This is a genomic window from Stenotrophomonas sp. 86428_Sma (assembly GCF_056481585.1).
In genome coordinates this window covers 4885001-4942329 of sequence record NZ_CM151156.1, presented here as the reverse complement: position 1 = coordinate 4942329, position 57329 = coordinate 4885001, and the positions used below count along the sequence as shown (strand labels likewise).

At 68.0% G+C, this 57329-nt stretch carries 48 protein-coding genes; 25 read left to right on the top strand and 23 right to left on the bottom strand.

What is annotated here, in order from left to right; genetic code table 11:
* Positions 1-139 precede the first annotated feature (139 nt).
* The 6 genes from rpmH to ACZK3J_RS22580 all read left to right on the top strand — a co-directional run bounded on the left by rpmH (position 140) and on the right by ACZK3J_RS22580 (position 7946).
* Positions 140-280: a 50S ribosomal protein L34 gene (gene rpmH, locus ACZK3J_RS22605; RefSeq protein WP_005411729.1), complete on the top strand. Its 141-nt coding sequence runs from the start codon at positions 140-142 to the stop codon at positions 278-280.
* A gap of 5 nt (positions 281-285) precedes the next feature.
* Entirely contained in the window at positions 286-780 is a 495-nt protein-coding gene (gene rnpA / locus ACZK3J_RS22600) for a ribonuclease P protein component (RefSeq protein ID WP_021203275.1), read from the top strand.
* The gene (gene yidC, locus ACZK3J_RS22595; protein WP_049399025.1) at positions 780-2495 is read left to right on the top strand and encodes a membrane protein insertase YidC; all 1716 of its coding nucleotides are present in this window, start codon (positions 780-782) and stop codon (positions 2493-2495) included. The genes rnpA and yidC overlap by 1 nt, the downstream gene beginning before the upstream one ends.
* Positions 2496-2645: 150 nt before the next feature.
* Positions 2646-5318: a polysaccharide deacetylase family protein gene (locus ACZK3J_RS22590; RefSeq protein ID WP_329914123.1), complete on the top strand. Its 2673-nt coding sequence runs from the start codon at positions 2646-2648 to the stop codon at positions 5316-5318.
* A gap of 3 nt (positions 5319-5321) precedes the next feature.
* Entirely contained in the window at positions 5322-6671 is a 1350-nt protein-coding gene (gene mnmE / locus ACZK3J_RS22585) for a tRNA uridine-5-carboxymethylaminomethyl(34) synthesis GTPase MnmE (protein WP_478476267.1), read from the top strand.
* A 159-nt stretch (positions 6672-6830) separates the two neighbouring features.
* Positions 6831-7946, top strand: a complete 1116-nt coding sequence (locus ACZK3J_RS22580; protein ID WP_414577315.1) for a glycerophosphodiester phosphodiesterase — start codon at positions 6831-6833, stop codon at positions 7944-7946.
* Between the two features lie 154 nt (positions 7947-8100).
* On the opposite strand, the gene ACZK3J_RS22575 is transcribed toward ACZK3J_RS22580, so the two are convergent.
* Together ACZK3J_RS22575 and ACZK3J_RS22570 are read right to left on the bottom strand one after the other, a co-directional pair.
* Positions 8101-8871 carry a rhomboid family intramembrane serine protease gene (locus ACZK3J_RS22575; protein ID WP_049400340.1) on the bottom strand — a complete coding sequence of 257 codons (771 nt, stop codon included), beginning with the start codon at positions 8869-8871 and terminating at the stop codon, positions 8101-8103.
* 106 nt (positions 8872-8977) lie between these two features.
* Positions 8978-9940 carry a TerC family protein gene (locus ACZK3J_RS22570; RefSeq protein WP_164090401.1) on the bottom strand — a complete coding sequence of 321 codons (963 nt, stop codon included), beginning with the start codon at positions 9938-9940 and terminating at the stop codon, positions 8978-8980.
* Positions 9941-10347: 407 nt separating this feature from the next.
* Between ACZK3J_RS22570 and ACZK3J_RS22565 the strand changes: the two genes are divergently transcribed.
* Together ACZK3J_RS22565 and ACZK3J_RS22560 are read left to right on the top strand one after the other, a co-directional pair.
* Positions 10348-11517, top strand: coding sequence for a class I SAM-dependent rRNA methyltransferase (locus ACZK3J_RS22565; RefSeq protein ID WP_049400342.1), 1170 nt, complete (start codon positions 10348-10350; stop codon positions 11515-11517).
* A 124-nt stretch (positions 11518-11641) separates the two neighbouring features.
* Entirely contained in the window at positions 11642-12883 is a 1242-nt protein-coding gene (locus ACZK3J_RS22560) for a dipeptidase (RefSeq protein ID WP_478476266.1), read from the top strand.
* A gap of 92 nt (positions 12884-12975) precedes the next feature.
* Here the strand turns inward: ACZK3J_RS22560 and ACZK3J_RS22555 are convergent, their stop codons facing one another.
* The 5 genes from ACZK3J_RS22555 to ACZK3J_RS22535 form a co-directional block, all read right to left on the bottom strand.
* Positions 12976-14403, bottom strand: coding sequence for an amino acid permease (locus tag ACZK3J_RS22555; protein ID WP_032128498.1), 1428 nt, complete (start codon positions 14401-14403; stop codon positions 12976-12978).
* Positions 14404-14580: 177 nt separating this feature from the next.
* Positions 14581-15270, bottom strand: coding sequence for a suppressor of fused domain protein (locus ACZK3J_RS22550; protein WP_219631213.1), 690 nt, complete (start codon positions 15268-15270; stop codon positions 14581-14583).
* A 5-nt stretch (positions 15271-15275) separates the two neighbouring features.
* Entirely contained in the window at positions 15276-15704 is a 429-nt protein-coding gene (locus tag ACZK3J_RS22545) for a hypothetical protein (RefSeq protein WP_049420929.1), read from the bottom strand.
* The gene (gene leuE, locus ACZK3J_RS22540) at positions 15701-16330 is read right to left on the bottom strand and encodes a leucine efflux protein LeuE (protein WP_005411716.1); all 630 of its coding nucleotides are present in this window, start codon (positions 16328-16330) and stop codon (positions 15701-15703) included. The genes ACZK3J_RS22545 and leuE overlap by 4 nt, the downstream gene beginning before the upstream one ends.
* Positions 16331-16345: 15 nt before the next feature.
* Complete coding sequence (locus ACZK3J_RS22535; protein ID WP_478476265.1) at positions 16346-17317, bottom strand: LysR substrate-binding domain-containing protein; 972 nt, start codon at positions 17315-17317, stop codon at positions 16346-16348.
* Positions 17318-17408: 91 nt separating this feature from the next.
* On the opposite strand from ACZK3J_RS22535, the gene ACZK3J_RS22530 reads away from it, so the two are divergent.
* The gene (locus ACZK3J_RS22530) at positions 17409-18416 is read left to right on the top strand and encodes a zinc-binding alcohol dehydrogenase family protein (protein WP_478476264.1); all 1008 of its coding nucleotides are present in this window, start codon (positions 17409-17411) and stop codon (positions 18414-18416) included.
* Positions 18417-18537: 121 nt separating this feature from the next.
* On the opposite strand, the gene ACZK3J_RS22525 is transcribed toward ACZK3J_RS22530, so the two are convergent.
* Entirely contained in the window at positions 18538-19143 is a 606-nt protein-coding gene (locus tag ACZK3J_RS22525; protein WP_478476263.1) for a glutathione S-transferase family protein, read from the bottom strand.
* Between the two features lie 45 nt (positions 19144-19188).
* Here ACZK3J_RS22525 and ACZK3J_RS22520 point away from each other — a divergent pair, with 45 nt between their 5' ends.
* From ACZK3J_RS22520 to ACZK3J_RS22510, 3 genes are all read left to right on the top strand, one after another.
* On the top strand, positions 19189-20724 hold the full coding sequence (locus tag ACZK3J_RS22520; protein ID WP_049400349.1) for a DNA recombination protein RmuC: 1536 nt from the start codon (positions 19189-19191) through the stop codon (positions 20722-20724).
* Between the two features lie 71 nt (positions 20725-20795).
* Entirely contained in the window at positions 20796-21194 is a 399-nt protein-coding gene (locus tag ACZK3J_RS22515; RefSeq protein WP_049462906.1) for a hypothetical protein, read from the top strand.
* 137 nt (positions 21195-21331) lie between these two features.
* Complete coding sequence (locus ACZK3J_RS22510; RefSeq protein ID WP_010487473.1) at positions 21332-21877, top strand: glutathione peroxidase; 546 nt, start codon at positions 21332-21334, stop codon at positions 21875-21877.
* An 84-nt stretch (positions 21878-21961) separates the two neighbouring features.
* Here ACZK3J_RS22510 and ACZK3J_RS22505 read toward each other — a convergent pair whose 3' ends face one another.
* The 6 genes from ACZK3J_RS22505 to ACZK3J_RS22480 are packed head-to-tail and all read right to left on the bottom strand — an operon-like array spanning position 21962 to position 26058.
* On the bottom strand, positions 21962-22975 hold the full coding sequence (locus ACZK3J_RS22505) for an MlaA family lipoprotein (protein WP_032128489.1): 1014 nt from the start codon (positions 22973-22975) through the stop codon (positions 21962-21964).
* 1 nt (position 22976) lies between these two features.
* On the bottom strand, positions 22977-23288 hold the full coding sequence (locus ACZK3J_RS22500; protein ID WP_049462907.1) for an STAS domain-containing protein: 312 nt from the start codon (positions 23286-23288) through the stop codon (positions 22977-22979).
* Complete coding sequence (locus ACZK3J_RS22495; RefSeq protein ID WP_010487479.1) at positions 23278-23940, bottom strand: MlaC/ttg2D family ABC transporter substrate-binding protein; 663 nt, start codon at positions 23938-23940, stop codon at positions 23278-23280. Before ACZK3J_RS22495 ends, ACZK3J_RS22500 begins: the two co-directional genes overlap by 11 nt.
* Positions 23937-24461 (bottom strand): outer membrane lipid asymmetry maintenance protein MlaD, encoded by a 525-nt coding sequence (gene mlaD, locus ACZK3J_RS22490; RefSeq protein ID WP_010487482.1) that lies wholly within the window; start codon positions 24459-24461, stop codon positions 23937-23939. Before mlaD ends, ACZK3J_RS22495 begins: the two co-directional genes overlap by 4 nt.
* Before the next feature lie 59 nt (positions 24462-24520).
* Entirely contained in the window at positions 24521-25270 is a 750-nt protein-coding gene (locus ACZK3J_RS22485) for an MlaE family lipid ABC transporter permease subunit (RefSeq protein ID WP_005414955.1), read from the bottom strand.
* Complete coding sequence (locus tag ACZK3J_RS22480; RefSeq protein ID WP_010487485.1) at positions 25270-26058, bottom strand: ABC transporter ATP-binding protein; 789 nt, start codon at positions 26056-26058, stop codon at positions 25270-25272. Before ACZK3J_RS22480 ends, ACZK3J_RS22485 begins: the two co-directional genes overlap by 1 nt.
* A 189-nt stretch (positions 26059-26247) precedes the next feature.
* Here ACZK3J_RS22480 and recC point away from each other — a divergent pair, with 189 nt between their 5' ends.
* Genes recC through recD form a run of 3 tightly spaced genes read left to right on the top strand, consistent with a single transcriptional unit; the run spans position 26248 to position 35149 of the window.
* A complete protein-coding gene (gene recC, locus ACZK3J_RS22475; RefSeq protein ID WP_478476262.1) occupies positions 26248-29595 on the top strand; it encodes an exodeoxyribonuclease V subunit gamma in 3348 nt (1115 codons plus the stop codon).
* A complete protein-coding gene (recB, locus tag ACZK3J_RS22470) occupies positions 29592-33272 on the top strand; it encodes an exodeoxyribonuclease V subunit beta (protein WP_049462910.1) in 3681 nt (1226 codons plus the stop codon). The genes recC and recB overlap by 4 nt, the downstream gene beginning before the upstream one ends.
* Positions 33269-35149: an exodeoxyribonuclease V subunit alpha gene (gene recD, locus ACZK3J_RS22465; protein WP_478476261.1), complete on the top strand. Its 1881-nt coding sequence runs from the start codon at positions 33269-33271 to the stop codon at positions 35147-35149. Before recB ends, recD begins: the two co-directional genes overlap by 4 nt.
* A gap of 162 nt (positions 35150-35311) precedes the next feature.
* Here the strand turns inward: recD and ACZK3J_RS22460 are convergent, their stop codons facing one another.
* The 6 genes from ACZK3J_RS22460 to ACZK3J_RS22435 form a co-directional block, all read right to left on the bottom strand.
* A complete protein-coding gene (locus tag ACZK3J_RS22460) occupies positions 35312-35707 on the bottom strand; it encodes a hypothetical protein (protein ID WP_032130526.1) in 396 nt (131 codons plus the stop codon).
* A 61-nt stretch (positions 35708-35768) separates the two neighbouring features.
* Positions 35769-37808, bottom strand: a complete 2040-nt coding sequence (locus tag ACZK3J_RS22455; protein WP_197655743.1) for an FUSC family protein — start codon at positions 37806-37808, stop codon at positions 35769-35771.
* A 3-nt stretch (positions 37809-37811) separates the two neighbouring features.
* Positions 37812-39272, bottom strand: coding sequence for an efflux transporter outer membrane subunit (locus tag ACZK3J_RS22450; RefSeq protein ID WP_197655744.1), 1461 nt, complete (start codon positions 39270-39272; stop codon positions 37812-37814).
* Positions 39269-40186: an efflux RND transporter periplasmic adaptor subunit gene (locus ACZK3J_RS22445; protein ID WP_197655745.1), complete on the bottom strand. Its 918-nt coding sequence runs from the start codon at positions 40184-40186 to the stop codon at positions 39269-39271. The genes ACZK3J_RS22450 and ACZK3J_RS22445 overlap by 4 nt, the downstream gene beginning before the upstream one ends.
* Positions 40183-40392, bottom strand: a complete 210-nt coding sequence (locus tag ACZK3J_RS22440) for a DUF1656 domain-containing protein (protein WP_109814706.1) — start codon at positions 40390-40392, stop codon at positions 40183-40185. Before ACZK3J_RS22440 ends, ACZK3J_RS22445 begins: the two co-directional genes overlap by 4 nt.
* Before the next feature lie 108 nt (positions 40393-40500).
* Positions 40501-40956, bottom strand: a complete 456-nt coding sequence (locus ACZK3J_RS22435) for a MarR family winged helix-turn-helix transcriptional regulator (protein WP_012481667.1) — start codon at positions 40954-40956, stop codon at positions 40501-40503.
* A 747-nt stretch (positions 40957-41703) separates the two neighbouring features.
* Here ACZK3J_RS22435 and folE point away from each other — a divergent pair.
* The 4 genes from folE to ACZK3J_RS22415 all read left to right on the top strand — a co-directional run bounded on the left by folE (position 41704) and on the right by ACZK3J_RS22415 (position 47982).
* Entirely contained in the window at positions 41704-42315 is a 612-nt protein-coding gene (folE, locus tag ACZK3J_RS22430; RefSeq protein ID WP_004141296.1) for a GTP cyclohydrolase I FolE, read from the top strand.
* A 112-nt stretch (positions 42316-42427) separates the two neighbouring features.
* Positions 42428-43897, top strand: a complete 1470-nt coding sequence (locus ACZK3J_RS22425) for a DUF3375 domain-containing protein (RefSeq protein ID WP_032130217.1) — start codon at positions 42428-42430, stop codon at positions 43895-43897.
* Entirely contained in the window at positions 43884-44585 is a 702-nt protein-coding gene (locus ACZK3J_RS22420; protein ID WP_153856618.1) for a DUF4194 domain-containing protein, read from the top strand. The genes ACZK3J_RS22425 and ACZK3J_RS22420 overlap by 14 nt, the downstream gene beginning before the upstream one ends.
* 16 nt (positions 44586-44601) lie before the next feature.
* Positions 44602-47982, top strand: a complete 3381-nt coding sequence (locus ACZK3J_RS22415; RefSeq protein ID WP_049460686.1) for an ATP-binding protein — start codon at positions 44602-44604, stop codon at positions 47980-47982.
* A gap of 108 nt (positions 47983-48090) precedes the next feature.
* Here ACZK3J_RS22415 and ACZK3J_RS22410 read toward each other — a convergent pair whose 3' ends face one another.
* Positions 48091-48858 (bottom strand): sulfite exporter TauE/SafE family protein, encoded by a 768-nt coding sequence (locus ACZK3J_RS22410; RefSeq protein WP_134951630.1) that lies wholly within the window; start codon positions 48856-48858, stop codon positions 48091-48093.
* 102 nt (positions 48859-48960) lie between these two features.
* Between ACZK3J_RS22410 and ACZK3J_RS22405 the strand changes: the two genes are divergently transcribed.
* Positions 48961-49353 carry a YchJ family protein gene (locus ACZK3J_RS22405; protein ID WP_049460684.1) on the top strand — a complete coding sequence of 131 codons (393 nt, stop codon included), beginning with the start codon at positions 48961-48963 and terminating at the stop codon, positions 49351-49353.
* A 3-nt stretch (positions 49354-49356) separates the two neighbouring features.
* Here the strand turns inward: ACZK3J_RS22405 and ACZK3J_RS22400 are convergent, their stop codons facing one another.
* Positions 49357-50637 carry a GGDEF domain-containing protein gene (locus ACZK3J_RS22400; RefSeq protein ID WP_049460682.1) on the bottom strand — a complete coding sequence of 427 codons (1281 nt, stop codon included), beginning with the start codon at positions 50635-50637 and terminating at the stop codon, positions 49357-49359.
* Positions 50638-50787: 150 nt separating this feature from the next.
* Between ACZK3J_RS22400 and egtB the strand changes: the two genes are divergently transcribed.
* From egtB to ACZK3J_RS22375, 5 genes are all read left to right on the top strand, one after another.
* Positions 50788-52059: an ergothioneine biosynthesis protein EgtB gene (gene egtB, locus ACZK3J_RS22395; protein ID WP_478476995.1), complete on the top strand. Its 1272-nt coding sequence runs from the start codon at positions 50788-50790 to the stop codon at positions 52057-52059.
* A complete protein-coding gene (egtD, locus tag ACZK3J_RS22390) occupies positions 52056-53030 on the top strand; it encodes an L-histidine N(alpha)-methyltransferase (RefSeq protein WP_478476260.1) in 975 nt (324 codons plus the stop codon). Before egtB ends, egtD begins: the two co-directional genes overlap by 4 nt.
* 84 nt (positions 53031-53114) lie before the next feature.
* Positions 53115-54383 carry a lytic murein transglycosylase gene (locus ACZK3J_RS22385; protein WP_478476259.1) on the top strand — a complete coding sequence of 423 codons (1269 nt, stop codon included), beginning with the start codon at positions 53115-53117 and terminating at the stop codon, positions 54381-54383.
* Positions 54384-54423: 40 nt separating this feature from the next.
* Positions 54424-55290 (top strand): D-hexose-6-phosphate mutarotase, encoded by an 867-nt coding sequence (locus ACZK3J_RS22380; protein ID WP_049460674.1) that lies wholly within the window; start codon positions 54424-54426, stop codon positions 55288-55290.
* A gap of 50 nt (positions 55291-55340) precedes the next feature.
* Positions 55341-56114, top strand: a complete 774-nt coding sequence (locus ACZK3J_RS22375) for a DUF2628 domain-containing protein (protein ID WP_478476258.1) — start codon at positions 55341-55343, stop codon at positions 56112-56114.
* Between the two features lie 6 nt (positions 56115-56120).
* Here ACZK3J_RS22375 and ACZK3J_RS22370 read toward each other — a convergent pair whose 3' ends face one another.
* Positions 56121-57308, bottom strand: coding sequence for a benzoate/H(+) symporter BenE family transporter (locus ACZK3J_RS22370; protein WP_134951627.1), 1188 nt, complete (start codon positions 57306-57308; stop codon positions 56121-56123).
* Positions 57309-57329: the final 21 nt, after the last annotated feature.

Below are 57329 nucleotides of genomic sequence, written 5' to 3'. Positions count from 1 at the left end.
GTCCCCTACTTATTCACAAAAACATCCACAGCTATTGCACAGCCCAGTGAATTCGCGTAGCTGCCAGGGGTTGACTTGGGGCGGGGTACCTCTCTAGAATTTCCGGTTCTTTCCGTCCCATTCATACGAGAGGCCCCCAATGGCCACGAAGCGCACCTACCAGCCCAGCAACCTCAAGCGTAAGCGCGACCACGGCTTCCGTGCCCGTATGAAGACCGCTGACGGCCGCAAGATCCTGTCGCGTCGCCGCGCCAAGGGCCGCAAAGTCCTGAGCGCCTGATTGCCATGCCGCACATCGCGGCAGACGCAATCCCTTCGACAGTGAATACTGCAGACCCGCGCAAGCGATTCCCTCGCTCTGCGCGGGTTCGCACGCGTGCCGAATACTCAACGGTCTTCAACGGCGCCCGCCGTGTGTCCGATCCGCTGATGACCCTGCACTGGCTGCCGGCTGACCGGCCGGCCAGGCTGGGTCTGGCGGTTTCCCGCAAGGTTGATCCGAACGCCGTCGGGCGTAACCGGATCAAGCGCGTCCTGCGCGACATCCTGCGTCAGACACGTACCGACATCCAGCCAGGCGACTTTGTCGTCGTGGCTCGAAGTGCTGCGCGTTCCGCCAGCAACGACGAGATCCGCCAGGCCTTCCTGCGCCTGCTGCGTCGCCTGCGTGCATTGCCCACGCCGGGCGTGGACGGCACAATGCCGCCGCCTGATGGCATCGCAACTCCTTCTTTGACCGAGCCGGCATCGCGTCCCGGCCCCGCCGAGCCTGTCCGCTGATGAACCAGACCCGCGTATTCCTCATTTTTGCCTGGCTGATGGTGGCCGTGCTGCTGTGGATGGAGTGGAGCCGTGAAAAGGCTGCTCCGACCCCGGCACCGACGACCACGTCGGCCCCGGCCGCCGCACAGAGCGTTCCGGGCGCAACCCCGGGCGCCATCCCCAGCGCCCAGGTGCCGGGTGCCCCCGGCCAGGCCGCCGTGCAGGCCCAGGCCAGCGCCACCCCGGCCAGCCAGCGCGTGACCGTCACCACCGACGTGCTGCGCCTGGTGCTCGACGGCGGCCGCGTGCTGGATGCCGAGCTGCTGCAGTTCCCGCAGACCAAGGACGAAGGCAGCCCGCCGGTCCGCCTGCTGACCGAAGACCCCGCGCACCCGTACAGCGCGATCAGTGGCTGGGCCAGCGAAGACAAGAACACCCCGGTCCCCGGCGCCGACGGCTTCAAGCTGGTCGGTGACACCAAGGACTTCGTGCTGGCCAAGGGCCAGAACGAGCTGCAGATCCCGTTCGTGTGGACCGCCGACAACGGCGTGACCATCAAGCGCACGCTGACCGTCTCGCGCAACGAGTATGCCGTGCGCTTCAAGGATGAAGTCAGCAACGCCGGCGCCGCGCCGTGGAACGGCTACGTCTACCGCACCCTGGACCGCACCCCGACCATCCTGTCGCGGAGCATGACCAACCCGGATTCCTTCAGCTTCAACGGTGCCACCTGGTACGACAACGACAAGAAGTACCAGCGTCGTGCGTTCAAGGACTACCTGGAAGACGGCACGCTGAACCAGAACATCACCGGCGGCTGGCTGGCGATGCTGCAGCACCACTTCTTCACCGCCTGGATCCCGCAGAAGGACCAGACCGCACACTACGTGCTGTCGCAGGTGGCCGGTCGTGACCTGATCGAAGCGCGTGGTCCGGCCTTCACTGTGGCCCCGGGCCAGTCCACCAGCACCGAAGCCCGCCTGTGGGTCGGCCCGAAGCTGGTCAACCTGATTGCCAAGGAAGACGTGCCGGGCCTGGACCGCGTGGTCGACTACAGCCGCTTCTCGATGATGGCGGTGATCGGCCAGGGCCTGTTCTGGGTGCTGAACCAGGTGCACAAGCTGGTCGGCAACTGGGGCTGGGCGATCGTCGGCCTGGTGGTGCTGCTGAAGCTGGTGCTGTACCCGCTGTCGGCGACCCAGTACAAGAGCGGCGCCAAGATGCGTCGTTTCCAGCCGCGCATCGCGCAGCTGAAGGAACGCTATGGCGATGACCGCCAGAAGTTCCAGACCGCGATGATGGAGCTGTACAAGAAAGAAAAGATCAATCCGATGGGCGGCTGCCTGCCGATCCTCATCCAGATGCCGATCTTCTTCGCCCTGTACTGGGTGCTGGTGGAATCGGTCGAACTGCGCCAGGCGCCCTGGTTCGGCTGGATCCAGGACCTGACCGCACGCGACCCGTACTTCATCCTGCCGGTGATCAACGTGGCGGTGATGTGGTTCACCCAGAAGCTGACCCCGGCACCGGGCATGGACCCGATGCAGCAGAAGATGATGCAGTTCATGCCGCTGGTGTTCGGCGTCATGATGGCCTTCATGCCGTCCGGCCTGGTTCTGTACTGGGTGGTCAACGGCGGCCTGGGCCTGCTGCAGCAGTGGTGGATGACCAAGCGCCATGGCGGCGAGCCGGTCCCGGCCACCACCGCCCCGGCCCCGGTCAAAAAGAAGTAATCCGACCGGCAGGTCGCCGGCTTTGTAGAGTCGACCTTGGTCGACTGCCATTGAGCCCCGACCGACCCGCAGAAGCCCGCCGCAAGGCGGGCTTTTCGCATGCGGCGTTAGAATCGCCGGCACACCGTTCCTCCATCCATCGAGTCCGCCATGCCGCGTGCGTCGTCGTTCCGCCTGTTCCTGCCCTCGCTGTTGTTGACCCTGGTCGTTGCCGGCTGTGGCGACAAGGACGCGAAGGCACCGGTAACCGGCGTGACCCAGCCCAGCGCGCAGGCCGCGGCCGCCGCCGACCCGGCCGCCGCGCCGTTGCTGGCTGCGCTGCAGAAGCAGCTCGACGGTTACCGTCGGATCATCGTGCTGCTGGCCGACGAAGAACAGCAGTCGGCCGCCGACCGCGGCACCTCCACGCGTGTGGGCCAGCAGCTGTTCCATGATGGCCTGGAGCAACGTACGGCCATCGCCGCGCAGTTCGACACCCTGCTGCGCGGTTCCAGTCCGCAGCGCTTCGCCACCCTGGGTACCGTGCTGGACTACATCGAGTCCGCGCCGGAACTGTTCGATGCCGACCGCCTGGCCTTCCGCGAAGTGCTGCGTGATCTGCATGAGCGGGTCGGTACCGATTCGTCGCTGCCGGCGGTGAAGCTGCACCAGCGCATCGGCGAGGACCTGGAGGCGCTCGACGAGATCGAACGCAACTACAACCAGGAACTGACCCGCATCTTCAGCCGCTTCGAGCGCACCCGCGCCATCGAGCTGAAGCGCGAGAAGTGGGACGATTACATCGCGCACCTGCACAAGGACTACAGCCGCGAAGCGATCCTGCGCGACTACGGGGTGATCGAGCCGTACCCGATGTCCATGAAGGACAGCGACCGCGAAATCTTCGGCCGCGACCTGCCGGCCAAGACCGTGGTGCTGACCTTCGACGATGGCCCGCACAAGGCCTACACCGATGAAGTGGTGGCCATCCTCAAGCGCTACGACGTGCCGGGCGTGTTCTTCGAAGTGGGCCGAAACCTGGGCAAGGTCGAGGCCGATGGCAAGGTCAGCCTGGGCCCGATGGCGAAGATCAGCCGCAACCTGATGGAAGAGGGCTATGCGGTCGGCAACCACAGCCTGACCCACGCCCAGCTGTCGCGCACCACCGGGGATGCGCTGCGCCAACAGGTACTCGACACCGACACGCTGCTGAAGGACGTGGACAGCAAGCGCGCGCCGCTGTTCCGCTTCCCGTACGGCGCGCGCAACGCCGAAGGCCTGCAGCTGCTCAACGAGGCCGGGCTGAAGTCGATCATGTGGAACATCGACTCGATGGACTGGGCCGACCCGGTACCGGAGTCGATCGTGCAGCGCGTGCTCGACCAGGTGAACAAGGAACAGCGCGGCATCATCCTGTTCCACGACATCCACGATCGTGCGGTGAAGGCGCTGCCGCAGATCCTCGACCGGCTGATCGCCGATGGCTACCAGTTCGCCGGCTGGAATGGCCGCGACTTCACCGTCGCCCGTGCGCGAAAGGGCGACGCCGGTGCCGCCACCGTCACCACCGGCTACGAGAAGTCGTGGGCGATCGTGGTCGGCATCGACACCTACGCCAAGTGGCCGAAGCTGGAATACGCCAGCCATGATGCTCAGGCAGTGGCCGATACCTTGACCGGGCAGTTCGGCTTCCCGTCCTCGCAGGTGATCGTGCTGAAGAACGAGCAGGCCACCCGCAACAACATCCTGGCCGCCTTCCACGACCGCCTGGCCGATGACCGCACCGGCAAGAACGACCGCGTGTTCGTGTTCTTCGCCGGCCATGGCGCGACCCGCCAGCTCGCCTCCGGGCGCGACCTCGGCTACATCATTCCGGTCGATTCGGATCCGAAGGAATTCGCCACCGACGCGATCGCGATGACCGACATCCAGAACATCGCCGAAAGCATGCAGGCCAAGCATGTGATGTTCGTGATGGATGCCTGCTACAGCGGCCTGGGCCTGACCCGTGGCGGTCCCTCGTCGTCGTCGTTCCTGCGCGAGAACGCGCGACGCAGCGCGCGGCAGATGCTGACCGCCGGTGGTGCCGACCAGCAGGTGGCCGATGCCGGCCCGAACGGCCATTCGGTGTTCACCTGGGTGCTGCTGCAGGCGTTGGCCGGCAAGGGCGACCTCAACGGCGACGGCCTGATCACCGGTACCGAACTGGCCGCCTACGTGGCGCCGGCGGTCTCGGCGGTCTCGCACCAGACCCCGGCCTTCGGCAGCCTGCCCGGTTCGCAGGGCGGCGAGTTCGTGTTCCAGGTGCCGGACAGCCAGGAATTCCTCAACGCCGATACGCGCCAGCTGACCGCCGATGCGATCGCGCTGAACAACAAGGTGGATGCGGCCAGCGAGGCCAAGGGCAGCCAGGCACCGGTAACCGTGGCCGACCTGCAGGGTGGCAAGGCCAAGCTGGTGGTGCCCACCGCCGGCCCGGCGTCCGACCGCCAGCGCGCGCAGCAGGCCAATGACCGTGGCCTGCAGCTGTACCGCGAGAAGCAGTACGACGAAGCAGTAGCCCAGTTCACCGAAGCGCTGAAGCTGCGCCCGGACTTCGCCCAGGCCGCCAACAACCTCGGCTTCGTCTACTACCGCCAGCAGCGCTATGCCGAAGCGGCGCGCTGGCTGGAGAACACACTGAAGATCGACCCCTCGCGCGCCGTGGCCTATCTCAACCTGGGCGACGCCTACTTCAACGCCGGCGACAAGGCCAAGGCCAAACAGGCCTACACCACCTACCTGGCGCTGCAGCCGCAGGGCAGCGGCGCGGCCCAGGCGCGTGCGCAGCTGGAGAAACTCTGAGCCATGAACGACGCGATCCGCACCGACACCATCGTGGCCATCGCCAGTGCGCCCGGCGCCGGCGGTGTCGGCCTGCTGCGCCTGTCCGGCCCGCGCGCTGCAGCGATTGCCAATGCGCTGGGTGCACCTGCACTGCGTCCGCGCCACGCGCACTACGCGCGCCTGCGTGATGCCGACGGCGAGGTCATCGACGATGGCATCGTGCTGTGGTTCCCGGCACCGAACAGCTTCACCGGCGAAGAGGTGGTGGAGCTGCAGGGCCATGGCAGCCCGGTGCTGCTGCAGCAACTGGTCGCGCGCTGCATCGCGCTCGGTGCGCGCCAGGCGCGCCCGGGTGAGTTCAGTGAACGGGCATTCCTCAACGGCAAGCTCGACCTGGCCCAGGCCGAGGCCATCGCCGACCTGATCGCCGCGGGCGACAACCGTGCCGCGCGCGCTGCGCGCCGTTCGCTGGATGGTGTGTTCTCCCGCCGCATCGACGCGGTGGTCGAGCAGTTGGTGCTGCTGCGCATCCATGTGGAAGCAGCGATTGACTTCGCCGACGAACCGCTGGATACGCTTGGTGGGGCACAGGTGCGGCGTGGCCTGGAGCAGGCGCGCGGCGATCTTGCCCTGCTGCGTCGTGATGCCGAGCGCGGCCGTCGCCTGCGCGATGGCCTGCATGCGGTGCTGATCGGGCCACCGAATGCCGGCAAGAGTTCATTGCTCAATGCGCTGGCCGGCAGCGAGCGCGCCATCGTCACCGACATCGCCGGCACCACCCGCGACACCCTGCGCGAGACCATCCGCCTGGACGGCCTGGAGCTGACCCTGGTCGACACCGCGGGCCTGCGTGACGGCGGCGACGCCATCGAACGCGAAGGCATGCGCCGCGCGCACGTGGAAATCGAACGCACCGACCTAGCGCTGATCGTGCTGGATGCGCGCGATCCGGCTGCGGGTGATGCGGCGCTGGGCGATGCCGTGGCGGCGGTGCCGCACAAGGTCTACATCCACAACAAGTCGGACCTGCTGGAGGCGTTGCCGTCGCTGGACGATCCGGACCGCGTGTTCGTCTCGGCCGCCACCGGCGCCGGGCTCGAAGATCTGCATGCGCGCCTGCGCAGCATCGCTTCGGCCGGGGCGGGGGAGCAGGTGGACGGCGAATTCTCTGCGCGCACGCGCCATGTGGATGCGATCGAGCGTGCGCAGGAGCATGCACAGCGCGCCGACAGTGAGCTGGCACATGAGCATCTGGAGCTGGCCGCCGAGGAACTGCGGCTGGCGCATGACGCGCTGGGCGAGATCACCGGGCAGATGAGCGCCGATGACCTGCTGGGAAGGATCTTCTCCAGTTTCTGCATCGGGAAGTAAGCCTTGGTAGTGCCGGCCGCTGGCCGGCAACCCAGCCGAACGAGCTCCTCGGGATCGCTACGGGGTCGGAGCCCCTGCGGGGATCCGACCCCAGGTCCCCCACCTGTCACATTGCCGCCGCATACTGACGCCCATCACATACCGCTTGGGGAAGTCGCAGTGAAGTCGTGGGGTTGTGCGTTGCTGTTGTCGCTGGCCGTGGCACCATCGGTGGCCATGAGTGCTGAATCCTCCACCCCGGCCGCGCACAAGGTGTCGGTCTATGGCCATCGCGGGGCGAGCGCGTTGCTGCCCGAGCACACCCTGGCCGCCTATGCGCAGGCGATCGCCGATGGCGCCGACTACATCGAGCCGGATCTGGTGATGACCAGGGACGGAGTGATGGTGGCCCGCCACGAGAACGAGATCAGCGGCACCACCGACGTCGCTTCGCATCCAGAGTTCGCCAGCCGCCGCACCAGCAAGGTGATCGATGGTCAGAAGGTCGACGGCTGGTTCACCGAAGACTTCACACTGGCCGAGCTGAAGACCCTCTATGCGCGCGAGCGCCTGCCGGAACTGCGCAGCACCGCCTACGACGGGCAGTTCCGCATCGCCAGCCTGGACGAGATCCTGGCCTTCCTGGTGCAGCAGGCCGGGCGTGCCAACCGCGGCATCGGCCTGGTACCGGAGATCAAGCACCCGACCTACTTCCAGTCGATCGGCCTGCCGATGGAAGACAAGCTCCTGACCGCGCTGCGTGGCAATGCCTATACCAATGTCGGCCCGGTCACCATCCAGTCGTTCGAGACCGCCAACCTGCGCTACCTGCGCGGCAAGATCCCGCGCGGCAGCAACATCCGCCTGCTGCAACTGCTGTGGAAGGGCGACACCCAGCCGGCCGACATCGCCAAGGCCGGTGGCAAGCTGACCTACGCGCAGATGATGACGCCGGCAGGACTGAAGGACATCGCCAGCTACGCCGACAGCATCGGCCCGGAACTGCGCTCGATCATTCCGCTGGACGCCAAGGGCGCGCTGAGCACTCCGACCACGCTGGTACAGGACGCACATGCAGTGGGCCTGATGGTGATTCCGTACACCTTCCGTCCGGAGAACCACTTCCAGGCCAGCAACCTGCGCAAGGGCGCCGACAACGCGCGCAATGCAGAGGGGTCGGTTGCCGAGATGCGCGCCTATCTGGCCACCGGCATCGATGCCTTCTTCACCGATGACCCGGCACTGGGCCGGCAGGCGGTGGATGGCATGGGCGCGGCGGGGAATGCGGCGAACTGACCGGCCAATGCCGCCGGGCATGGCCCGGCGCTACCGGATGTGACGGAATGCTCTGGTAGTTGCCAACCTTGGTTGGCATGCAGCGGGAGCGCCGACCAAGGTCGGCCACTACCGGGTCATGAGGTTGCCGGCCAGCGGCCGGCACTACCATCGCTCAGCCGCGCGGCTCGTCCGGCCGGCGGAACGGGATCACCACGTAGTCCTGGCCCTCGCGCGGCTGCCACAGCACCGGCACGCGCTGCGGTGACGGCGGCTCCAGCTCGTCGTCGGCCAGCGGTTCGACGTCTTCTTCTTCGTCTTCCCAGCTGTAGCGCGGGCGCGGCGGCAGCGGGTCGGCGTTGCGGAACAGCAGCGCAGCAATGATGCCGGCGAAGGCGCCGCCCATGTGCGACTGCCAGGACACACCATCGGCGTGCGGCAGGATGGTCATCAGCATGCCGCCGTAGAACAGCATGCCGATCAGGCCGGTGGCGATGGCCGCGCGATCGCGGCGCAGCAGGCCCAGGCTGGCCAGCAGGAACATCAGGCCGTGGGTCACGCCGCTGGCGCCCAGGTGCACGCTGCCCGGATTGCCCAGCATCCACGCGCCGATGCCCGAGCCCAGCCACAGCAGGGGCAGGGCGCGCACGGTGGCTTTCGGGTAGACGCTGCCGGCCAGCGTGCCGAGGATCAGGATCGCGATGCTGTTGGCGGCGATGTGCTCGACCGAGGCATGCAGCATCGGGCCGCCGATCAGGCCAAGCAGACCCTTGGCTTCCAGCGGCGCGACTGCCCACGGTCGCCAGTCGAACGTGCCCTGCAGGGCGAACACGGCCACCAGCACCAGCACGGCGGCCAGGCTGACATTGAACGCCCGCAGGATGCGCGAGCGGTCATTGCGGGGGGCCGGCACGTCGCCAGCGGGCAGGGGCGCGTTGTTGTTCATACCTCAGCAATGGCGGTGGTTGGCGCGAAACCAAGGCCACCGCTGCGGGAGAGTGGAAACGGCCGGCGGGACAATCCCACCGGCCGCGCCATCCAGCGGGTCAGGCTCAGGCCTGGCCTTCGCCTTCCTTCGGCGGGTACTTCAGGCTCAACACCACGGTAGCGGCGATGATCACCGCCACCACGCCCAGCGAGATCGGGGTCGGGATCTTGAACAGGTCGATGATCATCATCTTGATGCCGATGAAGCCCAGCACCAGCGCCAGGCCGTACGGCAGCAGGTGGAAGCGGTCGGCCATGCCGGCCAGCAGGAAGAACATCGCACGCAGGCCCAGCACCGCGAACACATTGGAAGTGAGCACGATGAACGGGTCGGTGGTGATCGCGAAGATCGCCGGGATGCTGTCCACGGCGAAGATCACGTCGGTCACCGCGATCAGGATCAGCACCGCGAACAGCGGGGTGAACCAACGCACGCCGTCGCGCTTCACGCTCATCGCGTTGCCGGCGTAATCCGGCAGCAGGCGCAGGTGCTTGCGCATCCAGCGCAGGGCGGGGTTGGCCTCCAGGTCCGGCTCCTGGCCGGCGGCGAACCACATCTTCCAGCCAGTGAACAGCAGGAAGGCGCCGAACACGTAGAGCAGCCAATGGAACTGGGTGATCAGCACGCTGCCGGCGAAGATCATGACCGTACGCAGCACGATCGCGCCCAGGATGCCGATGATCAGCACCTTCTGGCGCTGCTCCTCCGGCACCGCGAAGTAGCTCATGATCATCAGGAAGACAAAGATGTTGTCGACCGCCAGCGCCTTCTCGACCAGGTAGCCGGTCAGGAATTCGAGGCCGACCTTGTTGGCCACCACCTGGCCCGCGGTCTCATTCAGGTAGTACCAGAGGCCCGCATTGAACAGCAGGGCCAGCGCGACCCAGCCGATGGACCACCACAGGGCCTCCTTGAAGGTGACCTTGTGCGGCCCACCATGGCGCATCAACACGAGGTCGACCAGCAGGGCGATGACCACCACCGCTGCGAAGCCGCCCCACAACCACACGTTACCGATCGTCTGCATTGGGAATGTCCGTTGGAAAGATGAATGCCAGGCCGGACGGCGAGGATCTGCAACGGAGGATCGGGAGGGGGATCCAGGGACAGAGCTTCGCCAGTACGGCGAAGGTCTCGCTCGCAGTTCCAGTCGGCTGGAACTGCCGTTGCACCGGAGCCTGCGGGCTCGAAATGACGGCGACAACGTCTGGGAGCTACTCCCCTTCTGGCGCCGATTCTGCGGCCTGGCCGGGCTGCCGTCAAATGCCGGGCGGCCGGGGCCCCCGCTCTGGTAGGTGCCAACCTTGGTTGGCACGCCGGCCGGCCCGCCCTGGTAGGTGCCAACCTTGGTTGGCACGCCTTGCCCGGGCCGTTCAGCAACGCCCGTCGCGCCAGCTCGACTCTACGAAAGCGCCCCCCGGCTACAATAGGTGGATGAATACCCCCCTTCCGATTGTCCGCCTCAAGAATGCGTGGCGTTCCAGCCACCCGTGGATCTTCCAGAAACTGGTCGAGAAGCCGACCGTCCGGCCCAAGCCCGGTTCCATCGTCGACGTGGTCGGCGTGGACGGGGAGTTCATCGGCCGCGGGTTCTACAACGGGCACTCGCGCATTGCCGTGCGCATCCTCGAAACCGACCAGAACGTGCCGGTGGATGCCGGCTGGTTCTCGCGCAAGATCGCCCAGGCGGTGTCGCTGCGCCGTGAGGTGCTGAAGCTCGACGCGGTGTCCGACGCCTGGCGCGTGGTGCACAGTGAGGGCGATGGCTTGTCCGGCCTGGTGGTGGACCGCTACGGCGATCTGGTGGTGGTCGAATTCTTCGCCGCCGGTATGTTCCGCCACCGCGAGTGGATCTACGACGCCCTGCGCGAGCAGTTCCCGGGCTGCCGCTTCCACAGCTTCGCCGACGAGCACGTGCAGAAGCAGGAAAGCTTCGACTTCCACGGCAACACCACCACCGAAGCGGCGGTGATCACCGAGTACGGCATCAAGTTCCGCGCTGACCCGGCCGGTGCGCACAAGACCGGCTTCTTTGCCGACCAGCGCGAGAACCGCGAGTGGCTGAGCCAGCAGGTGGAAGGCAAGAGCGTGCTCGACCTGTGCTGCAACACCGGCGGTTTCGCCGTGTACGCGGCGGCGCGTGGTGCCACTGAAGTGGTCGGCATCGACATCGATGAAGACGTCATCCAGATCGCCAAGGGCAATTCGCGCCTGAACAACGTGCGCCCGAAGTTCGTCCAGTCCGACATCTTCCCGTGGCTGCGCGACGCCGCCAACCGCGGTGAGCAGTACGACGTGGTGATCCTGGACCCGGCGAAGATGACCCGCGACCGCGACCAGGTGATCACTGCGCTGAAGAAGTACCTGGACATGAACAAGCTGGCGCTGGGCGTGGTGAAGCCGGGCGGCCTGTTCGCCACGTTCTCCTGCACCGGCCTGGTGGCCGAGGACCAGTTCCTCGACATGCTGCGCCGCGCGGCCTATTTCTCCGGCCGCACGATCCAGATCCTGAAGGTGGCCGGCGCCGGCCCGGATCATCCGTTCATGGCCCACGTGCAGGAATCGCGTTACCTCAAGGCCGTGTTCTGCCGCGTGGTGGACTGATTTCCAGATGCAGAGTCGAGCGATGCTCGACTCGCGGTGCCTGATCAGTCGAGCACAGTTCGACTCTACAAATCCGCGGTCCGCAGCGCTATGGTCGGGCTCTTCCCATTGCCGGTGAGAGCCCATGCCATCGTTGCGCCACCTGTCCGTCGTGCTTGCCCTGGCGCTGTGCGCGCCGCTGTCGGCTCATGCCATCGAGTTCAGCGCACAGGAGCTGGCGCGCGCCAAGGCCCTGCAGCAGCGCCTGGTCACCCTCGACAGCCACCTGGATACGCCGGCCAATTTCGGCCGAACCGGCTTCGACATCGAGCAGCGTCACGACCGCAATGCGCTTTCGCAGGTCGACTACCCGCGCATGGTCGAAGGTGCGCTGGACGGCGGTTTCTGGGCGATCTACACCGATCAGGGCGACCGCAGCCCCGCTGCGCACCTCGCCGAGCGTGACCATGGCCTGCAGCGGCTGCTGGAGATCCGCGAAATGCTGGCGGCCAACCCCGAGCGCTTCGCGCTGGCATTGACCGCCGATGACGCGGCGCGGATCAAGGCCGCCGGCAAGCGCGTGGTCTACATCAGCATGGAAAACGCCAGCCCGCTGGTGGAAGACCCGAGCCTGCTGTCGTTCTACCACCGCGCCGGCCTGCGCCTGCTCAGCACCGTGCACTTCGCCAACAACGAGTTTGCCGATTCGGCCACCGATCCCAAGGGTGCGGAGTGGAAAGGCCTGAGCCCGGCCGGCAAGGACCTGGTGCGGCAGGCGGTGAAGCTGGGCATCGTGATCGACCAGTCGCATGCGTCCGACGCGGTGTTCGACGACCTGCTGGCGATGATGCCGGTGCCGTTCGTGCTGTCGCACAGCTCGGCCAAGGCGGTCTACGACCACCCGCGCAATCTGGATGACGCGCGCCTGCGCAAGCTGGCCAAGGCCGGCGGCGTGATCCAGGTGAACGCCTATGGCGGCTACCTGATCGACACCGCAAAGACGCCCGAGCGCAAGCAGGCCGAGGAAGCGCTGAGCAAGCAGCTGGGTGGCTGGGAAGGCATGGGCATCGAACAGGGCGTTGCCCTGCTGAAGGCCGAGCAGGCGCTGGACCACGAGCACCCGGTGCGCCATGCCAGCCTCGATGACTTCTTCGCCCACTTCGAGCACATCCTCAAGGTGGTCGGCCCCGAGCACGTGGGCATCGGCCTGGACTGGGATGGCGGCGGTGGCCTGAGCGACCTGCCCGATGTCAGCCAGCTGCCGAAGATCACCGCGTGGCTGCTGCGCAAGGGCTATACCGAGCAGCAGATTGCCGGCATCTGGGGCGGCAACCTGCTGCGGGTGATGCGGCAGGCGCAGGACTACGCTGCAAAGCAGGGCGGTTGACCGCCCTGCGGAAGTGCCGGCCGCTGGCCGGCATTGCCCGTATCAACAGGATGCGAGGTGCCGGCCAGCGGCCGGCACTACCGGTGATCCGGTTATTTCGCGATCAGCGCGTGGCGGCGGCTGTACAGGAAGTACAGCACCAGGCCGGCCAGGTTCCACAGCAGGAAGTACAGCTGGGTGCTGTGCGGCAGGCTGAGGAACAGATAGATGCAGCCCAGCGCGGCCAGCGGACCAACCACGAAGGCCAGCGGGGTACGGAAGGTACGTTCGCGGTTCGGCTCGCGCAGGCGCAGCACCACCAGGCAGATGCCCACGGCGGTGAACGCGGCCAGGGTGCCGGCATTGGCCAGCGCCGCGATCTCGTCCAGGCGGGCCACGCCGGCCAGCGCCGACACCACCACCGCGGTGAACAGCGTGGTCGCCACCGGCGTGCCGGTACGTGCGTTGACCTTGGACAGGCCACGCGGCAGCAGGCCATCGCGGCTCATCACGAAGAAGATGCGGCTCTGGCCGTACAGGAAGGCCAGCAGCACCGTCGGCAGCGCGATGATCGCGATCACGCCGATCACCATCGCCGCGGTCGGATGGCCCAGCTGGCGCATGATCAGGGCCAGCGGCTCGGCGCTGTGGCCGAACACCGCGTAGCTCATCGCACCGACCGCGGCCAGCGCGACCAGCACGTAGACGATGGTGCAGCCGATCATCGAACCGATGATGCCGATCGACAGGTCGCGGCCGGGGTTCTTGGTTTCTTCGGCGGCGGTGGAGATCGCATCGAAGCCGTAGAAGGCGAAGAAGATGATCGCTGCCGCCGCCATTACGCCGTGTTCGACGCCATCAGGGCCCATCGACTTGGCAAAGCCATACGGCATGAACGGCTGCAGGTTGGCGCTGTCGAAGGCGGGCAGGGCCACGGCCACGAAGATGGCCAGCGCGATCAGCTTGAACACCACCAGGATGGCATTGAGGGTGGCGCTTTCCTTGGTGCCGGCCATCAGCATGCCGGCCACCAGCCAGGTGATGACGATCGCCGGCAGGTTGATCATGCCGCCTTCCACGTGCGGGCCGGCTGCGAGCCACGCTGGCAGGTGCACGTTCCAGCCGAACTGGGTGTGGACCCATTCGAGGAAGCCGACGAAGTAGCCGGACCAGCCCACCGCCACCGTACTCACCACCAGTGAGTACTCCAGGATCAGGCTCCAGCCCACCACCCAGGCGAACACCTCGCCCAGCGCGCTGTAGCTGTAGGTGTAGGCACTGCCGGCGGCCGGCATCATCGTCGACAGCTCGGCGTAGGACAGTGCCGCGCAGGCGCAGACCGCACCGGCGATGGCGAAGGAGATCAGCACGGCCGGGCCGGCCAGGTTGGCACCGACGCCGATCAGCGTGTAGATGCCGGTACCGACGATGGCGCCAATACCCAGCGCGATCAGGTGCGGCCAGCTGAGCGTCGGGATCAGGCGCCTGCCGGCTTCGTGGACGGTGACGGAATCTAGGGACTTGCGCCGGAACAGGGACATGCAGGCCTCGGAAGGGGTGACTAAGAACGACAAGTTCCCGAGTGTGACCGAACGCAGCGCAGCATTACCACTGACGGGGGTCATGCGAGTGTCAGATGCGTCACCGGCGCGGCTGTACTCCGAGCATTCTGCCGGAATCGGCACAAATGCCGGCAGGATTCGAAATGATTCGATCCCTCAAGGCGAGCCGGGAGGCGCTTGAAGCGTGGGAGCAGGGGCCAGATCGATGCTGACCCGCTGCGGATCGACCACCGGCGCCGCACCTTGGGTTCTCAACTGGGCCACCAGCACTTCGAAGCCCTGGGCGCGGCCGAACGCATGCTCGTCCAGGGTCAATGGCAGCAGCTGCAGGAAGTCGAATCGTCCCGATGGCAGTTGCTGGGGTCCAGGAAAATGCAGTGACGGAACGAAGACGGCCGCCTGCAGCATGCTCCCTGCGTGATCCACCGGCCCCCCCAGCTTCAGCCGGTCCCATGGCGCCAACGGATTGCCGGGCATGCGTGAGTGGCACAGCAGCAGGTGGTACGCGGTGAACCAGCGCAAGGTGGTCAGTGCCCAGGTCGCTTCTTCCTGCGTCTCAAGCATCAGTTCGATGCCCAACCCCGAATCGCCATCTTCGTGCCGCCCTTCCCAGGGGTTGGACAGGCCGGAGCTGACATAGATCCAGTGCCTTCGATCACCGTGCGGAGGGCAGGCATTGACGCCGACATGCAGCCAGCGCGGGTCGATCTGGTCCTGCTTGAAGACGTTGCGCAGCAGATCCATGTCGATCGGATAGATCCCCGGCCCGGTATCGCCGAACAACCGCCGGTACAGCGTCTCCTCCCGATATTCCCAGCTGCGCTCCAGCAGGGTGTCGTCGTCCATGGTGCTCACTCGGCCACCTTGCCGGGCCAGCGGCAGCCGTCTTCCTGCCAGGCCTCGACGTCATCGTGGAAGGTGGTGCGACGTCCGTCGCGGCTACGCTCGTAGCTCAGGTCCAGCACCAGCGCGCCCTGCGTGCTCAGCAGGTAGCGGCCGTTGAGGCGCCCGTTGATGCGCTCTTCCCAGACGCTGTCGAACTGGTAGGGGCGGTCTTCGGCCAGCACCGTGGTCTCCATTGAAACCCGGCGCAGCAGCAGGCGTTCGCGCTGCCCGGCATAGCGAACGTCGGCCTGGCCGTCATCCAGCCAACGCCATTCCAGATGGATGCCGTCATTGCGGCCGCCGCTCAGGCAGCGATGGTCCTGTGCGGTGGCCGCCGGGGCGGTCGTGTTGGCCAGAAGCAGCAGGGCGCCCATCGCCGTCGGCCAGGGTTTCATCCGTTCAGCCCCAACCGGATGCCGAACCCCACCAGGAACAGGCCGGCCACGCGGCGCAGCGCATCGCTGATTCGCGGGTGCTGGATCAGGCGGCGGCGGGCCAGGTTGCCCACGCCGATCAACATCGAGCAGTAGGCGATGCTGACCACCAGGATGATGCCCGCCAGCGCAGCGAAGGTGGCGATGCCCTGGTGTGCCTTCGGATCGATGAACAACGGCAGGAAGGCCATGTAGAACAGGATCGCCTTCGGATTGAGCAGGCTGACCAGGATCGCCTGCTGGAAGTAGCGGCCCGGCTGCATGCGGATCGGACCGGCGTCGCCGCCCTCGTGCTTCGGCGTGCGCAGCAGGCTGATGCCGACCCACACCAGGTAGGCCGCACCCAGGTACTGCACCGCGTGGAACACCAGCGGGTTGGCCTTGAGCAGCGCCGCCACGCCCGCCAACGCCAGCCACATCAGGATCTGGTCGCCGACCAGCAGGCCGGCCAGCGCGGTGTAGCCGCCGCGCACGCCGCCACGGCCGGTGGCGGTCAGCAGGGTGAAGGTGCCGGGGCCGGGCAGGGCAAGAAACACCAGCACAGCGACCAGAAACGTCCACAGGTCCTGGATGCCCATCCACGGCATGGCGGCGTTCTCTTGTTACGGGGGGCCGCCATTGTCGGCCAGTGCCGCCGTTGGCGACAGGGGGCGGATGAGGCCAGTGGGCATGCCAGACAGCAGCGGTTGCAGGTGCTGGCGCAGCTGCGCATGCAGTTGCCGTACCGCTGGCGAGAACTGCTTGCGGTGCGGGCATACCAGCTGCAGCGGGATGCTGCTGCCAACACCATCTAGCAGCAGCTGCAGGCGCCTGGCCAGCACGTCCTCGCGCAGGTCCAGCCAGGACTTGTAAGTGATGCCTTCGCCGGCCACGGCCCAGCGTCGCACTACATCGGCGTCGTCGCAGACCAGCGGACCGCGCACCGGAATCACGCTGCGACGCCCGTCGACCTCGAATGACCAGCGATCGTAGGCGCGGCCGTTGAGTTGATAGACCAGGCAGTCGTGCTCGCGCAGATCCTCCAGGCGGGTGGGCGTGCCACGCCGCTGCAGGTAGCCGGGCGAGGCGGCCAGCACGCGTCGATTGCCTTCCAGCAGCGGCAGGGCGACGTAGTTGGCGTCGTCGAAGTGGCCGATGCGGATGGCCACGTCGACCGGGTCGCGGAATACATCGGCCACCTCGTCGGACAGGCGCAGGTGCAGGCGCAGCCGCGGGTGCGCAGCTCGGAAGGCGCTCAGCCAGGGCAGCAGCAGGTTGCGGCCGAGGTCCGAGGGCGCCGACAGCTGCAGGGTGCCGTGCAGCTCGGTGTCCTCGCCCTGCACGCGCGCCTGTCCCTCGCGCAGGGTGGCCAGTACCTCCTGCGCATACGGCAGGTACAGCGCACCCTCGCCGGTGAGGCGCAGGCTGCGGGTGGTGCGCACGAACAGGCGCAGGTCCAGCTCGCGTTCCAGCCGCGCCACCGCCGCGGCGACCTGCCCGGGCAGCAGGTCGGCCTCGCGCGCCGCCTGCGAGAAGCTGCCCAGTGCGGCAGTGCGGACGAACAGCTGCAGATCGTCGAAGCGGATCATCTTCATTGCCAGAGTGAAAGTGCTGCCCGATTCTGCGCCTTTCTGCGGGAGCGCGTGCGGCGCAACCTGTCGCCTCCTTCCCCACTGGACCGCTGCCATGCGCGCCATTGCCTACACCCAAGCCGGCCTGCCGATCGATGATGCCCAGGCCCTGATCGACATCGAACTGGAGCTGCCGCAGCCTGGCCCGCGTGACCTGCGCGTGGCGGTGCGCGCGGTGGCGGTGAACCCGGTCGACACCAAGGTCCGTCGCGGCGTGGCCACCGATGGCCCACGTGTGCTGGGCTGGGATGCGGTCGGCATCGTCGACGCGGTGGGCAGCGAGGTGACCCTGTTCCAGCCCGGCGATGCGGTCTACTACGCCGGCGTCATCGATCGCCCGGGCAGCAATGCCGAGTACCAGCTGGTGGACGAGCGCAGCGTCGGCCGCAAGCCGGCCAGCCTCGACGATGCCGCCGCCGCCGCGCTGCCACTGACCGCGATCACCGCCTGGGAGCTGTTGTTCGACCGCCTGAGAATTCCCGAGGGCGGCGGCGAAGGCCAGACCCTGCTGGTGATCGGCGCTGCCGGCGGTGTCGGTTCGATCCTGGTGCAGTTGGCGCGGAAGCTGACGAAACTGACGGTGATCGGCACCGCCTCGCGTCCGGATACCCAGGACTGGGCGTACGCAATGGGCGCACACCATGTGATCGACCACAGCCTGCCGCTGGCCGAGGGCCTGGCGCGGCTCGGCATCAGCGAGGTGCAGCATGTGGCCAGCCTGACCCACTCCGACCAGCACTACGCGCAGATCGTGGAACTGCTGGCGCCGCAGGGCCAGCTGGGGCTGATCGATGATCCCGGCCAGGTCGACGTGGTGGCGCTCAAGCGCAAGGCGTTGTCACTGCACTGGGAGTCGATGTTTACCCGGCCGCTCTACAAGACCGCCGACATGCAGCGCCAGCATGACCTGTTGAACCGGGTGGCCGAGCTGATCGACACAGGCGTGCTGCAGACCACCCTGGGCGAGCATTTCGGGCGCATCGACGCGGCCAACCTGCGGCGTGCCCACGCGCTGCTGGAGAGCCACCGCGCCAAGGGCAAGATCGTGCTGGAAGGCTGGTAAGGCCCGGTTTTTCCTGTGGAGCCGAGCCTGCGCCCGGCTCTACAGCGCTTCATCCACGCATGGCGTGGATCAGCCGTGTCGACCAAGGTCGACACCTGCCAACAGCTGCGGAAGCCACTGCTCAGGCCACACCGTTGTCGACGTACTCGGCGAAACCGGGCTGCTGGCGCAGGCGTTCGAACCAGGCATCTACGTGTGCCAGTACCGGCTTGCTGCCCGGCGTGCTGCGCCAGCGTTGGGTCGACAGCCCGAGCACGATGTCGGCGAGGGTGAAGGTGTTGCCCGCCACGTAGCCGTCGGTAGTGGCCAGCTGTGCATCAAGGACGCCCATCAGCCGGTTCCACTGCGCCAGGCTGGCCTCGGCACGGGCGTCATCCGGATAGTCCGGATGCTGGCGCACGCGCGCCATGAACACATGGCGCCATGCGCTGTTGAGGTCGCTGGCCTGCCAGTCCATCCACTGCTCCACCCGGGCCCGGTCCTTTGCTGCATGTGGCAGCAGATCCTCGCGACCGGCGCGTGCGGCCAGGTAGCGGCAGATGCTGTTGGATTCCCACAGCACGAAGTCGCCATCACGCAGCACCGGCACCTGCCGGTTGGGGTTCAGCGTGGCCAGCAGGTCCGGCGAGGGGGCCGGTTCGTGGGGCAGGGGCAGATCCAGCCCCGCGCACAGCCACAGCACTTTACGCACATTGATGGAGGTGGGCTTTCCGTAGAGGACGACCATGGTCCTGACGCAGCAGTTGAGACTCGGCCAGCCTACACTTGCCCCATGCAAACCGAATATCTGCTCATTGGCGGCCTTCTATTGGCCGTGCTCATCCTGCAGCTGGTCGCCCTGCTGCGCCGCCCGCCGCATGACCGCCTGGAACAGGCGGTGCGCGAGGAGGCGCGGGCCGGGCGCAGCGAGCTGCGCGAACAGCTCGATGGCTTCGCCCGCGCGCTGACCGATCTGTCCACCCGCACCGACCAGCGCCTGGACCTGCTGCGCGAAGCGCTGGGCGAAGATGCCCGCAAGGCGCGCGCCGAAGCGGCCGAGAGCCAGCAGCGCGGCGCGGCGTTGATGGGACAGCGGCTGCAGGAGCTGCGCGGCCAGCTGGAGACCTTCGGCCAGCAGCAGGAAGCCCGCATCCATGCGTTTGGCCAGCAGCTGCAGGAGCTCACCGGGCGTACCGATACCCAGCTCGGCGCGCTGCGGCAGACCCTGGTGGACGATGCACGCAAGGGCCGCGAGGAGGGCGCGCAGTCGCAGCAGCGCCTGACTGAAAGCCTTGGCCTGCGCCTGCAGGAACTGACCCAGCGCAACGAGCAGCGCATCGCCGAGATGCGCACAACGCTGGAAGAGCAGCTGCGCGCGCTGCAGAGCGACAATGCGCAGAAGCTGGAACAGATGCGCGTGACGGTGGATGAGAAGTTGCAGTCCACCCTGGAAACACGCCTTGGCCAGTCCTTCAAACTGGTCTCGGAGCGCCTGGAACAGGTGCAGCGCGGCCTCGGCGAGATGCAGCAGCTGGCCACCGGCGTCGGTGACCTCAAGCGCGTGCTGACCAACGTCAAGACGCGCGGCAGCTGGGGTGAAGTACAGCTGGAGAACATCCTCGAGCAGACCCTGATCCAGGAGCAGTACGCGCGCGGGGTGAAGGTACGCCCGGATAGTGGCGAAATGGTCGACATCGCCGTGCGCCTGCCGGGCCGCAGCAGCGATGACACGCCGGTGTGGCTGCCGATCGACTCCAAGTTCCCACGCGAAGACTACGAGCGCCTGCTGGACGCACAGGAGCAGGGTGATGCCGAACTGGTACGCGTGCAGGGTGCGCAGCTGGAGCGTGCGGTGAAGGTGCAGGCCAAGTCGATCTGCGAGAAGTACATCGTGCCGCCGCACACCACCGACTTCGCGGTGATGTTCCTGCCTACCGAAGGCCTGTATGCCGAGGTGATCCGGCGCCCCGGCCTGGTCGATCTGCTGCAGCGCGACCACCGCGTGGTGGTCGCCGGGCCGACCACGATCACCGCACTGCTCAACAGCCTGCAGATGGGCTTCCGCACGCTGGCCATCGAGAAGCGGTCCAGCGAGGTGTGGAGCCTGCTGGGTGCGGTGAAGACCGAGTTCGGCAAGTTCGGCGATGTGCTGGACAACGTGAAGGCCAAGCTGGACCAGGCCAGCAAGCAGATCGACCAGACCGGGGTGCGCACCCGCGCGATCGCCCGCAAGCTGAGGGATGTCGAGTCGCTGCCGGTTGAGCAGAGCCGCCAGTTGCTGCCGGACGCGCTGCCAGCAGAGGAAGGCAGTGACGGCGACGAGGCCTGAGCCACGCTGACACGCCGCCTGCATCGCCGATGCGTATGCTGGCGGCCTGTCCGCCTCGATCAGGTATCGTCATGCGCCTGCGCCGCTTCACCAGCCTTGTCCTGACCGCGCTGCTTGCCGCCTGCAGCAGCGCACCACCGGCTGCCGATACGACCGCGGCACCTGCCGCAGCCACCAGCCCTGAAGCGGCCGAGGCGTATCGCGAAGCGCGCGACGTTGACTGCCAGGCCGCCGGCGGCAGCCTGCAACGGCTGGGCCGGCTGCAACGCGAGCAGTGCGTGATTCCCTATGCCGATGCCGGCAAGGCCTGCAGCCGCAAAAGCGACTGCACGGGCCAGTGCCTGGCCGGTCCCGAGGTGGGCGCTGGCAGCGCCGCTACCGGTACCTGCCAGCGCGATGTGCGCCAGAACTTCGGCTGCCGCCAGCGCATTGATGACGGCAAGGCGCAGGGCACGATCTGCGTGGACTGATCGTAGTGCCGGCCGCTGGCCGGCAACCGCATGAACCCTTGCGAACGGTCGCACGACTGCCGGCCAGCGGCCGGCACTACCGCCATCGCGCGGCGCTATGCTGGTGGGCCATTCCCCGCTGTTGCCGGAGCCCCCGCGTGAGCACCCCGATCCAGGACATTTCCCTCACCACCATCGACGGCCAGCCGTCCTCGCTTGCCGACTACCAGGGCAAGGTACTGCTGCTGGTCAACGTCGCCTCCAAGTGCGGCCTGACACCGCAGTACGAAGGCCTGCAGGCGCTGTATGCGGAAAAGCACGCGCAGGGTCTGGAAGTACTGGGCTTCCCCGCCAACAACTTCCTCGGCCAGGAGCCGGGCAGCGAGGCGGAGATCCAGCAGTTCTGCCAGCTCACCTACGACGTCAGCTTCCCGATGTTCTCCAAGATCAGCGTGGCCGGTGACGATACCCATCCGCTGTACCAGCAGCTGACCGCCGCCCAGCCGCAGTCGATCGGCGAAGGCCCGCTGCGTGAGCGCCTGGCCAGCAAGGAGATCCCGATCCACGCAGCACCGGCGGTGCTGTGGAACTTCGAGAAGTTCCTGGTTGGCCGCGACGGCAAGGTCATCGCGCGTTTCGCCCCGGACGTGGCTGCCGATGACGCGCGCCTGCGCGAGGCCATCGAGGCAGCGCTGGCAGCCTGAGGAAAGCGTGCCAACCAAGGTTGGCACCTACCGGAAAAGAAAAACCCCGCCGAGGCGGGGTTTTTCATGCGCTGCAGACCGGACTCAGTGCGTCCACTGCGGCATCGGCATCGCATCGACCGGGATCGGCGAATTGGCATCGTCGTGGCCACGGTCGCGCTTGCTGCGCAGATCGTTCTCGATCTGGTAGTTGCGGCGCTGCATCCACGCATCGCGTACCAGCGAGTACTCGTCCACGGCGGTGTCACGCAGGTCGTCGATTGCCAGCAGCTGCGCGCGGGTATCGACCAGCTGCATGCCCTGCAGGCCGATGCGGATCTTGTCCTCTTCGATGCGGCGGATCGGCGACAGCGGAATGTCACCGGCCAGGCCGAACACATCGCGCACGGTGCGAGGGCCGAAGAACGGCAGTTCCACGTAACGCGAACGACGCCAGCCCCAGGCCCCCAGGGTCTGCCCGAAGTCCTCATTGCGACGCGGCACCATCGCCTTGCTGGCCGGATCGAACAGGCCGCCGATACCCAGCGTGCTGTTCATCAGGAAGCGGCCGAGGCTGTCCCACGCATCGGCACCACGGCCCTGCAGCAGCTGGTTGGTGATGGTCACCGGTGCGCGCAGGTTGCTGAAGAAGTTGCTGACGCCGGTGCGGGCGAAGCGCGGCACCACGTGGGTGTAGGCCGTGGCCAGCGGGCGGGCGATGCCACGGTCAACCGCGTTGTTGAACGTGTGCACCTTGCGGTTGAACGGTTCCCACGGATCGTAGGCTGCCGCGCTGCCAGTGTTGCCGGCACCGCCGTAGAGGGCATCGAAGTCGTCGTCACCACCGGGGGCGGTCGCCGCCGCGGCCCTGGCCGCATCGGTGTCGGCGCTGCGGGCCGGTGCGGATGGCGGCGTGGCCGGCGCAGGTGCGGCAACCACGGCTGTTGCCGGTGCGGCATCGACCGTAGCGGTATCGGCGGTGGGGGCAGAGGCCTCGGCGATGGTGCTGGCCGGGACCACGGTGCTGGCTGCGGGCGCATCGCTGCGTGCGGGCTTGCCGGCGCAGGCGGTCAGGGCGGTGGCCAGGACGATCAGGGGGAAAGTGCGTACGACGTTCATGTCAGCTCGCAGCAGAAGTAGCGTTGAAATCCAGGTCGGGCGACAGCCGGTAGGCTGCGCTCAGCTCGTTGTAGCCGGCCGGCGCGCCGGAGACTGCCAGCGGGTGACCGCTCTTGCGCGCACGTGCGGCCAGCTCGGCCAGCAGCGCCAGGCCGGCGCTGTCCACGCGTTCGACCTCACTCAGCTCCAGCCGTGACAGCTTTGCCGGCAGGGCCTGCAGCTGCGGCCACAGTGCGATCACCGCGGCACGGTCGAGCACCCCGCGCAGGCGCAGGGTGTCGCCTTCCAGCAGCGCCAGTGCGTTACTTGCCATTGCCCGCGGGCCCGGCCTGCATGCTGCCGCTGTGCAGTTCGTTGGCCACCTGCTTGATGCCCTTCTGGCGCAGCGGGGTGTCGAACTGGTTGCGGAAGGTCTGCACGTAGGAAATGCCTTCGATGTTGACGTCGAAGATCTTCCACTGGCCGTTCACGTTGCGCATCCAGTACTCGACCGGGGTCGGTTCGTTGCCGGCGCGCACCAGTTCGGTGCTCACGCGCACGCCACGATTGCCCGGCAGCGGGCTTTCACCCTTCAGGCGGAAGCTCGGCTTGCCCTGGATGTTGAGCAGGGTGGAGCCGTAGCGCTGCATCAGGCTGTCGGCCATGGCATCGGCGAACAGCTTGATGTCGGCGTCGGAGGCGCCGCGGGCGTGCGGGCCCAGCACCAGGCGCGCGGCGTAGTCGCGGTCGAAGGTGCGGGTCAGCTCGCTGTCGATGTAGCTGCGCAGGCTGGCCGGGTTGCTGGTGAACTCGCTCTTGCGCTGCTGCAGCGTGGACAGGATGCGGCTGCTGGCATCGATCACCACCTTGCCGGCCTGGCTTTGCGTTGCGGCAGCGGCAGGCGCAGCGGCCTGGGCCTGGGCCAGGAACGGGGTGGCCGCCAGCAGCGCCGAGGCGAGCAGGGCCGGGATCAGTTTCATCTTCATGGTTGCGGTTCCGTTGCAGGCGCCTGCGCGCCATCGTTGGGCTTCTGAGCAGCGCCGCCACCGGCACCGCCACTGAACATGTACTTGCCGACCAGCTGGATCAGGTCCACCGCCGGCTGGGTGAAGACGATCTCGTCACCGGCCTTCAGCACGTCCGGATCACCGCCCGGCTGCAGACCGATATAGCTCTCGCCGAGCAAACCGCTGGTGAAGATGCCGGCCGAGGTGTCCGCCGGCAGGTCCTTGACCTTGCTGTCCATGCGCAGGGTGACGATCGATTCGAACTTCACCGGGTCCAGGTCGATCGAAGCGACCTGGCCGACAGTGACGCCGCCGATCTTCACCGGCGCCTGCTTGCGCAGCTGGCCGACCTGGGAGAAGCGTGCCTTCAGGTCGTAGCCTTCGCTGCCCCAGCTCCAGCGCTGGTTGGTCGAGGCCACGGCCAGCACCATCAGCGAGGCCAGGGCCAGCAGCAGGAAGGCGCCGACGGAAAATTCGAGTCTGGGACCGCGGATGGCCATGTGGATTACCTGATCGAGTCGTTGTGGCCGCGCGCGCCTGCGCACCGCCGGTGGAGAGGTTAGGTGAACAACATTGCCGACAGCACGAAGTTGAACATCAGCACCAGCAGTGAAGCGTTGACCACCGCACGGGTGGTCGCCACCGAAGTGCCTTCAATGGTCGGCTCGGCGTGGAAACCCACATAGGCGGCAACCAGCGCGGCAGTGCCGCCGAAGATCGCCGACTTCAGCATTGCCACGCCGAAGTCGTCCCAGAAGTCCACGCTGTTGCGCAGCGCCGACCAGAACACGCCATTGTCCAGGCCCAGCACGTGCACCGCTTCGAAGTAGCTGGCACTGATTGCAAGCGAACAGAAGATGCCGGTCAGCAGCGGCACGGTCAGCACCGCCGCCCAGAAGCGCGGCGCCACCGCCTTGGCCACCGGGTCGATCGCCATCAGCTCCAGCGCCTTGATCTGGTCGGTGGCACGCATCAGGCCCAGCTCGGCGGCGATCGAGCTGCCAGCGCGGCCAATGAACAGCAGCGCGGTCAGCACCGGTGCCAGCTCGCGGTACAGCGACAGCCCGAGCAGGGTCGACAGTGCGTCGGCCGCACCGAAGGTGGTCAGCGTGCGGTAGCCCTGCAGGGTCAGCACCAGGCCGACGAAGGCACCGCCGACGGCGATGATCGGCAGCGAGCGCGCACCGATCTTGTAGATCTCGCGGGTCAACTCGGCCAGGAAATCACGGGTCGGCAGCGAACCGCGCAGCACGGTCAGCGAGAACAGGCCGGCACGACCCAGCGAGCGGGTGGCTTGAACGAACGGCATCAGGCGACCCTCGCGCGCGGCGCGGCATCGAACGGGATGGGGCCATCGGGCTGGCCGTGCAGGAACTGCCGCAGCAGCGGGTCCTGGCTGGACTGCAGTGCCTCGGGCGTGCCCTGGAACACGATGCCGCCATTGGCGATCGCGATCACCTGGTCGCAGATCGGCAGGGTCTCGTGCACGTGGTGGCTGACGATGATGCTGGTCAGGCCCAGGCTGTGGTTGAGGCGCTGGATCAGGCTCATGATCACCCCCGAGGCGATCGGGTCCAGCCCGGTCAGCGGCTCGTCGTAGATCATCAGCGGCGGGTCCAGCGCCAGTGCACGGGCCAGCGCCACGCGGCGCGCCATGCCGCCGGACAGCTCGCGCGGCCAGGCATCGGCGGCGGCCAGCAGGCCCACCGCATGCAGCTTCATCTGCACCAGCCGGCGCAGCACGGCGGTCGGCAGGCGGGTGTGCGTACGCAGCGGCAGCGCCACGTTTTCCGCCACGGTCAGGTCGGTCAGCAGGCCGTTGCCCTGCAGCAGCACGCCCACGCTCTTGCGCATTTCCAGCAGCGCGCCGCTGTCATGCGGAATCGGCTTGCCGAACAGGGTGACCTCGCCGGCGACCGGGCGTAGTTCGCCGGTCAGCGCCGCCAGCAGGGTCGACTTGCCGCTGCCGGACGGACCCAGAACGGCGGTGATGCTGCCCTTGGGCACCTGCAGCGACACGTCGCGCAGGATCGTGCGTCCGCTCCGGTCGATGCGGACGTTGGATAACTGCACCAGACTGGAGGTGGAAGCCGACATGGGCACCATTAACGTTTTTTAGACATCGAAGGATCGGGCCCGTCGGCTGAACATAAGCAGACTGGACGGTGCAGTATTGTTGCACGACAAGCCTCGCCGGAGGCCGGGACAATCGGCTGGCGTCCCGGAACAATCCGTACCGCTCGCGGCCCAGCCATTGAATACTGCCTGCTGTCCTGCACACTGTGCATGATGAGTGACCCAGGCAGCGATTTCCGCCTCTACCATTCCAACTCCCTGGACGTGCTGGCCGCGCTGCTGGCGCGCAATGTGCGTGCGCCCGTTCCTGGCCAGCCGCTGCTGGCACCGGAAGTGGTGCTGATCCCGCAGGTAGCGATGCGGCGTTGGCTGCAAGCGACACTGGCCGCCGAGTTCGGTGTGGCTGCGAACCTCGAATTCCTCACCCCGGGTGAGTTCGTGGCGCGCGCGCTGAAGGCCAACGTCAGCGGCGAGCAGGACGACCTGGACGCGGCCGGCCTGCATTGGAAGCTGTACCAGGCCCTGCGCGACCCGGCGTTGCTGGCGCAGCCACCGATGCGCGCGCTGCAGTCCTATCTTGCCGGCGATGACGCATTGAAGCCGTGGGCGCTGGCTGGCGAGCTGGCCTCGGTGTTCGAGAAGTACCAGGCGTGGCGCCGCGACTGGCTGCTGCGCTGGGCGGCCGGTGCCGAACCGTCCGATCCGCAGGCGATCCTGTGGCGCACCATCACCCACGGCCACGACTACCGCGCGCGCCGCATCCAGGAATACCTGGACCGTTTCGAAGGGGCCGGCCAACCCTTGCCGAAGGGCTTGCCACCGCGCATGTCTGCGTTCGCGACGCTCAACATCTCGCCCGATGTGCTGCGGGTGATGGCCACCCAGGCACGTGTTGGCGAGCTGCACTTCTATATGCCCACCCCGGTGCAGTCGTACTGGGGCGATCTGCAGACCCTGGCCGAGCGCCTGCGCAGCGGCGCGCCCGATCCCTTCGGCGAAGCAGCCGGCGAAAACCGCCTGCTGGAAGCCTGGGGCGCGGCCGGGCGCGACTTCATGGCGGTGCTGGGCAGTTACGAGGTGGTGCATCCGGCCGGCGAAATCGCCGCCTATTCCGATCCGGAGGACGACACCCGGCCGACCCTGGACGAAGGCGGCCTGTCCGACAGCCTGCTGCATCGCCTGCAGCGCGATCTGTTCCACCGCCGCGCGCTGCCCTCGGGCGAGCTGCGCGACGGGCTTCGCAGCGACGACCCCAGCCTGCAGGTACACGCCTGCCATACCCGCCTGCGCGAGTTGCAGGTGCTGCACGACCAGCTGCGCAGCCTGCTGCAGGACCCGCGCTTCGACCCGCCGCTGCAGGCGCGCGAGATCGCGGTGCTGGCGCCGGACATCGATCCCTACGTGCCGTACCTGGAAGCGGTGTTCGGCGGCCGTGGTGGCGAGGAGGAGCACATCCCCTATGCGCTGGCCGACAGCAGCCCGCTGGCCGGAGAACCGCTGGCCGATGTGTTCGTGCACCTGCTGGGCTTGCCGGTCTCGCGCTTTGGCCTGAATGAAGTGCTGGACCTGCTGGCCAGCGCGCCGCTGGCCGAAGCGGCCGGGCTGGAAGCGGTGGACTTCGACCGCCTGCATGGCTGGCTGCAGCAGGCCGGTGCACGCTGGGGCCTGGATGCGAAGCACCGCCACCAGCACCAGGCGCCGGCCGACGACGCCTACACCTGGCAGTTCGCACTGGACCGCCTGGTGCTCGGTCACGCCACCGGCAGCGAGGCCGACCTGGCCGGTGTCGCGCCGTGGATCGAACTGGAAGGTGGTGCACTGGACGCGCTGGACCGGCTGCTGCGCCTGTTGCGCGTGCTGGCGGTCTATCAGCGTCGCCTCGGTGAGCTGCTGACCCCGGCGCAGTGGCGGCAGCGCCTGCTGTCGCTGCTCGATGCGCTGCTGCCGACCGCGCCGAGTTCGCCCAACAGCCAGCGTGCCCTGGAGCGCCTGCGCAAGCTGCTCAACCAGTTCGCCGAGGATGCTGCCAAGGCCGGCTTCGCGGAAGGCGTGCCGCCGGAGGTGGTACGTGCGCACTTCGCCGGCGCGCTGGGCGAGGCCGATACGCGCGCACCGCTGCTGACCGGTGGCATCAGTTTCGGCCGCATGGTGCCGATGCGACTGCTGCCGTTCCGGGTGATCTGCGTGCTGGGCCTCAATGATGGCGATTTCCCGCGCCGTGACCCGGCGGCCGGTCTCAACCAGCTCACCGCCGAACTGGACACGCCGCGCCGCCGACCGGGCGACCGCTCCACCCGCGAAGACGACCGTTTCCTGTTCCTGCAGCTGTTCGCCGCCGCGCAGGAGGTGTTCTACCTCAGCTACCTCGGTGCCGATCCGCGCGATGGCAGCGTGCGCGAGCCGTCGGTGCTGGTCAGTGAACTGATCGATGCCGCCGCTGCGTATCACCTCGATCCGCCTGCGGCGGTCCGCGACTTCACCGTGCGCCATGCCTTGCAGCCGTTCTCGCCCGCCGCGTTCGGTGACGGCGACCCACGCCGCTTCAGCTATCGCCGCCAGTGGCATCCGGCGGCCGGTCGCCTCACTGGCCAGCGCGGTGGACTGCAGCCGTGGTTCGACGCACCGCTGCCACCGCCGCTCGACGATGCGGTGGAGGACGACGTCGCACTCGATACCCTGCGCCGTTTCCTGTGCGATCCGGCCGGGCAGTTCCTCGCGCAGTCGCTGGGCCTGCGCCTGGCCGACGATATCGAGGAGGTCGATGACCTGGAACCGCTGGTGCTGTCATCGCGCGGGCCGGAAAAGCGCAGCGTGCAGGCGGCGGTGGTGCGTGCCACGCTCAGCGGCGATACCGAGCCGTTGTACCCGCGGCTGCGCGCGCGTGGACTGCTGCCATCGGGTCCATTGGGCGAGCGCCAGTTCGAGGTGGAGCAGTTGAAGACGCGCCCGTATGCCAGTGCGCTGCTGGGCTGGATGCAGGGCGAACCGCTGGAAAGCCGTCGCTACGAAGTGGACATCGACGGCGTGCGCCTGCACGGCCGCGTGGCTGATCGGCATCCCGAAGGGCTGGTGCGCCTGCGGGCCGGCACGCTCAATGGCAATGCAGTGATCCGCCAGGGCCTGGACTGGCTGCTGGCCAACGCCGCCGGCGATGCGTTGCCGCTGGTGCAGTTCCACGATGGCGGTGACGCCGGTCCCGGCCCGCATGTGCTGCCAGCACTGAGCGCCCCCGCTGCACGCGCGGCGCTGCGTGCGCTGCTGCAATTGCGCCAGCGCGGCCTGCGTGAGCCGCTGCGCTTTGCCCCGTATACCGGCTGGGTGCTGTACAACGCACCGGCAGAAAAACAGCGCAGCGAAGGCTGGAAGCAGTGGCATGGCAGCGACCGCAGTTGGGGCGAATCCAGCAGCGACGCCTGGCAGCTGCTGCTGCGCGGTGCCGACCCGTTCGCCACCGATGCCAGCTATGCCGAGCTGCTGCGCAACAGCCAGGTGGTCTTCAGCGCGGTGCGCGAAGGCCGCACTCTCGGTACCGAAGCACGCCAGGAGGGCAACGCATGAACACCGCCATCGCCGATCAGGAAACCCAGCGTATGGCGGGCGATCCTTACCTGGCCCTGCCGCTGGACGGCATCCGCCTGATTGAAGCCAGCGCAGGCACCGGCAAGACCTTCACCCTGGCCACGTTGTTCACCCGCCTTGTGGTGGAGCAGGGCCTTCGCATCGGCCAGATCCTGGCGGTGACCTTCACCGATGCGGCCACCCAGGAACTGCGCAAGCGCATCCGTGAGCGCCTGGCGCTGGCCGCGCGCCTGGTCGATCTGGAACCGGCCGAGGGTGAAGCACCCGACGCGAGATTGACCCGCGACGTGCTGCAGCGTCATCTACAGGGCGGAACCGAGAGCGCGGTCGCACTGAAACGCCGCCTGCAGGTGGCTGCCGACGAGATCGACCTGGCATCCATCTTCACCATCCACGGCTTCTGCACCCGCGTGCTGCGCGAGCATGCGCTGGAAAGCGGCCACACCTTTGATCCGCCGGAACTGCTGGCCAGCGATCGTGAACTGCTGGAGGAGCTGGCCGCTGATCTATGGCGCGTGCATGCCAATGACCCGGCCACGCTGGAACCGCTGACCTGGCTGTGGTCCAACCCGGATGCATTGGCCGCTGATCTGCGCGCGCTGCTGGGCACGCCGCCACTGCACCCGTTGCCACAGCCGGTGGCACTGGCCGATCCACACCCGGCCCTGCACAGTGCGGCGGAAGCACTGTCCGCAAGCGTGCGTGAGCATGGCGAGCAGTTCTTCATCGATCTCTGCGATGCGGTCGACAACAAGTGGCTCAACGGCGTGTCCTACAAGCTGGGCTGGCTGCATCCGCTGGGCCGGCAGATGCTGGCCTGGGCCGAGCGCGGCGACCCGCGCGAGCTGCTGGTCAGCGAGCGCCTGCCGGCACTGCTGCCGGAGGTGCTGGCCGACAAGACTAACAAGAAATTCCCCGATCGCACGCCATCGTCGCCATTGCAGGCGCCGTTGGCGCGCTATGTCGCGCTGCTGGCCGAACGCGATGCCTGGTTGCGTGGTACCGCGTTGAACTTCCTGCACGCGCTTCGCGCCGAAGCCATGCAACGCCTGCAGGCGCTGAAGCGCACGCGCCGGGTACAGACCTACGACGATCTGATCGATGGCGTGGCGGTGGCGCTGGAAGGCCCGCAACGGCTGACACTGGTGAAACAACTGCGTGCGCAGTACCGCATCGCGCTGGTCGATGAGTTCCAGGACACCGACGATCGCCAGTGGGGCATCTTCCACACCGTGTTCGGCGATTCGCCGGAGGTGCGCGAACTCGGCCTGGCGCCGGCACTGTTCCTGATCGGCGACCCCAAGCAGGCGATCTACGGTTTCCGCGGCGGTGACATCCACACCTACCTGAAGGCCAAGCAGGTGGCGCAGCAGGCGCCGGTGCTGGACCAGAACTTCCGCTCGCGACCGGCTGTGTTGCGCGCGTTGCAGGCGCTGTACGACAACGGTGGCGAAGACGCCTTCCTCGAACGCGACATCCAGTTCGAGCCGGTGCGGCCCGGTGGCGTGCGCATCGACGAGGACTACCAGCGTGATGGCCATGCCGCCGCGGCACTCACCCTACGCGTGCTGCGCAGTGGCGGTGACAAGGCGATGAGTGCGGACGCCTCGCGTGATGCCGCGACCCAGGCCTGCGTGGCTGCGATTCACCAGATCCTGGTCGAGGCGCGTGCGGGCAATGCCGTGTTGCGTGGGCGCCCGGTGCAGCCCGGTGACATCGCGGTGCTGGTGCGCTCGCATCGCGAGGCGACGCTGGTGCAGCGCGCGCTGGCCGCGGTCGGCATTCCCGCCGTGGCGGCCGGCAAGCAGAGCCTGTTCGCCACCCCCGAAGCGCGTGATCTGCGCGCGCTGCTGCTGGCGCTGCTGCAACCGGCCGACGAAGGCCGCCTGCGTGCGGTGCTGGCCACCGTGCTGCTTGGCCAGCGGGCCAGTGCGATCGCCGCGATGGAGCGCGAGGGCGACCTGCAACGCGAGTTCCAGGCACAGCTGCTGAACTGGCGTGAGCGCTGGCAGCGCGGCGGACCGTTCGCAGTGATCGCCGACGTCTGTGCTGCACAGGGCGAACGCTTGCTGGCGCTGATCGATGGCGAGCGCCGCCTGACCAATTACCTGCAGCTGGGTGAACTGCTGCAGGAAGCCTCGGCGCAGGCGCTGGGCATGCATGGCCTGCTGGACTGGCTGCAGGGGCAGATGGCCAGCGCCGACCAGGATGACGAGCAGCAGCTGCTGCGCCTGGAATCGGATGCGCGCCGCGTGCAGATCATCACCCTGCACAAGAGCAAGGGCCTGGAGTACCCGCTGGTGTTCCTGCCGTTCGTCGGCATCGACGGCGGCGCGCCGAACACGGCGTCGCACTGCACGGTGCATGTGGATGGCCAGCGCCAGCTGCACTGGAAGCTGGACAAGGACGAAGCCTGGGAAGCGGCCAGTGCCCAGCGCGAGCGCGAGCAGCGCGCCGAGGATGCACGCCTGCTGTATGTGGGACTGACCCGTGCCGAGCATGCGCTGTGGATCGCCGTGGGTGATCTGGCCGGGCTCGGCAAGACGCGGCTGGCGCCGCTGCTGGGTGACCTGCAGGCGCTGCGCGCGCGCGCCGATGTGCACATCGATGACAGTGAGGCAGCGGCCGCGCTGCCGCAGCTGGCGGCCGAAGTGGAAGGCGACCTTCCGGCGGTGCGTGCCCTGACCCGGCGCGTCCCGCACGACTGGTGGGTGTACAGCTTCACCCAGCTGGCCCACGCCGATGCCGGCGCGGGCAGTGATATCGAAGCCGCCGCCACCGAGCTGCCGGCGCCCGCTGCCGACGAACCCGCTGGCCCGGAACTGCCACTGGAACCGGCGTTGCCGGAACCCGCCGCGGCGGCCGAAGACAGCACACCGATCGACCCGCGCTTCATGGGCAGTCGCTTCGGCAATGTGCTGCACGAGGCGATGGAGAACGTCGACTTCGCCGCATGGGGTGACTGGCAGCCAGGTCTGCAAGCCCCTGAGGGACAGGCCGAGGTACTGCGCAAGGCGCTGCACGACGAAGGCTATGCCGACGTCGACCTGGATGATGGCGTGGCGGTGCTGGTGCCGCTGGTCGGCCACACGCTCACCGTGCCGCTACCCGAAGGCGGCGCGCTGCACAGCCTGGGTGAAGGCGAGCGCCGCGCGGAAATCGACTTCCATTTCGCCATCGAGCCGACCACGGTGCCGGCGCTGCTGCAGGTGCTGCATGCGCACGGTGTTTCCAGCACGCGACGCGGCTTCGGCCAGCGCCGCCGCCTGGAAGGGTTGATGACCGGCATGATCGACCTGACCTACGTGCGCGACGGGCGCTGGTACGTGCTCGACTACAAGTCCAACCGCCTGCCTGGTTACAGCCCGGACCTGCTGGCCATTGCCATGCGCCACAGCGAGTACGACCTGCAGGCGCTGATCTACACCGTGGCCCTGCATCGCTGGCTGCGTTTCCGCCTGGGTGCGGCCTACGACTACGAGCGCGACATGGGCGGCATCCGCTACCTGTTCTGCCGTGGCCTGGATGCCGCCGGCAACGGTGTGCATGTGGACCGCTTCCCGTTGGCGCTGGTGGATGCCCTGGATGCGTTGTTCGCCGGTGGCGAACAGGCCCAGGCCGAACTGGCTGCGCGTGCCCGTGGAGCCAGTGCATGAGCCTGCTGAAGGAACTGCACCAGAAGGGCCTGCTGCGCACCCTCGACCATGCACTGGCGACCAGCCTGCAGCGGCTGCGCGACGACACGCCCGAGAGCGTGGCGCTGGCGGCTGCGCTTGCGTCGCTGGCGGTATCGCAAGGCCACGCTGCATTCGATCCGGCACAACCGCAACGGTTGCTGGAAGGCGTACCCGAGTGGCCTGCCGCACAGGACTGGCTGGCACAGCTGCGTGCATCGCCATGGGTAGCGACGCCGGAGCAGGCCGACGCCATCGCCGAGGATGCGCCGCTGGTGTTGGAGAACGGCCTGCTCTACCTGCGCCGCTATCGCGAGTACGAGCGTCAGCTGGCGGCTGGGCTGCAGCGCATCGGCCGGCATCCGCTGCCGGCGCCGGATATGGCGGCGCTGGCACCGTTGTTCGCGCAGCTGTTCCCGCAGGCATCGGGCAGCGAGGATCACCAGGCACGCGCTGCCGGCGTGACCCTGCGCCATCCGCTGGCACTGGTCACCGGCGGCCCCGGCACCGGCAAGACCACCACCATCGCGCGCCTGTTGCTGCTGCTGGCCGCGCAGGCCCGGCACGTCGGCCAGCCGCTGCCCGAGGTGGCGTTGGCCGCGCCCACCGGGCGCGCCGCCGAGCGCATGGCCGAGAGCCTTCGCGTCGCCGTGCAACGGCTGCAGGAACAAGGACTGGACCCGGCGTTGTGCACGGCGCTGCCCAGTACCGGCACCACCCTGCATCGCCTGCTCGGCGTGATTCCCGATTCACCGCGCTTCCGCCACCACGCCGACAATCCGCTGCCGGTGGACGTGGTGGTGGTCGACGAAGCCTCGATGATCGATCTACCGATGATGGCCAAGCTGGTCGACGCGATCGCCAGCGGCACCCGGCTGATCCTGCTCGGCGATCCCGATCAGTTGCCCTCGGTCGAGGCCGGCGACGTGCTCAGTGCGATCCTGCGCGCCAGCGGTGATGGCATCGGCACCCGCGCCGATGACGCGCAGGCACTGCATGATCTGCTGCTTCCGGCCACGCTGCAGCCGCAGGCGGCACCACGCGCCTTCGCCGGGCGCCGCGTGCAGCTGCAGCGCGGCTACCGGCAGAGCAATGCGCTGGACCTGGCACCGCTGGCCCATGCCGTGCGCGAGGGCGACAGCAGCACCGCGCTGCAGCTGCTGCGCAGTGGTGAACTGGCCGGCGTGCATTTCCACGAAGGCGAAGCCGATCCGCTGCGTGGCCAGCGCGAGCACCTGCTGGGCCACTGGCGTGCACTGGCCGACGCGGCCGATCCAGTGCTTGCCCTGCAGCAGGCCGGGCGCCTGCGCGTGCTGACCGCACTGCGCGAAGGCCCGCAGGGCGCGCGCGGGCTCAACAGCCGCATCGAACAGCTGCTGGCCGGCAACACCCCCGGCTACTTCCAGGGTCGCCTGCTGCTGGTCACCGAGAACAGCTACCGTCATCGCCTGTTCAACGGCGATATCGGTATCTGCCTGCGCGATGGCAGCGGCGCGATGGTGGCCTGGTTCCCCGGCGACAGCGTCGACCAGCCGCGCGCCTTCCATCCAGCGGCGCTGCCCGCGCACGAAAGCGCCTTTGCGATGACCGTGCACAAGGCACAGGGCTCGGAGTTCGATGAAGTGTGGTTGCAGCTGCCGCGCCAGGACAGCCGCGTGCTGTCACGCGAACTGGTCTATACCGGCCTGACCCGCGCCCGCCAGGTGCTGCATGTGGCCGGCAGCGCCGACGTGCTGCAGGCGGCGTTGAAGCGCCATGCCAGCCGGTTGGGTGGGTTGGCTTGGCGGCTGGGCGCGGAAGCGGTGGCCGAAGAGCCGGCGCGCATTGAACAGCCCATGGTGCAGGGCACGTTGTTCTGAAACGGGCGCGATGCGCCCCTGTAGAGTCGAGCCATGCTCGACTGCGCCGCAATAATGTAGAGCCGAGCCATGCTCGGCTGATGGGCCATGGAGTCGAGCATGGCTCGACTCTACAAAAGAGCGTCCTGATCGCTTCGGGGTTCATCCACGCATTGCGTGGATCTACGCGATCAGTACCAGGCCATCCGGGAACACGATCGCCGCTTCATCAGCGCTCACGTCGAAGAAGCCCACACCGTGCTTCTCGGCCAGGTCCTGCACGCGGCCATGCGCGCGCTCGGCCACCGAATAGGCGAACGCGCCGTAGATCACCTGACTACCGATGCTGTACTCGGTCACCTCAGCACGATCATCGTCGTCATTGCTCAACGGCCCGTTCATTGGCGGAAATTCCTGTGCCATCTCCGCGAACCACGCCTGCAACGCGGGACTGCTGACCGCCGGGTCGTCGTACTCGTGGCGTTCGTTCCACTGCGTCTGCTTCTCGAACCAGGCGATGAAGGCCGCCGCCTCACGTGGAGCGGTGCTGGCCTCGAACACCATCATGTCGTAACTCATTGAACCGTCCTGCGGGCGTGGTGAAAGGCTGCCGGGCGTCGCCCGGCGCTAGTGCTCATTATCAGGCCGATGCAGTGTTGGCATCCGCCAGCCCCGGCGCCAACGCCTTCGCCTCCGGGAACAGCGCGAAGCGCAGGCCGATCAAGCCCATCAGCGCCTCGTCGCGCGCCTTGCAGGCGGCCACGCTGCCGACCCGGCCCAGCGAGGTATCCAGCCGCTCGCGCAGCGCCTCGGCCGCCACAATCGGTTTGCGCGCGGCGATCTGACGGCGGTAATGCACGGCGATTTCTTCCAGGATGTGCTCGACCGCTTCGCGGCTGCGCTCGGGCAGTTCCAGCCGTGCGCGACGCAACTGCAGGATGTTCAGGCCGATGCGCGCCTCGTTGAGCATGTCCACCGAGGCGATGTCGCTGCCCTCGGGCGTCGCTGCCAGGCGCGGTGCGAGCAGGCCCAGCAGGTCGAGCATGCGTGCGGCGAAGCGCTGGCGGTCCTGCTGGCCACGGCCTTCGGCGGCCTCGGCCAGCGTGGTCCAGCCCTGCCGCACCAGGCGGCGTGCGGTCCACTCGGCACCCACCGAACGGAACAGGCGGGTCATCACCACCGCAAAGCCAATGCCGATGAACATCGCAATCGACGAGTTGAGGAAGGTCTGGATGTTGGCGCTGTAGGTGTTCTGCAGGCTCAGCAGCGCGGCCAGGTTCACCGTCAACGGCAACGCGAACAATGCGCTCTTGGGGTGGTGCAGCATCAAGCCCAGCGGCAGGAACGCCACCGCCAGCACCAATGCCAGCAGGCCGAAGTCGTGCACCGCCGGGAACACGCCGAACAGGTACACGCCAGCCACCACCGAGGCGACCATCGCCCACACCAGGAACGACACCATGCTCGGTGCCGGGTCGTCCTGTGCAGCGAAGAATGCAGCGGTCACCGCGGCCATCATCGCGCCGTTGCCACCACCTTCCCAACCCAGCGCGATCCACAGCACGCAGTAGCTCATCAGCGCCACGCCGGCACTGAGCGCGGAGAACAGGGCCATGCCGTAGTCGACGTGCTTGTCGGCGGCCACGCGTTCGGTGCGGATGCGGTAGTGCGCGCGGTCCAGCGGCGCGGTGCCGTGGTCGATCGCGTGCTGCAGGGTGCGGCAGTCCTGCCACAGGTCCACCAGTTCCTCCAGGCGCAGCAGCAGGCTGGCCAGCTGCAGGTGCTGCAGGTCGCGGTCCACCTGCGGCTTCAGTGCGCTGATGCGCGCGCGCAGGCGGGCGTATTCGCTGGCGTTGGTCGGCCCGTCCAGCCAGTCATGGATATCGTCGACCAGTGCCGGCAGTCCTTCCGGCAGGGCCTGGCCATCGCTGCGCAGCGCGCTCAGGCGGTCGGCAATCGAGGACAGCACCGGCAACAGCAGCAGCATGCGCTCGCGCAGGCGCTCCATCGACACCGCCGAACCGGCATGGCGTGGATCATCGCGGCGCAGGAACTCGATCAGCGCCTCGAACTGCACCAGGTCGGCGGCCAGCCGGTTGCGCGGCGCATGCGCGCGGCCACGTTCAAGGATCTGCCGGCACCACTGCGCAGCGTCCTCCATCCAGTTGCCGATGCGCGCGCGCAGCATCGGACGTACCGAGGCCGGGAACAGCAGCGACGCGAACAGCACCGCCACCACCGTGCCGAGGATGATCTCCTCGCTGCGTGCCACCACCGTGTCGAAGATGGTTTCCGGCGAGGTCACCGCCGGGAAGCCGATGAAGGCGGTGGTGTAGCCGGCCAGCAGGAACGCGTAGCCGCGCGGCCCGCGGTTGAGCAGGGCCATGAACAGGCAGCCGGCCAGCCAGATCGACATTGCCGCGCTCAGCACCAGCGGCGTCTCCACCAGAGCCGGCAGCACCAGCAGGGTGGCCAGGCCGGCCACCAGGGTGCCGACGATGCGGTACACGCCCTTGGCCCGGGTTGGGCCCAGCAGCGGCTGGCTGACGATGTACACCGTGCCCATCGCCCAGTACGGGCGCGACAGGTTGCCGGCCATGGCGATGTACAGCGCGGCCACCGCGGCCAGGTAGGTCTTGATCGAGAACAGCCAGGCCTGGCGGTCGGTCAGCGCGTTCATGGCTTACTTCGCTGCGGTCGAGGCGTTGGGCGCGGCGGCGCTGGCCTGCCAACCGCCACCCAGCACCAGGAACAGGTGGATCTGGTCGCGCGAGACCTGCGCTTCGGCGGCGGCCAGGGTGGCGTCGCTGGTGGCCAGGCTGCGGTCGGCATCCAGGCTGGACAGGTACGGCGTGCGGCCGCCCTGGTACAGCCGGCGGTTCTGCTCGGCGGCCAGCGCGGCCTGCTCCTGCGCGATCCGCAGCGACTGCAGGCGGCGCAGGTCCTGTGCGTAGCGGTCCAGTGCGGTCTGGGTCTCGCGCAGCGCCTGCAGCACGGTGTGGTCGAACTCGGCCAGTGCGGCATCGGCGCCGGCCTCTGCGGCATGGATGCGCGCATGGGTGCCCGACGACGGCAACGTCCACGAGATCAGCGGGCCGATCGACCACTGCTGGGTCATCGGCGTGCCGAAGTCCTCCAGCAGGCCGGCGGCACCGAGCGAGGCACCCAGGCGGATGTCCGGGTACAGCTCGGCGGTGGCGACACCAATCCGCGCCGTGGCCGAGGCCAGCTTGCGCTCGGCCTGGCGCACGTCCGGGCGGCGCTGCAGCAGCGCGCGGCCATCACCGACCGGCAGCGGCTGCGCCAGGCTGGGGGCATGTGCACAGTCGATCACACCGGCCGGCAGCTGGCCCGGGGTCTGCCCCAGCAGCGCGGCCAGCGAATAGGCGGCGGCCGAGCGCTGCGCCTGCAGCGGCGGGAGTGCAGCTTCCAGCAGCGCCACCTGGGCATTGGCGCGGGCCAGTTCCGGCGGCGTGCCACGGCCGGCCGCGATCAGGCGCTCGGTGACCGTGCGGCTGCGCTGCTGCAGCTGCAGCGAATGCTCGGCCACGTGCAGTTCGTGGTTGGCGTGGCAGATTTCCAGGTAGCTGTCGGCCACCTGCGCGACCACGCTGACCTGGGCCAGGTCGCGCGCCGCAGCGACCGACTGCTCGTCGGCACGCGCCGCTTCGGCGCCGCGCTTGAGCTTGCCGAACAGGTCGAACTGGTAGCTGACCGCGAACTTGCCATCGGCCAGGTTGATCACCGGCAGCTCGTGTTCCTGCAGGAACGATTCGGCCGACAGCTGCGCGCGGCTGACGCCGGCCTCGGCCTCGTACTCGAAGCCACCGGCGTCCAGCGCCTGTTCGTACACCGCCGCCGCACGACGCAGGTGCGCATCGGCGGCTTTCAGTTCAACGTTGTCGCGCAGCGCCTGGGTGATCAGGCCATCCAGCATCGGGTCGTTGTACAGCGACCACCAGCGGTCGGGCAGCGCCTGGTTGGCGGCGATCTGCGGGTTCTGGGTATCGATGAAGGCCGCATTGGCCTGCGGGCGCTTGAACGCCGAGCCCTCCGGCAATGCATAGTCCGGGCCGACGGTCCTGCAGGCCGCCAGGCTGGCCAGCGCAACGATCAGACCGAGACGGGGCAGGGCGGCGTTCACAGGCCCGCCTGTGTCGGCGCAGTGCCGGCCTTGTCGTTGTGCGGATGGCGGCCGGTGTCCACGGTCACCGTGGCGGTGCGGCCGGCGATCAGTTCCACGCCCTTGGGTACTTCGTCGATGGCGATGCGCACCGGAATGCGCTGTGCCAGCCGCACCCAGTCGAAGGCCGGGGTCACGTTCGGCAGCAGGGTGCTGCCGTTGCTGCGGTAGCGGTCCTCGATGCCGGCGGCGATGCTTTCCACGTGGCCACGCAGCGGGGCCGACTCGCCCATCAGGCGGATGTCCACGCTCTGCCCCGGAGCTACGCCGCGCAGGCGGGTTTCCTCGAAGTAGCCATCGATGCGGAACGAGCCGGTATCCAGCAGCGCCAGCACCGGCTTGCCGGCCACCACGTAGTCGCCCACGCGCAGGGTGCGGTCGTTGACCCGGCCATCGGCCGGCGCGCGCACCTCGGTGCGGTCCAGGTTGAGCTCGGCCAGGTCGACCGCCGCCTGTGCGGTGGCCAGCGCGGCCTGTGCGGCCTGCAGCTTGGCGCGGCGTACTTCGGCGTCCTCGGCGGCGACCAGGTCCTGCAGGCTGCGGTCACGGCCGATCTCGCGGCGCAGCTGTGCCACCGAGGCCTGGCGCTCGCCCAGGCTGGCCTTGGCCTGTTCCAGCGCGATGCGGTAACGGGCACGGTCGACCACGAACAGCAGGTCGCCCTTCTTCACCGCCTGGTTGTCGGCCACCAGCACCGTTTCCACCAGCCCGGATACGTCCGGCGCCACCTGCACCACGTCGGCGCCGACATGGGCATCGCGGGTCCACGGCTCATCCATGTAATAGACCCACAGCTGGCGCAGCACCAGCAGGGCGACGATCACGGCTGCGCTGGTGAGCAGCACCGGCAGGGTCTTCTTCACGATCTTGTTCACGATTGCATCCAACGCAGGAGGTGGAACAGCAGGCCAAGCACGATCCCGTACAGCGCCAGGTTGAACAGCGCCGGGTGCCATACATGGCGATAGGCGCCGACACGCTGCAGCAGCGCGTGCAGGCCGCTGTTGACCAGATAGGCCAACAACATCAACCCGAGCAGGGTCGGGACGAACACTCCGTGGAGACTGAATTCACCGGGCATCGGTAGGGGCGGGGGCGAGGTGGGGGAGGGGAGGAACAACGAAACAACAGCAACGGGCAAAAGCCGCTGGCGTGTGCACGGCAGCGGCGGTATTCGGGGGCAGCGCTCTTACGTGATGCGGTCGGCGGCCTCGGCCAGCAGGCGCCATGCCTTCAGCACGGCGTGCAGTTCATCCATGGAAAGCTCGCCGAACACGTCCTGGCGCAGGCCGATCAACTGGTCTTCCAGCTCGCTGACCAGCGCGTGTCCCGCGTCGGTCAGCCACAGCAGGTTGGCGCGGCGGTCGCTGGCGTCGCTCTCGCGGCGGACCAGGTCGCTGGCGCACAGCTTGTCCAGCAGGCGCACCAGGGAAGGACCCTCCATGCCCAGCTGCTGGGCCAGCGCCACCTGGCGGATGCCACCGCCGGAGCGACCGATCATCAGCAGCGGCATGGTGCAGGCGGTGGAGATGCCGTAGCTGCCGAGCCGGCTGTCGGCCAGGCGCTGCCACTGCCGCCCTGCGTAAAGCAGGCCGGAGCTGAGCTGCATCTGCAGCACGGTGCGTTCGTCGAGGGGTCGGTCCATAAGAGATAGATAGGATACTACTAATTTCATTCCTATCAATGGGTTTTTCTGAATGGGCGGGGTGTAGTGAGGAAAGCGTTGCGCCACGTTGCTACGGGTAGGGCAGCGGGGGCCGGGCGGGGCAGGACGCGCCGTGAACCCATCCTTGGGAGCTCGGCCGCGGCTTGCTCGTGTGCGCGTCCTGCGCACACGGCAAGACCGGCGTTGGGCGTCCTGCCCAACCCGCCCGAGGCATGCCTCGGACCCATGCCGCGGACGGTCCTGCCCCGCCCGGCCCCCGCTGCCCGCCCATCACCCCGCGGGCGCGGTGGGTTGGCTCTTTAAAGGCAGAAGCAGGGCGGACCAACGGTCCGCACCCACCAGGGCAGCAGCCTGCGTACTCTCCGAAGCCATGAAACCCAGCTCTTGACCCCGCTTTCGGGCGGTCCGGCCGCGCCCGCAGGAAACCGTCAGGGAGGGGGAGAGGGGGCTGCGCAGGACCGTTGGCGCCATGGATGGCGCCATCGAGCCCCCATGGGTGAGGGCGCTTTGCCTGCGAGGCATGCCTCGCAAGCGCTCGAACGCACAGCCGCCAGCGGCTGGGCCGGACCCCGGAGGGGGGTTTACGGCGTGTCCTGCCCTGCCGCCCTTCCCCATCCAGACCCGTAACAGGCAGGCGCCGCCAGACCCCCGATGAACCGTCCCAACAGGACGACCCACCCCCCGGTCGGGTACGATGCTCGCCCCCCGTTCGGGACGCTGTACGCAATGAGCAAGAACAACGAAAAGGCCGCCCCGCAGGGCGACGTGACCCAGGACCAGGCCGAGGATGCCGTGCGCACCCTGCTGCGCTGGGCCGGTGAGGACCCGTCCCGTGAAGGCCTGCTGGATACCCCCCGCCGTGTCGCCGAAGCCTATGGCGACTGGTTCAGCGGTTACCGCGACGACCCGCGCGCCTACATGGAGCGGACCTTCGAGGAAGTGGCCGGCTACGACGAGCTGATCGTCCTGCGCGACATCGAGTACGAAAGCCACTGCGAGCACCACATGGCCCCGATCATCGGCCGCGTGCACGTCGGCTACCTGCCGGCCGGCAAGGTGGTGGGCATCAGCAAGCTGGCCCGCGTCGTTGAAGCCTACGCCCGCCGTTTCCAGGTGCAGGAGAAGATGACCGCGCAGATCGCCCAGTGCATCCAGGATGTGCTGCAGCCGATCGGTGTCGGCGTGGTCGTCGAAGGCGCCCACGAATGCATGACCACCCGTGGCATCCACAAGCGCGGCGTCAGCATGGTCACCTCCAAGATGCTGGGCAGCTTCCGCGACGACGCGCGCACCCGCGCCGAGTTCCTGCGCTTCATCGAAGTGGGCGGCAAGCGCTGAGCCGCTTGCCCGCACTCCGCCGGCCCCTGCGGGCCGGCATGCCCACGGCTGCCCGCGCGGCCGCCGTGCGTGGCTGCTCGTCCCCGCCAGCCCTCATGACTCCTTTCGCTGCATGAAGCATCGCGAACGCATCTCCCGTTACCGCCATCTGCGCGAACAGCCTCAATGGAAGCTGCTCGCCGCCGACCACGCTCCGGAAATCATCGGCCTGCTGCAGGGGCTGCTGATGGACGGCGAGCGCACGCTGTCGTCGTCGGTGCTCAACGAGCGCCTGCAACGTGCGCTGGACCAGCTCAACGGCGACGAACTGTCGCGCGACCTGCCGCGTACCGCGCAGGCCTACATCGCGCACTGGCTGGCCCAGGGCTGGCTGGAACGCCGCCTGCCCGAAGGTGCCGACCAGGAGCAGTACGAACTGTCGACCGCGGCGCTGCAGGCGATCCGCTTCGCCGATGGCCTCGAGCAGGCCCGCGTGGCCGCCACTGAAAGCCGCCTGGCGCTGGTCATCGAACAGCTCTCGCAGCTGGCCGCGCAGACCGAATCCGATCCGGACGCGCGCCTGTCGGCGCTGCGCGACGAGCGCGACCGCATCGACGCCGAGATCGCCCGCGTTGGTGCCGGCCGTGTGATCGCACTGGACGGCAAGCGCGCGCTGGAACGTGCGCGCCAGATCATCGGCCTGGCCGACGAGCTGACCGAGGACTTCCGCCGCGTGCGCGACGACTTCGAGCAGCTCAACCGCGATTTCCGCGAACGCATCATCGACGACGAGGGCGAGCGCGGCGATGTGCTGTCGCAGCTGTTCGAAGGCGTGGACGTGATCGGCGAGAGCGATGCCGGCCGCAGCTTCCAGGCGTTCTGGCGACTGCTCAACGACGCCGAACAGAGCGCCCAGCTCGATGCTGCGCTGGAAGCGGTGCTGGCGCGTGGTTTCGCGCGCCGCCTGGACCGCAACGAGCGCAACTTCCTGCGCGGCTTTACCAGCACCATGCTCGAGCGCGGTGGCCAGGTGCACGATGTGCTGCAGAACTTCGCGCGCAGCCTGCGTGGCTTCGTGCAGAGCCGTGGCTACCTGGAACAGCGCCGCCTCAACCAGCTGCTGAAGCAGGCGCAGTCCGAAGCACTGGCCCTGCGCGACGAGTTCCCCGCACAGCGCGGCATCGGCCGTGACCTGCAGCTGACCACCAGCCGCCTGCGCTCGTGGTCGCAGTGGAGGCTGCACGATCCACGCAGCGCCCAGGTCGATGGCAACGTCGAGTACAACGACGCGGCCGCGATCAGCCTGGAAAGCGTCGGCGATCTGGTCGCTTCGTCCGAAATCGACTTCCGCACCCTGCGCCGCGACCTGCACGACCTGCTCGATGCACAGCCGCGGCTCAGCATCGCCCAGGCGCTGTCGCAGCGTGAAGCGCCGCAGGGCCTGGGCAGCGTCATCGGCTACCTGTCGCTGGGCACGCGCTTCGGCAACGTGATCGCCGGCGAGCAGGAGCTTGCCGAATGGCGTGGTGGCGACGGCCAGATCCGTCGCGCCCGCATCCCGCTGGTTTGGTTTACCCAGGAGAGACGCCATGAGCTGGCATGAAGATCCCATCGACGCACCGCAGGCCGATGTGGCGGACGACGCCTACGAAGCCGAACCGGTGGCGGCCGTGGCGCAGCCCCGCCGTGGCAACGACGTGTACTACCTCGGTGATACCGGGCGCCTGCCGCTGGATGCGCGCCGCGCGCTGTGCCAGCTGCTGATCGGCCCCAGCATCGACCAGCTGCGCCACGCCAAGCTGTGGCCGGCGCTGATCCGCAGCGAGGCGGCCATCCGCTCGTCGCTGGCGGACCTGTTCCTGGAACTGGTGCTCGACCGCGACAGCGGCGTGGCGTTCACCCGCCAGGCCGATACCGAAGACGTTGATGCGCCGGTACTGCTGCGCACCTCGCCGCTGACCTTCATCGATTCGGTGCTGCTGCTGTACCTGCGCCAGCAGCTGGCCGAGGCCGATGCGCGCGGCAACCGCGCGGTGGTCGCAGACGCCGAGATGGCCGAAGCGCTGGCCATCTACGAAAAGAACCTGTCCACCGACCGCGCCGGCTTCAACCGCCGCGTCGCCTCGGCGGTGCAGAAGATGAAGGACAACCACATCCTGACCCGCCTCAGCGGCCAGGAAGACCGCCACGAAGTCTCGCCGGCGCTGAAGCTGCTGTTCTCCGCCGAAGACGTGTCCCAGCTTTCGGCGGTGTACCGCCAGCTGCGCGAAACCCCGGCCGCCGAGGCCTGAGAGACCCGACCATCGCATGGCTATCTCCAAGCACACTCCCGCACTGTTCAACGAAGGCCTGCCGGACCCGCGCCTGCAGCAGTTCCGCATGCGCCGCCTGCAGGTGCACAACTGGGGCACCTTCAACGGCCTGACCGAAGTGCCGATCGCCGAGCGCGGCTTCCTGTTCGTCGGCCGTTCCGGCTCGGGCAAGTCGACCCTGCTCGACGCCATGTCCGCGCTGCTGACGCCGCCGGCCATCGTCGACTTCAACGCCGCCGCGCGTGAAGCCGAGCGCAGCGGCCGCGACCGCAACCTGGTGTCCTACGTGCGTGGCGCGTGGGCCGACCAGCAGGACAGCGGCACCGGCGAAATCGCCACCCAGTACCTGCGCAAGGGCGCGACCTGGACCGCACTGGTGCTGGAATACCGCGCCGGCGATGGCCGCGTGGTCAGCCTGGTGCGCCTGCTGTGGATCTCCGGCAACGGCACCTCGGCCGGTGACGTGCGCAAGCACTACATGATTGCCGAGCGCCCGTTCGACATCGCCAAGGATCTTGGCGGTTTCGACCTGGACCTGCGCAAGCTCAAGCAGAAGCTGTCCGACCTGCACCACTTCGACACCTTCTCCGGCTACGCCGAGCGCTTCCGCGACCTGCTCGGCATCGACAACGAGATGGCGCTGCGCCTGCTGCACAAGACGCAGTCGGCGAAGAACCTGGGCGACCTCAACGTCTTCCTGCGCGACTTCATGCTCGACACGCCGAAGACCTTCGACGCCGCCGAGCGCCTGGTCAGCGACTTCGCCGAGCTCGATGGCGCGCACCAGGCCGTGGTCACCGCGCGACGTCAGGTGGAAACCCTGCTGCCTGCACGCGCCTACTACAACGACCTGAAGGAAATGCACCGCCAGCGCGGCGACGACGAAGCACTGAAGCTCGGCGTCGACAGCTTCCGCGAAAGCCGCCGCCAGGCGCTGATCGAAGCGCGCCTGCGCGAGATGGACGTGCGTGACCGTGGCCTGCTCGGCGAAGAGGCCCAGCGCCGCGCCGCGCTGGACAACCACACCGAGCGCCTGGCCGAACTGGAACTGCAGCGCCGCCAGCAGGGCGGTGAGCGTATCGAGGAACTGGAGCGCGAGCAGGGCCGCGCCGAAGCCGAGCGCGACCGCCGCAAGGCCAAGCGTGACCAGGCCCAGGAGGCGGCACAGCAGCTGCAGGCCGAACTGCCCGACGATGCCCATGGTTTCGCCGAGCTGGTCGAGCGCGCGCAGAACGAACTGCAGGACCGCCAGCGTGCCTCGGCAGCACTGGACGATGCGATCAGCGATCGCCTCGGCGGCAAGCGCGATGACGAGCGCCGCTTCGGTGAAGTGCGCAGCGAACTCGAAGCGATGCAGCGCACGCCCTCCAACATCCCGGCGCCGATGCAGAAGCTGCGCGCGCGCCTGGCCGAGGAAACCGGCATCGCTGAAGCGGCGCTGCCGTTCGTCGGCGAGCTGATCCAGGTCCGCTCGGAAGAGCAGGGCTGGCAGGGCGCCATCGAGCGCGTGCTGGGCGGCTTCGCGTTGTCACTGCTGGTCGATGACAAGCACTACAACGACGTCGCCGAGTGGGTGAACCGTACCCACCTGGGCATGCGCTTCACCTACTACCGCGTGCGCCGCAACGATGATGCGTTCGCGCGCGAGCCGTCGGCGAAGTCGCTGCTGCACAAGCTGGAGCTGCGCGAGCATGTGTTCGAAAGCTGGCTGCGGCGCGAGCTCGGCAAGCGCTTTGACTACGAATGCGTGGATGCCAAGCAGCTGCGCAACGTCGACCGTGGCATCACCCGCGAAGGCCAGGTCAAGCATCCGGGCGACCGTTTCGAGAAGGACGACCGCAGTGCGGTGGGCGACCGTCGCCGCTGGATCCTCGGCTTCAACAACCACGACAAGGTGGGCGCCTTCGAGCGCGAAGCGCAGGAACTGGCCAAGCGCATCGCCAGCTGCGAGACCGACATCGCGCGCCTGCGCGGCCAGCGTGACCGCGACAACGAACGTCGCCTGGCCTGCCACGAGCTGGTCAGCATCAGCTGGAACGAGATCGACATCGCTGCCCCGCAGCAGCGCCTGACCGATATCGAAGCCACCCTGCGCGACCTGCGCGAAGGCAATGCCGATCTCGCCAAGCTGGCCAAGCAGATCGACGCCGTGCGCGCCGACATCGAACAATCCCGCCGCACCTATGAAGACGTCCGTGTCGAGCGTGGCCAGCTGGTCAAGGAACGTGATCGCCTCGACCGCGCCCGCCAGCAGAGCCGTGCGCTGGTGCTGCCGAGCCTGGCCCAGGAGCAGGAAGCCGGCCTCGCCGAGCGCCTGCAGGAGCAGGGCCCGCTCAGCCTGGAAACGCTGGAAGCGCACATGCGCCAGGTCAGCAACGCGCTGAACGAGCAGCTGTCGTCCTCGCAGCAGGACCTCAACCGCATCGAGAACCAGCTGATCGGCTGCTTCCGTCGCTTCATCCAGCAGTGGCCGGAGGAATCGGGCGACTTCACCGTCTCGGTGGCCTCGGCCGAGGACTTCCTCGCCCGCCTCGAACGCCTGGAGCGCGATGGCCTGCCGCAGCACGAAGAGCGCTTCTTCGATCTGCTGCAGAACCAGAGCAAGAACAACCTGCTGGCCCTGCAGCGCCACAGTGCAGAGGCACGCAAGTCGATCGGCCAGCGCCTGGACGAAGTGAACGCCAGCCTGGAGCAGGTGCCGTTCAACCGTGGCACGCTGCTGACCATCGAACTGAGCGACCGCCGCCTGCCCGAAGTCGGCGAATTCCACCTGCAGCTGCGTGAGGTGCTGTCGCAGCAGCAGACCGAGCAGCGCGAGCTGGCCGAGTCGCAGTTCACCGTGCTGCGCCAGCTGGTCAACCGGCTCGGCTCGCAGGAAGGCGAGGACAAGCGCTGGCGCGAGCTGGTGCTGGACGTGCGCATGCACGTGGAGTTCATCGGCGTCGAGCTGGATGCGGAAACGCGCCAGCAGGTCGAGATCTACCGCAGCGGCGCCGGCAAGTCCGGCGGCCAGCGCCAGAAGCTGGCTACCACCTGCCTGGCGGCAGCGCTGCGCTACCAGCTTGGCGGTGCCGACAGCCAGCTGCCCAGTTACGCCGCGGTCGTGCTTGACGAAGCCTTCGACAAGGCCGACAACGAGTTCACCGCACTGGCGATGAACATCTTCGACAACTTCGGCTTCCAGATGGTGGTGGCCACCCCGCTGAAGTCGGTGATGACGCTGGAGCCGTTCATCGGTGGCGCCTGCTTCGTCGAAATCAGCGGCCGCCACGACTCCGGCGTGCTGCTGATCGAGTACGACGAAGAAGGCAAGCGCCTGAAGCTGCCCGAGCGCAGCCGCCAGCAGGCCAACGAACCGGAAGAAGCCGAGGCCTGACCCGGCCGATTGAATGGGAATGCCGGCCAGCGGCCGGCACTACCCATGGGCGGGGTTCATGACCCGGTAGTGCCGGCCGCTGGCCGGCAACCGCACTCACGCTCCGCGCTACGTATCCCACGCCATCCGCGCGATCAGCACCACCACCAGCCCCACGAACAGCTTGCGGATGAACGGCGTGCCGCCCTTCAGCGCCAACCGCGTGCCCACCACCGAACCGATGATGTTGGCCGCCGCCATCGGCAGCGCGAACAGCCACAGGATGTTGCCGGTCGGCACGAAGAAGGAGATCGCTGCAACATTCGTCGCCAGGTTCACCACCTTCGACGCGGCAGACGCGCGCAGGAAATCCAGGCCGAAGAAGCGCACGAACAGGAAGATCAGGAAGCTGCCGGTGCCCGGCCCGAAGAAACCATCGTAGAAGCCGATCGCCGCACCGATCGCCAGCGCGATCACCAGCTCGCGGCGGCCGACTTCCTGCGGCCGGTGCAGCGCGCCGAAGTCCTTTTTCCACAACGTGTAGGCCAGCATCGCGATCAGCAGCACCAGCACCAGTGGGCGCACCGCGTCCTTGGGCAGCAGGCTCACCGCGGTGGCCCCGGCGAAGGAGAAGATGAAGGCGGTGCCGGCCGCGAACAGCACCGGCTTCCACGGGAAGCGCACGTTGCGCGCATAGCGCCAGGCAGCCGCACCGGTGCCGAACATCGAACTGAACTTGTTGGTACCGAACAGCATCGCCGGCGTCTGCTGCGGCAGCACCGTGAACAGGCCGGGCAGCTGCACCAGGCCACCGCCACCCACGGCGGCATCCACAAGGCCGGCGATGAAGGCGATCACCACCAGCCACCACAACTCAGGGGGAACCAGTTCCAGCACGGCGATCAATCAAGGTGGGGGCGCGACAGCATACGCCTGTCCTGCTTCAGCTGGCCCGTGCCGCGCGTGGATCAATCCGCGCAACCCGGCGACAATGCCGGCATGAGCCGAAAGCCCGCCGATCCCTGTCCCTGTGGCCTGCCCGCCGACTATGCCGCCTGCTGCGGCCGTTTCCACGCCGGTGAACCCGCGCCCGATGCCGAGCGCCTGATGCGTTCGCGCTATAGCGCCTACGTGCGCGGTCTGGCTGACTACCTGCGCCAGAGCTGGCATCCGGACACGCGTCCGGCCGAGTTGTCGCTGGATGATGCGCCCGGCCAGCGTACCCATTGGCTGGGCCTGACCGTGCACGAGCACACCGTCACCGGTGCTGACAGCGCCGATGTCCGCTTCACCGCGCGCTATCGCATCGGCGGCGGTAGTGCGGTCAAGATGACCGAACACAGCCGCTTCCAGCGCATCGACGGCCGCTGGTACTACCTCGACGCGGTCTGAGCCTCAGCCGCCACGCACGGCCAGCACGCGCTGACCGCCGTGCGCGTGCACCTGGTTGCGCCCCCCGTCCTTGGCCACGTACAGCGCCTGGTCGGCGGCCTTGACCACTGCCATCGGGCGCGGATCCACATGGCTGTCGGCCAGGCCGATGCTCACCGTCACCTGTACCACCTGGCCGCTGCCACCGCGTCCGCGCTGCTGGCGGCCGGCTTCGTCATCGCGGCTGCGGGTGCTGCGGTCGCGCAGCTGCATGCGGGTCTCCTCGATGCTCTGCCGCAGCGCCTCCACGGCATCCATGCAGGCCGCCGCAGGGCGGTCCAGGAACACCACCGCGAACTCCTCACCGCCATAGCGGAATGCACGGCCACCGTCGCCCACCCGCGCCAGCCGCGAGGCCACCAGGCGCAGTACATCGTCTCCAGTGTCGTGGCCATGGGTGTCGTTGAATGATTTGAAGTGGTCCACGTCCACCATCGCGATGCTGTAGGTGCCGCGTGCCCGCTGCAGGGTCTCGTTGAATGCCCGGCGTCCGGGCAGGCCGGTCAGCTCATCGCGGAAGGCCATGTGGAAGGACTCCTGCAGCATCGCACCCAGCATCAGCAGCAGGGCGGCACTGCTCAGCGCCGGTAGCAGCACCGGGTGCAGGAACACCCGTGGCAGCATCCACCACAGGCACAGCAGGGCCAGCAGCATCGCCGTATGCAGTGGGCGCGGGTGCCGCCACGCCTGCCAGCCCAACGCTGCGGTCGCCAGCAGGAACAGCAGCGCCGGCAGCTGCGCCAGCGCGTTCCAGTCGGCGGGAATCCAGGCCCAGTGACGGTTCGACAGCAGATCGTGCATGCCGCGCGGCTGCTGTGTGGCTAGCAGCAGGAAGATCATCACCGCGGTGCCGATGGCAATACCGCGCAGCAGCAGGTCCTGGCGCCGCCGTCCGCGCTCCGGCCACAACGCAAGGCCGGCAGACAACAGCGGCAACCAGGCCGAGATGGCGTGGAAGCGCAGCGGTGTCAGCGTGGTGACATGGCCATTGCGCAGGTAGCCAGCGACGTCCTGGTGCAGCAGCGCGAACATCACCGCCACAACCATCAGCAGGCACAACGTGCGCACCTGGTGGTAGAGCAGGGCCAGGCCGGCACCGAGGCAGGCCAGCAGCCAGGGCAGGATGCGCTGCGCCGGGCTGGCTACGTCTGCGGTATCCAATGCGGTCCACACCACCACGGCAACCAGCACGGCAGGCAGCACGAACAGGTAATGCGCAGGCTGGCGGAGCGGATGCAGGGGCAAGCAGGAATTCCAGCGCGGTGACGACGCGGCCGCAGCATTGCCGTTAGCGGCGTTCGTGGTGGCTTCTTGAATGCGGCAGGCTCATCCATGTGAACGAAGTGACGCCGAACCATGACGTCGCACTCACCGTCCAGCGCCGATGCTGCCCACATGGACAGCGTACCCGCCGCCGTCGCTGCCCCGCAGCACGATCTCGCCCGCCAGTTCGCCCATGTACGGACGCGCAGCCTGCAGCTGGCCGCGCCGCTCAGCGCCGAGGACGCCATGCTGCAGAGCATGGCTGACGCCAGCCCGAGCAAATGGCACCTGGCTCACACCACCTGGTTCTTCGAACGCTTCGTGCTGGCCGGCTTCCCACCTGCACCGGCGCATGACCCGGGCTGGGACTACCTGTTCAACAGCTACTACAAGAGCATCGGTCCGGCGCATGCGCGGCCACAGCGCGGGTTGCTGTCGCGCCCGTCGCTGCAGCAGGTGCGCGACTACCGCCAGCAGGTCGATGCGCAGGTGCAATCGAGGTTGGCGGCGGGCGATCTCGATGAACAGGCACTGCAACATCTGCAGCTGGGCCTGCAGCACGAGCAGCAGCACCAGGAACTGCTGCTCACCGACATCAAGCATGCGTTCTGGTGCAACCCGCTGCAGCCCACCTACCGCGAGGACCTGCAGCCTGCCACCAGCGCTGCCAGTGCGCAGGGCTGGATCGAATCACCCGAGCGCATCGTCACCGTCGGCGCCGCGGCATGGCCGCAGCAGGCCGCGTTCGCCTACGACAACGAATCGCCAGCGCACCGCGTGCTGCTCCCCGCGCACGCATTGGCCGAGCGTCCCGTCAGCAATGCCGAGTATCGGGCCTTCATCGACGCCGGTGGCTACCGTGAACCGCGCTGGTGGCTCAGTGAAGGCTGGGCATTGCGTGAAGCCGAGGACTGGCGGCATCCGCTGTACTGGGATGACGCCCTGCAGCGCGAGTACACCCTGGGCGGTTGGCGCGAACTGGATCCGCACGCGCCGGTCTGCCACCTCAGCTACTACGAGGCCGATGCCTGCGCCCGCTGGTCCGGCGCACGCCTGCCCAGCGAGTTCGAATGGGAAGCGGCTGCGACGTCGCAACCGGTCAGCGGCCACTTCGCCGAGGATGACCACCTGCACCCGTTGGCGGGGCAGGGCAGTGGACTGCGCCAGCTGTTCGGCGATGTCTGGGAATGGACCCAATCGGCCTACGGCGCTTATCCCGGTTTCCGCCCGTTCGCCGGCAACCTGGGTGAGTACAACGGCAAGTTCATGTGCGGGCAGTGGGTGCTGCGTGGCGGCAGCTGCGCGACACCCCGCGGCCATGTGCGCGCCAGCTACCGCAACTTCTTCATGCCGCCGGCGCGCTGGCAGTTCTCCGGGCTGCGCCTGGCCAGGGACCTCACATGAGCACCGTGCATAACGCGCTGCAGGCATTGACCGATCTCACCCCCGGGCGGCAGCAGATCCTCTCCGACGTGGTGGCCGGGCTCTCACGTACGCCGCGGCAGCTGCCGTCCAAGTACTTCTACGATGCGCGTGGCTCGCGCCTGTTCGAGCAGATCACGCAGACCCCCGAGTACTACCCCACGCGCACCGAGCTGGCCCTGCTGAAGCGTGTGCTGCCGGACATCGCCCGCAGCGTTGGCCCGCGTCTGCACGTGGTGGAGCTGGGCAGCGGCAGCGGACGCAAGACCGCGCTGCTGCTGGCCGCACTTCACGACCCGGTGGCCTATACGCCGATCGAGATCTCGCGGGCCGCGCTGCTGTCCAGCATCGATCATCTGGCGCCGGCGTTGCCGGAGGTGGAGATGCTGCCGGTCTGTGCCGACTTCACCCGCCCCGTCGCCGTTCCCATGCCCGAGCGCGAACCCGCGCGACGGCTGCTGTTCTTCCCCGGTTCCACGCTGGGCAACTTTGAAGGCGAAGACGCGGTCGCACTGCTGCGGGCGATGCGCCAGACGATGGGCCGCGACGGCCTGGCCCTGGTCGGCATCGATCTGCACAAGGACCCGGCGCTGATCGAAGCGGCCTACAACGATGCGCAGGGCGTCACTGCCGCATTCACCCTCAACCTGCTGGCCCGGCTCAACCGCGAGATCGGCAGCGACTTCGACCTCGACGGCTTCCACCACCGTGCCTGCTACAGCACCGCGCGGCTGCGCATCGAAACCGATCTGGTCAGCCGCTGGGCGCAGGATGTGCATCTGGATGGCCGCAGCTTCCACGTTGCCGCCGACGAACCGATCCGCGTGGAGTACAGCCACAAGTACACCGACGGCAGCTTCGAAGCGCTGCTGCAGCAGGCGGGCCTGCAGGTCATGCAGCGCTGGGACGCCGACAGTCCCGCCTATGGCCTGCGCCTGCTGCGCACCGTCTAGGGCGGACGGCCAGCGGGTGCCGCTTCAGGTTCAGCGACGCCGGTGCCCCTAAGATGGCCGTGCAACGGCAACACGGAGGACGCCATGCCCATTCTGACCACGCTCGGCCTGGCGGCCGCTCTCGCCTCGCCCCCCGCGTTGCCTGCAGCACCGGATGCCAGCGTCGATCCGGCCTTCAGCCGCTGCCTGACGGGCCTGCAGGCCACGGCCGCCAGCCAGGGCATCAGTGCCGATCGCTTCAATGAAATCACCGCCGGGCTCACCCCGGACCCCAGTGTGCTTGGCCTGCTCGATGCGCAGCCGGAATTCACCACGCCGATCTGGGACTACCTGGCCGCGCTGGTCGATCGCCAGCGCGTGGCTGATGGTCGCGCCATGCTGGAGCAGCATCGCGACCTGCTCGATCGGGTGTCGGCGCAGTACGGTGTCGATGCCGCCACCATCGTCGCGGTCTGGGGCGTGGAGAGCGACTACGGCCGCGTGTTCGGCAAGCGCCCCCTGCTGCAGTCACTGGCCACGCTGTCCTGCGCCGGCCGTCGCCAACCCTTCTTCCGCGGTGAATTGCTGGCACTGCTCAAGCTGATCGACCGCGGCGACCTGCAGGCACAGGGCCTCACCGGTTCCTGGGCCGGTGCCTTCGGGCATACGCAGTTCATGCCCAGCACCTACGCACGCATCGCCGTGGACGGTGATGGCGATGGCCGCCGCGATCTGGTCGGCAGCATTCCCGATGCACTGGCGTCCACCGCCAACTACCTCAAGCGCGCCGGCTGGCGCAGTGGCGAGCCGTGGGGCATGGAAGTCCGCATCCCACCGGGCTTCAATGCCAGCCAGGCGGGGCGTACCCAGCGTCGCGCCCTGGCCGACTGGCGCGCGCAGGGCGTGACCGCGCTGGATGGCAGCGCGCTGGCACCGGCCAACCTCCCGGCCGACGCGCGCGCGGCGCTGCTGCTGCCGGCGGGCATCAAGGGCCCGGCATTGCTGGTGTTCCGCAACTACGACGCGATCTACAGCTACAACGCCGCCGAAAGCTATGCGCTGGCGATTGCCACGCTGGCCGACCAGCTGCGTGGCGGCACCGGCCTGGCCACCGTCTGGCCGACCGATGATCCCGGCATCGGCCGCGATGAACGCCGCCAGCTGCAGACCCTGCTGCTGGCGCGTGGCCACGACATCGGTACCGCCGACGGCATGATCGGTACCGCCACCCGTCGCGCGATCCAGTCCGAGCAGCAGCGCCTGGGCTGGGCCAATGCCGATGGGCGTGCCGGCCAACGCATCCTGCGCGCGCTGCAGGAAGAGGCGGCCGCCATCGCACCCGCTGCGCAGAAGGCCTTGCCCCAGGCACGCTGACCGCGACATCATCGCCGCGGTCTTCAAGGAGCGTCATCGCATGCAGTCGGATCCGGACATCAGCAGCGGCCTGTATCACGGGCTGGAGGCCTGGCACGTGCGCACCCCCAGCGCGACGGCGGTCATCAGCGTGTTCGGCGGACAGCTGCTGTCGTTCATTCCCGATGGGCAGCCCGATGTACTGTGGCTTTCGCCCACGCGCGCCGAGCTGCCCACGCCCATCCGCGGTGGCGTCCCGGTGTGCTGGCCGTGGTTCGGCCGCCAGGGCCAGAACAATGATGTGCCCGCGCATGGCCTGGTGCGCACCGCGCGTTGGGAGCTTCTGCAGGCCAGCCAGAGCGATGACGGTGAGGTCGAGCTGCAGTTGGCACCTGCACCCTGCGCCGATCCCGGCCTGCGCCTGCAGATGCAGTTGCGCATCGGCCGCCAGCTGCGTCAGCAGCTCGTCACCGAAAACACCGGAACCTCGCCGGTGACCTTCACCCAGGCCCTGCACAGCTATTTCCGGGTGGGCGATGCCAACCAGATCGAGGTCGAGGGCCTTGACGGCCTGCAGTACCTGGACAAGTACGAGGACTATGCGCAGCTTCGCCTGCAACAGGGACCGTGGTCATTGCGCGATCCGCGTGACCCCGGTCGCAGCGATCGCATCTATACCGGTGCCGGCGGCCATTACGTGCTGCGTGATCCCGTACTGCAGAGGCGGATCGAGATCCGCAGCGAAGGCAGCCAGACGCTGGTGGCCTGGAATCCCGGTGCGGAGGCGGCAGCGAAAATGGCCGATGTCGGCGAGGGCTGGCGCGATTACGTATGCCTGGAAGTGGCCAACGCAGGCCCGGAGCAGATTACGCTTGCGCCGGGTGCGCGCCATCAGCTGGTGCAGACCCTGGGCAGTACCGCGCTGTAGGCGCGGGCAACGATTTCAGTTTGTCGATGCAGGTAGCAAGGACGGAAAACATGCAGGAAGCACAATGGTGGTACGCCAATGGCAGGCAGAGCAGTGGGCCGGTGGATCTGGCCGGTCTTCGCCAGCTGCAGCAGGAAGGGACGGTTACGGCGCGCACCCTGCTCTGGTGCGAAGGTATGCCCTCATGGCGGCCGTTGGCGGAGCTGGATCAGGCCTCAACGCAGGTCGAGGTGGCTCCGGTCCTGGATATCGACGCAGCGCCTGCGGCTGAGGGCATTGCGCCGAGCGTCGGCGATCCGTCCGACCCCTATCGTGCGCCGGTCGCTGCACCGGATGTGGCTGCGGCTGCAGGGCTGGAGGGCGAGATGGCCTTGTACGCCAGCGTGGTCGGCGGCAACTTCCCGATCTATCGCCAGCGCTGGCGGCTGGATCAGGGCGTTGCCACGGGCAGTGGCACCTGGCATTGGCCGGCCTTCCTGCTCGGCCTGATCTGGATGATGTACCGCAGGATGTACCGCCTGGCGGCGATGTGGGCTGGCCTGCTGCTGCTGATCAGCGTGGTGGAGACCTGGCTGGATGTGCCGGATGGCCTGTCGCTGGTCATCACCTTCGCGCTCAGCATCACCACCGGCATCTTTGGCAACAGCTGGTACCTGGCGCACTGCCAGCGCCTGATCGCCCAGGCCCGTGCCGTCACCGGCGACGATGATGCACGGCTGCGCAGCGAGCTGACAGCGCGTGGCGGCACCAGCGTGGTCGCCACACTGATCGCCATCGTCATCGCGGTGGTGCTGAGCACCGTCGGCGCCGCACTGGCGGGATAGGGCAGGTCAGCGGCCCTGACGGGGCCGCAGCACCAGCAGGCACAGCGCACCGGCCACCAGGCCCCAGAACGCCGAGCCGATGCCGGCCAGTGAGACGCCCGAGGCGGTGACCAGGAAGGTGACCAGTGCCGCCTCGCGGTCCCGCTCTACTGCCAGCGCACTGGCCAGGCTGTTGGCGATGGTGCCGAACAGCGCGATCCCGGCCACGCAGGCCACCAGTTCCTTCGGGAAGGCGGCGAACAGTGCCGCCACGGTGGCACCGAACAATCCGATGATGATGTAGAAGGCGCCTGCCGCCATCGCTGCGGTATAGCGTCGTGCCGGGTCCTCATGCGCATCGCGGCCCATGCAGATCGCTGCGGTGATTGCCGCCAGGTTCAGTGCGTATGCACCGAACGGTGCCAGCAGCGTATTGACCACACCGATCCAGCCGATCAGCGGCGACACCGGGGCGTCGTAGCCGGATGCGCGCATCACCGCCACGCCCGGAATGTTCTGCGAGGCCATGGTGACCACGAACAGGGGCAGGGCGATGCCAGCCACTGCAGTCCAGGACAGGGATGGGGTCACCCATTGCGGTACCGCCAGTTGCAGCTGCACCTGCTGTGCGTGCAGCAGGCCACGGCTGGCCGCCACCGCGATGCCGACCAGCAGGGTGGCGATGACCGCATAGCGCGGGAACAGGCGGCGTCCGCCCAGCCAGGTGGCGAACATGGCCAGCGCCAGTACCAGTTGGGTGTTCATGGCCACGAACACGTCCAGGCCGAAGCGCAGCAGCACCCCGGCCAGCATGCCGGCGGCCAGCGCCATCGGCACCCGCTGCATCAACCGGGCGAAGATGCCGGAGAAGCCTGCCAGCATGCCAAGCACCGCAGCGAGCAGGAATGCACCGGTGGCTTCAGCGAGCGAGGCACCGCCTGCACCGACCACCAGCATCGCCGCGCCCGGGGTTGACCACGCGGTCACCACCGGCACGCGATAGCGCAGCGACAGCCCGATGCAGGTGACACCCATGCCCAGTCCCAGTGCCCACATCCATGAGGCGATCTGTGCCTGGTTGGCACCGACGGCTTGTGCAGCCTGGAACACGATGACGGCCGAACTGGCGAAGCCGACCAGCACAGTAATGAAGCCGGCAACGAGGGCCGGTACTGAAAGGTCGCGCCACCACGCTTGCCGCACCTGCATGTTCATTGCCGTCTCTCCACTGTGCAT

What these genes read in the sequence shown, in the direction of transcription:
- ACZK3J_RS22515 (WP_049462906.1), top strand. Translation starts at nt 20,796, where the DNA reads ATGCGCCTGCGCCGCTTCACCAGCCTTGTCCTGACCGCGCTGCTTGCC.
- ACZK3J_RS22385 (WP_478476259.1), top strand. Translation starts at nt 53,115, where the DNA reads ATGCCCATTCTGACCACGCTCGGCCTGGCGGCCGCTCTCGCCTCGCCC.
- ACZK3J_RS22485 (WP_005414955.1), bottom strand. Translation starts at nt 25,270, where the DNA reads ATGCCGTTCGTTCAAGCCACCCGCTCGCTGGGTCGTGCCGGCCTGTTC.
- ACZK3J_RS22405 (WP_049460684.1), top strand. Translation starts at nt 48,961, where the DNA reads ATGAGCCGAAAGCCCGCCGATCCCTGTCCCTGTGGCCTGCCCGCCGAC.
- mnmE (WP_478476267.1), top strand. Translation starts at nt 5,322, where the DNA reads ATGAACGACGCGATCCGCACCGACACCATCGTGGCCATCGCCAGTGCG.
- ACZK3J_RS22380 (WP_049460674.1), top strand. Translation starts at nt 54,424, where the DNA reads ATGCAGTCGGATCCGGACATCAGCAGCGGCCTGTATCACGGGCTGGAG.
- leuE (WP_005411716.1), bottom strand. Translation starts at nt 16,330, where the DNA reads ATGCCGTGGATGGGCATCCAGGACCTGTGGACGTTTCTGGTCGCTGTG.
- ACZK3J_RS22370 (WP_134951627.1), bottom strand. Translation starts at nt 57,308, where the DNA reads ATGAACATGCAGGTGCGGCAAGCGTGGTGGCGCGACCTTTCAGTACCG.
- ACZK3J_RS22420 (WP_153856618.1), top strand. Translation starts at nt 43,884, where the DNA reads ATGAGCTGGCATGAAGATCCCATCGACGCACCGCAGGCCGATGTGGCG.
- ACZK3J_RS22550 (WP_219631213.1), bottom strand. Translation starts at nt 15,270, where the DNA reads ATGGACGACGACACCCTGCTGGAGCGCAGCTGGGAATATCGGGAGGAG.
- ACZK3J_RS22525 (WP_478476263.1), bottom strand. Translation starts at nt 19,143, where the DNA reads ATGGTCGTCCTCTACGGAAAGCCCACCTCCATCAATGTGCGTAAAGTG.
- ACZK3J_RS22505 (WP_032128489.1), bottom strand. Translation starts at nt 22,975, where the DNA reads ATGAACGTCGTACGCACTTTCCCCCTGATCGTCCTGGCCACCGCCCTG.
- ACZK3J_RS22570 (WP_164090401.1), bottom strand. Translation starts at nt 9,940, where the DNA reads ATGCAGACGATCGGTAACGTGTGGTTGTGGGGCGGCTTCGCAGCGGTG.
- ACZK3J_RS22375 (WP_478476258.1), top strand. Translation starts at nt 55,341, where the DNA reads ATGCAGGAAGCACAATGGTGGTACGCCAATGGCAGGCAGAGCAGTGGG.
- ACZK3J_RS22535 (WP_478476265.1), bottom strand. Translation starts at nt 17,317, where the DNA reads ATGAAGATGATCCGCTTCGACGATCTGCAGCTGTTCGTCCGCACTGCC.
- egtD (WP_478476260.1), top strand. Translation starts at nt 52,056, where the DNA reads ATGAGCACCGTGCATAACGCGCTGCAGGCATTGACCGATCTCACCCCC.
- recD (WP_478476261.1), top strand. Translation starts at nt 33,269, where the DNA reads ATGAGCCTGCTGAAGGAACTGCACCAGAAGGGCCTGCTGCGCACCCTC.
- ACZK3J_RS22520 (WP_049400349.1), top strand. Translation starts at nt 19,189, where the DNA reads ATGCAAACCGAATATCTGCTCATTGGCGGCCTTCTATTGGCCGTGCTC.
- egtB (WP_478476995.1), top strand. Translation starts at nt 50,788, where the DNA reads ATGGACAGCGTACCCGCCGCCGTCGCTGCCCCGCAGCACGATCTCGCC.
- ACZK3J_RS22460 (WP_032130526.1), bottom strand. Translation starts at nt 35,707, where the DNA reads ATGAGTTACGACATGATGGTGTTCGAGGCCAGCACCGCTCCACGTGAG.
- ACZK3J_RS22545 (WP_049420929.1), bottom strand. Translation starts at nt 15,704, where the DNA reads ATGAAACCCTGGCCGACGGCGATGGGCGCCCTGCTGCTTCTGGCCAAC.
- ACZK3J_RS22480 (WP_010487485.1), bottom strand. Translation starts at nt 26,058, where the DNA reads ATGTCGGCTTCCACCTCCAGTCTGGTGCAGTTATCCAACGTCCGCATC.
- ACZK3J_RS22440 (WP_109814706.1), bottom strand. Translation starts at nt 40,392, where the DNA reads ATGCCCGGTGAATTCAGTCTCCACGGAGTGTTCGTCCCGACCCTGCTC.
- ACZK3J_RS22500 (WP_049462907.1), bottom strand. Translation starts at nt 23,288, where the DNA reads ATGGCAAGTAACGCACTGGCGCTGCTGGAAGGCGACACCCTGCGCCTG.
- yidC (WP_049399025.1), top strand. Translation starts at nt 780, where the DNA reads ATGAACCAGACCCGCGTATTCCTCATTTTTGCCTGGCTGATGGTGGCC.
- ACZK3J_RS22415 (WP_049460686.1), top strand. Translation starts at nt 44,602, where the DNA reads ATGGCTATCTCCAAGCACACTCCCGCACTGTTCAACGAAGGCCTGCCG.
- rpmH (WP_005411729.1), top strand. Translation starts at nt 140, where the DNA reads ATGGCCACGAAGCGCACCTACCAGCCCAGCAACCTCAAGCGTAAGCGC.
- ACZK3J_RS22495 (WP_010487479.1), bottom strand. Translation starts at nt 23,940, where the DNA reads ATGAAGATGAAACTGATCCCGGCCCTGCTCGCCTCGGCGCTGCTGGCG.
- ACZK3J_RS22575 (WP_049400340.1), bottom strand. Translation starts at nt 8,871, where the DNA reads ATGAACAACAACGCGCCCCTGCCCGCTGGCGACGTGCCGGCCCCCCGC.
- ACZK3J_RS22590 (WP_329914123.1), top strand. Translation starts at nt 2,646, where the DNA reads ATGCCGCGTGCGTCGTCGTTCCGCCTGTTCCTGCCCTCGCTGTTGTTG.
- ACZK3J_RS22565 (WP_049400342.1), top strand. Translation starts at nt 10,348, where the DNA reads ATGAATACCCCCCTTCCGATTGTCCGCCTCAAGAATGCGTGGCGTTCC.
- mlaD (WP_010487482.1), bottom strand. Translation starts at nt 24,461, where the DNA reads ATGGCCATCCGCGGTCCCAGACTCGAATTTTCCGTCGGCGCCTTCCTG.
- rnpA (WP_021203275.1), top strand. Translation starts at nt 286, where the DNA reads ATGCCGCACATCGCGGCAGACGCAATCCCTTCGACAGTGAATACTGCA.
- ACZK3J_RS22560 (WP_478476266.1), top strand. Translation starts at nt 11,642, where the DNA reads ATGCCATCGTTGCGCCACCTGTCCGTCGTGCTTGCCCTGGCGCTGTGC.
- ACZK3J_RS22555 (WP_032128498.1), bottom strand. Translation starts at nt 14,403, where the DNA reads ATGTCCCTGTTCCGGCGCAAGTCCCTAGATTCCGTCACCGTCCACGAA.
- ACZK3J_RS22435 (WP_012481667.1), bottom strand. Translation starts at nt 40,956, where the DNA reads ATGGACCGACCCCTCGACGAACGCACCGTGCTGCAGATGCAGCTCAGC.
- folE (WP_004141296.1), top strand. Translation starts at nt 41,704, where the DNA reads ATGAGCAAGAACAACGAAAAGGCCGCCCCGCAGGGCGACGTGACCCAG.
- recB (WP_049462910.1), top strand. Translation starts at nt 29,592, where the DNA reads ATGAACACCGCCATCGCCGATCAGGAAACCCAGCGTATGGCGGGCGAT.
- ACZK3J_RS22455 (WP_197655743.1), bottom strand. Translation starts at nt 37,808, where the DNA reads ATGAACGCGCTGACCGACCGCCAGGCCTGGCTGTTCTCGATCAAGACC.
- recC (WP_478476262.1), top strand. Translation starts at nt 26,248, where the DNA reads ATGATGAGTGACCCAGGCAGCGATTTCCGCCTCTACCATTCCAACTCC.
- ACZK3J_RS22530 (WP_478476264.1), top strand. Translation starts at nt 17,409, where the DNA reads ATGCGCGCCATTGCCTACACCCAAGCCGGCCTGCCGATCGATGATGCC.
- ACZK3J_RS22425 (WP_032130217.1), top strand. Translation starts at nt 42,428, where the DNA reads ATGAAGCATCGCGAACGCATCTCCCGTTACCGCCATCTGCGCGAACAG.